Raw genomic sequence first — 56,058 nt, 5'->3', positions numbered from 1 at the left:
CCGGTCTATGTGCTGCTTGCAGGGGCCATGGCAGGGCTGGGAATCATCTACGTCAATGGATTCCTGAGGTTCCCTGGCTCCTATGGGGCCATTGCGGCTGCCGGTGTCGCCATCATGGTCGTGCGCGGTCTGTTCGGATGGCAGCAGCGGCGCTTTGCAAATCAGCTCTTCCAGCAGCTTCCCGATGCGGTCCAGCTGGTGACGAGCACCGTCCGGTCCGGATTGCCCGTCCACGAAGCATTTCGCACCATCGCCCGCGAGATGCCGCAACCGACATCCGGGCAATTCGCCATCGTCTGTAGTGAATTGAACCTGGGCAGGTCGCCCGAGGAGGCCGTCGAGGAGATCTATCAGCGAACGCAGGTGTCGGAGTATGCGATGTTTGCGGTAACCCTCGCGGTGCAATTGAAGACCGGCGGCAGCCTGGCGGAAACACTGCAGACGTTGGGCGAGACCGTGAGTCAGCGGGTCGCGCTGGCGGCCCGTGCGAAGGCGCTGGCGGGAGAGGTCATCTTCTCCTCGCGTGCGCTCACCTGTGCGCCGGTCGTTATCGGCGGGCTGCTTTACCTGATCAATCCGCAGTCGGTCGACCTGCTGTTGTTCGACCGACAAGGAAACGTGCTTCTCGCTTATGCGGTGTGCTCGGTCCTGATCGGGCATTTCGTGATCCGTTGGATGGTCCGAAGGGAAACCACCCTATGACGACTGTTCTCGGCTTTGCCACGCTTGCCGTCGCACTCGCGGCCGCGACCTTCCTGCTGGTCATTCGCGAGATACATCTGCGCACCCTGGACACGCGTGTCTCGAATGCCGTGCTGGGCATCTCCGATCGAACGAATTCGAAGGATCTGATCGGCTGGCTTTCATCGGTCGGCATGCGCTACAGGCGCTACTATGCCCAGGAAAATCTCGACCAGCTGAGGATGGTTCTTCAGTCCGCAGGGTTCAATCACTATCGAACCCTGCCGATCTGGATCGGCTTCAAGACGGTCAGCACATTTGTGCTGCCGATCGCGGCTTTCTCCATTTCGCAGATTCTTGGACGGCCGTTCACCGACGTGATGATCTTCACGCTGCTTGGCTTGGCGTTTGGAATCATGATTCCGCGCCTGATCTTGCTGGTCGTGAAGCGACGCTTCGATGCTGCGATCCGGCTCGGCACGCCAGACACCATCGATCTGCTGGTGGTTTGCAGCGAAGCCGGCATGGGCCTGGAGAGCGCGATTGAGCGCGTGGCGGAAGAGATGCGGGAGACTAATCCCGCTATCACCCACGTGCTGCGCGGTCTTCTCGATGATCTCCGGATCCTGCCGAACCGTGCCGACGCCTTCGAGAAGCTTGCGTCTACGTCGGAGGGCCTCCGTCGTTTCGGCACCATGGTCAGCCAGAGCCTGCAATATGGCACGCCGCTCAGTCAGGCGCTGCGCAGCATCGCGGTCGACCTGCGCCGGGAACGCATCACCAAGCTCGAGGAGCGGGCGCACAAACTGGGCGCCAAGCTCACCGTTCCGATGGTGCTGTTCCTGCTTCCGGCGATGTTCGTCATCCTGGGCGGAAGCCCGTTCCTTCATTTGATCCGTACATTCTCCAACCTCGGCAATTGAGCCATGAGCGCAGCTGCAATGAGTCTTTCGACGAACCTGGCCTACGATCGGGCGACCCGATTCCTGGGCAGCGCATGGTTCCTGCTGTTGGGACTTGCCGTGACGACCAATCTTGCGAAGACGGGGCAGCCATGGCCGTCGCTCGTCTCGAACTTTCTGGTCGCGGTGTTTTACCTGATGCTGGCGCTGCTGATCCTGATCCGCGGCCCCGCAAAGGCGCAGGCCGAAGGCCTGCTGCCGAGGGTTGCGGCGTTTGTCGGCACATACTGGCCATGGACGATCACGTTTTTCGAGAAGACCGAGGGCGCATTGCCGAATTTGCTGTCCGCGGTTTGCGTGCTGACCGGCATGATCATGATCCTCGTGACCGTTCGTCATCTCGGACGGTCGTTCAGCCTGGTGCCGCAGGCGCGTTCGGTGGTGCAAACCGGACCGTACCGGTGGATCAAGCATCCTCTCTATCTGTCGGAAGAGATCGTGTTCCTTGGTGTCGTGCTGCAGCATCTGAGCTGGATGACCGTGGGCCTGCTGATTCTGCACATCTGCATCCAGGTCTGGCGAATTCATTACGAGGAAGACGTGCTTCGGCGCACGCTTCCTGAATATTCCAGCTACGAGGCGTCGCGCTGGAGATTGATTCCCTATGTCTGGTGAGCGGCCATGCGAAGCTGGAAAAGCCGTGTGAGCGGCAAACGTTCCCTGATCGCGGATCGACGCGGCGCCGTCGCGTTCGAGATGCTGTTCGTTTTCGCTTTCCTGTTCCTGGTTATTCTGCTGCCGCTTGCCGACCTCGCGCTGGCGGGCTTTCAATATATCCAGGCGCTTGCGGCGCTGCGCGGGTTTGGACAATCCATCCAGTATTCCCCGCCGGGCGACGTCACGAACGCCTCCAGTTGGGCGGCGGCCGCGCTCGCCAAGGCCGATTCCCGTTATCCGATCCCCAGCATCCAGCTGATCTGCGGCGAGAGCAATGCGGTCTGCGATTCGACGAATTCTGATCCGTCCCAGCCGAAGTACTACGTGTATTCAACGACGATCACGTTGGCGCCGATGGTGTTGAGATCGGGATTGTGCACCAGCAGCAATAGCAATCCTTGTTCGTTCACGCTGACCTATTCGGAACGGTTTCAATGAGGTGGTCCATGCGCAACATGCTTCATTGTCGTCGCGGCTCGGCCGCGTTCGCAACCGTGATTGCGTTGATCCCGTTGATCGGAATGATGGCGCTCGGCGGTGAAGCCGGCTCGTGGTACGTCACCCAGCAGCGCGCCCAGGGTGCGGCTGATGCGGCGGCCTATGCGGGTGCTTTGCGATTGGCGTGCGACGCCGCTCCGCAGCCGGGTACGACCTGCAACAACACCCAGACGTATGACTACCGCGGCAAGCAGGCGGCGGCTCAGAATACGTTCTGCAATTCCGGCGACACCGCCTATCCCGGCTCCAGATGTGTGGCGACCAGCGGCGTCACGCGGACCGTCCAGGTCGCCTCGCTGACGTCGTGGAACGGGGTGGCGGGGACGTACGTTCAGGCCACCATCAGCCAGCAGCAGCCGGGATATTTGGCTCAGGTGCTCGGCTTGTCGACGGTCACGATTGCCGCGACGGCGGTCGCCAAGCTCGATAGCCTGGCGAAACCTCCATGCGTGCTGGCGTTGAAGGACCCCGTCACCTTCCAGGGTAGCGCTACGGTATCGTCGGCCAACTGTGGTATTTCGTCGGACAGCAGCGCGTCGAACGCGATCGGCTTCATCGGCAATTCGGGTATCTCGGTGAATGCGCCGAGCTACACGGTCGGCGGCTGCTCCCAGACGGGCGGAAGTCAATGCACGGGCGTGCAGACCTATCAGCAACCGATCCCTGATCCCTTAAGTGCGGTCAACACGGCGCTGTCCGCGTTGAAGACGTCAGATTTTGCGAACAGTAACAACAACGCAGTACCCCAGCCATATGAGACATGCAGCTGTTACAACAGCTCCAATAATCCGACGTTCAGCGGCGCATTGAACGGCACGTACTATTTTTCGGGGAACGTCAAAATCAACATGAATCCGACCATAACCGGTACGGCTACCCTGATATTTTTCGCAGGAGCAACGCTCACCATTACAGGAACCCCGACGATCCAGCTCACGGCAATGAAGTCGCCTACGGGACCGTCCGTATTGTCGGCATCGGTCAAGGCCCTGATGACAGATCTTCTGATCTACGACGGTGAGGCCTATTCGAAGCAGGGCGTCAATATCAGTGGCACCTCCACCAGCTATTTCAATGGCACCGTCTATATCCCGAATGCCCCCGTGACATACGGAGGCAACAGCTCGTCGAGCGCCCCGGGCACCGGTTGCTATCAGGTCATAGCCTACGCGGTGAGTTTCCAGGGCAATACGACGCTGGACAACAGCAAGTGTACGTCGGATGGGGCAGCAAAGCCGAACGTTCAAACCGTGCGCTTGGTGCAGTGATGAAAAGGCTCGACCAGCGTGGGGTGGCGGCTCTCGAGTTCTGCCTCATCGCCGTGCCCTTGTTCACCCTGATCTTCGCCGTCTTTGATTTCGGACGCTACGCGATCACGATGCAGTCGCTGCGCCTGCTTGCGGATGCCGGGGCCCGGGCGAACATGATCAGCTGCTACACCCCCGCCGTGCTGGCGTCCAATTCACCATCCAGCTGTATCGGTGACTATCTGACGCTTGCGCAGAAGCAGGCCGTTGCTCCCTTCCTGTATGGCGCCAGTCTCACGCCGACGGTGACCACGACGGCGGGCGCCTCGGCGCTGACGGTGACGGCATCCCAGTCGGGCTTCGCGATGATCATGCCGATCTGGGGCACGTCCCTCAACGCGCCGAGCGCGTCCACCACGATTCCATTCTGAGCAGAGCCCGATTCGGCCAGGCTGACCGGCGGTGCCGGCCTGGTCGGCCGCCGCGGCGGCTCGGCCGATTGGCGGGGCCGGAGAATAGCCCGGGCGGGCTACCGAAGTGGTGCGCGCTGGCAACATCGGGCAGTTTTCTCCGGCGTTGCCGCGGCCGGGCGGACCTCTTTCCTTGCAATCGAGGCGCGTGGCGGGGGATGATTGACCAGCCGCCATTAGCGGCCTTGCGACCCGGGTGAATGCTCGGTGCGCGGGGAAGTGGGAATTTTCGCGAGTAACTATTTGTAGTCGGACAGACTGTAAGCTCTACGGCGTGGTGGACGAACGGGAGTGATCGGGACGCCGAGGTCGTAGATTTACGGGGATCGTCGCGGCGACGCGGCGAAGGGGATTGGCATGATGGGAAGTCGCGTTTCGGTTGATGCGGGACTTGGGCTGGTTGCCCTGAGCGCGATGGCGTTTGGCGCTGCGATCGCCCTGTTTCATTTCACCGATCCTGCTGCCGCCGCAGATCGGCGGGCGCCGTCATCCAGCGGCGTCTTCGTCAGCGAGATGAGCGACGTCCAGCGCGTCAGGGTGACCGTCAACAAGTCGCGCACCTTCAGGGTCGATACGGCGTTCTCGTCGATCGTCGCAGGCTCCCCCGATATCGCCGATGTGAAGTCGCTGAGCGATCACCTGATCTACGTCCAGGGCAGGAAGACCGGCACCACCAACGTCATCCTGTTCGACAGCTCGATGAAGCAGATCGGCATTCTCGATGTCGAGGTGACGCTCGATATCGGCAATTTGCAGCAGAATATCCAGGCCGGCACCGGCACGCGCGGCATTCGCGTGTCCGCCTCCGAAGGCCAGGTTGTGCTGAGCGGAATGGCTACCGATGCCGTTTCCGCGGAGCGGGCGATGACAATTGCCCAGGGCAGCGTTCCCAAGGACGCCATCGTCGTCAATGCCATGAGCGTTGCAGCGCCGCAGCAGGTCATGCTCGAGGTGCGCTTCCTCGAGGTGAACCGCGAGGCGGGACGCGATCTCGGCGTGAACCTTTATGCCGCAAACGCTAGTGGATCGAATATTGCCAATACTGGGGTTGGTTCGATCAACACAAACAGCGGCCGAGTTAACATGCCGAACGTGGGGCCCCCGCCGGGCACCATTCCGCTGCTAGGTACGGCGAGTACGCTCGTTGGTTCCGCTGGCGGCGTAGCCGCGCCTCCGTTCGGAAGCTTGTTGACGAGCATTCTTCGAACCAGCAGCGGCGGTTCGGTGGACCTTCTGATTACCGCGCTGGAAACGAAAGGGCTGGCCCGCCGGCTGGCGGAGCCGAACTTGACCACGCTGTCGGGCGATGCTGCGCGATTCCTGGCGGGTGGCGAGATCCCGGTGCCCGTCGCCTCGTCGCCGGTCCCGGGCGCACTGCCGACCGTGACCATCGACTACAAGAAGTTCGGCGTCGAACTGGCGTTCGTGCCAACCGTGCTTTCGCGCGGAGTGATCAATCTCCGCGTTGAGCCCTCGGTCAGCGAGCTCGATTTCACCAACGCGGTGAGCATCTCCGGAACGACGATCCCGGCGTTGACCCGCCGCGATGCGCGCACCACGGTCGAATTGCGCGACGGCCAGAGCTTTGCCATCGCCGGCCTGCTGCAGACGCGCAACCGGCAGGACGTCTCGCAACTGCCCTGGATCGGCTCAGTGCCGATTCTCGGGACCTTGTTCAGCAGCAAGTCGTACCAGCAGCAGGAAACCGACCTCGTCATCATCGTGACGCCGCGCCTGGTCGCGCCGGCGGCGCCCGGCCAGCAACTGGCATCGCCGCTCGATTCGCGCTTGCCGGCCAATGACGTCGACTTCTTCCTCAATGGCCAGATGGAAGTGCGCAAGCGTTACGACGACTACGTCAATTCCGGCGGCGATGTGAAGGGGCCCTATGGTCACATCATCGCGCCGAACGCCGTTGTACCGGCTCCGCCACCGGCCGTCGGTGCGAACCAGCCGGTCGTGAAGACCTTGAACTAGGGAGGCGAGAGATGACCGTCAGATACCTCGCTCTGCTCGCACCTTTCCTGCTCGGCGGCTGCTACGGCCTCTACGGGCACGACGAGATGGACCGCTACGTGCAGCGCTCCGACACCATCACGATGAGCGCCGGCAACGCCAAGGAGGTCAACGCCGTCACCCACACGATCCACCCGTGGCCGGCCTATGTCGGCGATCGCCGGCTCGCGTATGACGCGCGGCGTACAAACGGTGCCGTGCAGCGCTATGGCACTCAGCAACGCCCGCTCGATCAGCTCCCCGACATGGGCGATCCGACCAAGGCGATGGGCCAGGCGCCGCCCGTCACCACAATTCAGAACGTCAACACGACCGGATTGGGAGCCGGGACCGGAGGATCGGTGGCCGTCGGGGTCGGAGGCGGCGGCAGGTAACGTCCTTTTGGCGTCGGCCAGGTGCCGGGGCAGGGATTCGGAAGGGAAGTGCGACGTTAGGTTTCGGCAGACCTCAGTATTTCGGTCGTGCCGTCTGTTTTGTAGGTAGTTTTGCGATGGATCTTCGAATGGTGCGGGGGATGCGCTGGACTTGGGCAACGGGGCGAGGATTGCATCGCCTCGCCCCGGCGTTGATCTGTTGCGGCTTGGCGACCGGCCTTGGGGCCTGTGACTACACGACGCGGGAGGCGGCCATCGTCGCCCCCGTGGATCCGCCGGGCGGCGACCCCGTGCAGGAGCCGACCGACGTCAAATACTATCCCTCCGACGAACCGGTGCGGATGGGGCTCGAGCAGTACAACCGCGGCAACTACGGAATCTCGCAGCGCTATTTCAAGGATGCGGTCGAGAAGGCGCCGAAGGACGTGACGGCCTGGGTCGGCCTCGCGGCGAGCTATGACAAGTTGCGCCGCTTCGATCTTGCCGATCAGGCCTATGCGCAGGCGATCCGGCTTGGCGGCGAGACCGTCCAGATCCTCAACGATCAGGGCTATTCCCTCATGCTGCGCGGCAATCTGAGCGGCGCGCGGCGGAAGTTCGAGAAGGCGTATTCGCTCGATCCCGGCAACCCCGTCATCGCCAACAACCTTGAGCTTCTCAACGGCAGCCGGAAGTTCATCGAAAGGCCGCCGAACAATCAGCCCTGATCACGCCGCTCAACCCGTCGTTTCGGCAGAGCCAGGCGCGGGCCGCCTGGCGCGTCTTGCTAGTTCGGCAGCAGCACGGCATCGATGCGGCGGCTGTTTCGCGTGCTGATGATGATGGCGCCGTTGCGGGTCGCAAATCTCGCGCCGACAAGGCGCGGCAGCTTCTCCGTCAGCGATGAAGGCAGCGGAATCATTCCGCCGGTGATGGGATCGCCGACGTTGATCGGCGCGACGGCTGCGCCGGCCGAAGGCGCTGCCTTGATGTACTCCCTGATCAACTGAATCTCTTCACGCGAGAGGCTGAGCGCGGCCTGTTCGCCTGCGCCGTCAGGCAGCTTCTTTTCCGCCTCGGCCTTGTTTTGCGCATCTTCCTGCTGGGCGGCATCGCGTTTTGCGACTTCGACCTGCTCGAGTCTGGTGAGGCGTTCCCTCAGCGGCGCGATCTCCCGTCGCAACGCGGCGATGTCTGACTTCAGCGACGAGAGCTGACCAAGTGCAATCGCGGCGGCAACGCAAGCGACGACCGAGATCAGGCTGAGGCATGCCACCGCCAGTCCCGTCAATCCGCCTCGACGATCGGCACGACGATCCGGGACATCCTCCGCGGATCGCCGTCGCCGCGCGGTGGCGAATTTCGGCTTGATCGTGCCCAGGAAGCTGACCAGACCGGACAGCCGCGCAGCCACCATGCGGTTCGCCTCTTGAAAGGCGCCGAATGCAGGCCCAGGGACGATCGGAGAGTGCGCCGAGGGGATGGCGGGAGCAGCAGCCGAATGGCGCGCGGCGGATGGCTGGCGGTCGTCGCGGTCCTCGCGCGTCATGCCGGGGAGCTCGAGATCAACGTCGTCGGGGCGGCCGATCGCGGTGTCCGCAACGTAATGGCGCGTGTCGGCTGCAACAGCGTCCAATCGCTCCGTTTCCTGTTGATCGGGTCCTTGTTCGATGCGGGCGGCTTCAAGCGAGCGCCACAGCGAGAGTCCCGAATCGGTGATCTGCAGGCCCGCGTCGTTGATCGATGCCCATCCCGATTGGAAGACGTCGGCGTCGCCAAGCTCGGACGGCCGCTTCGACCGCGTGGTTTCATCGCCGGCCGCGATCATGCGCTTGACCTCGCGGCTGACCTCGTCGATCGCGATCCGTTGCCCGGGCCTTGCGGCCAGCACACTCAAGATCGCCAGATTGAACTTCATGCGGCGCCTCGCGATGCTCCTTAACTGGCCGTGCCGCCGTTCCGCTCCCATGCAGGCGACGTGCGAGCCTCAGCGGGGTCGAAGCGGGTCAATCATGCCGGCGCGGACGTCGGTCGGTCAGGGAGTCAAGCAAGTGTACCGGCTCGCCAAGGGGCAAACAATCCGGCACCAGACTTACGACAGATGGATAAGTCGGCCCGCAAACGACACGCGTCGGGATCGCGTTCGCTGCGCGCCTCAGAGAAACTCGCGAAGCCTGGAGAGCTCGATCACATGCTCGGGTGACAGCACGTCGGGGACGAGGGGAGGCTGCGACTTGGTCCGGATCTCGTAAAGATGTCGCGTCTTCTCGGGCTTGCCCATGAAATCCCGAATGCATTGGTCGAGCGTTCCGTTGACGACCATATAGGGCGCGCGATCCTCTCGCCTGGAGTTGTTGATGGAAGGCCATTTGTAAAGGTGGGCCGCAGCTTGGAAGTCCACCTGATGGGATTGGTCGGTCATTGCAAAATATCTACCCGAAAAAGCCCTGCGCGGCAAAGTCAGCCGGCTGATGAGTGAGCCGGTGCGGTATCTCGAACGCTCCGCCGACGTGCCTCGCATTGATGCCTCGCAGCAACTCTCCACTCGATCTCCCGCGGACCGAGATCGGGGGCGAACGGGCGAAGCCGGCTGAAGCAAGCGCCGGCAGACCCCTCGCACGGCAAGCGCGCGCAGGGTGGTAACGCGCGTTGACCATTTGGCGTCGTTCGCGGCGGCGGCGACGGGCTGGATTGACTCGATTTGAGAATGTTCCTATTTTGTTCTATCGGCAATTTCCACGTCCGGGGACGGGCGGCTTCGGTCAGGTCAGGGATGAGCGGGTCGAGATGGCAGCCGCAGCCACCATCCTTCATGCGGACCTCGATGCATTCTACGCATCGGTCGAGCAACTGCTCGAGCCGTCGCTGCGCGGCAAGCCGATCGCGGTCGGGGGCGGCGTTGTGCTTGCGGCGTCCTATGAGGCCAAGGCCTTCGGAGTGCATGGCGGCATGTCGGGACGGGAAGCGCGCCGACTGTGCCCGCAACTTGTTTTCGTCGGCGGCCATTTCAGCGATTACCAGCGGCTGGGTGATGCGGCCATCAAGGTGATCGGCGACTTCACGCCGCTGGTCGAGCGAATTTCGATCGACGAGGCGTTCGCGGATGTTGCCGGCTGCACTCACCTGTTCGGAACGCCTGCTGAAATAGCCGCGTCGATCCGGTGGCGCGTGCGCACCGAGCTCGGCCTTCCGATCTCGGTCGGCGTCGCCCGCACCAAGCATCTGGCGAAGATCGCCTCGCAGGTCGCAAAGCCCGACGGACTTGTCGTCGTTGATCCCGATGCCGAGCTGAGCTTCCTTCACGAATTGCCGGTTGAGTTGATGTGGGGGGTAGGGCCGGTCACCAGGACCCGGTTGGACGCGATCGGCGTCGCGACGATCGGTCAGCTCGCCAAATTGTCGGAACGGTCGCTGACGCACTTGCTCGGTCCGGCAGCGGGCGAGAAACTCGCCGCGCTGGCCTGGAATCGCGATCCGCGACAGCTCAAGCCACACCGGCGCGCGCGATCGGCAGGAGCACAATCTGCACTTGGCCGAAAGCCTGCGATCGAGCAAGTCATCCGGCCTACGCTGCTTCATCTCGCCGACCGCGTCGCCACGCGGCTTCGGGCGAAGTCACGGCCTGGACGAACCGTGACGGTGCGCGTCCGCTTCGCCGACCTGAAGTCGGTGACGCGCTCGATGACGCTCGATGCGCCGGTGTGCACGACCATCGTCCTGGCCCGGCTCGCCGAGAATCTCGTGCGCGCTGCTCTTGCCGACCATCCCGGCGAGAAGATCATCTCGCTGCTGGCGATCTCGGTGTCGCATCTCGAGGAGCATTGGGATCTTGCATTGGAGCTTCCACTCGGACTGGAGGACGAAGCGCTTCGGCCTGGAAGTCCGACAGGGATGGCCCGCTGGGCGGCGGACCGTGCGATCGACAGGATCCGCGATCGCTTTGGCTGGGAGGCGATCGGATATGGTTCAGCGGCGCTGGAGGCGGTTCATTCGGTGCCCGACGCGTTTCGCAAGCTTGCCGAGAGAGATCTCTAGCTCACCAGTTCACACGGCTTTCACTCCATTACGAAAAGGCAATTTGGAATCGCGCGCTTGTGAGTGGCGACCCCGTACGGCCGGCCTATTTTGAGCCTGCGGAGGATAGCCATGAAGTACAGCGCCGAACTGATCCAGACGATGCGCGATGCGTTGGATGCGGTCATGGCAAGCGTGCCGGCGGATCAATCCGTGTTCGGTCTCAAGGCCGCTGTTGCGGAATGCATCCTGCGAGCCGCGGCTCACGGCCAGACATCGTTCGACGGGCTCGTGACGTCGGCATCCGATCAGCTTCAGTCGATCATCTCGATGCTGACCTAGGCGATCGGGAGGCGCGCGACCGTTGCGTTCATCTTGCCCCACGGTGCGCCAATGATGCAATCGCCCGGGCCGACGGTTCTCTCAGGGGAGCGATACGACCCGTAGATTGTTGGTTGTTCCCGCTTGTCCAAAGGGAATGCCGGCCACCACGACCAGCAGATCGCGGCTTGATGCAAACTGCTCTGCATGCGCGAATGTAGTTGCGCGCTCGACCATCTCCTCATAGCTCTGAACGTCGTCGGAAAGCACGCTGTGAGCGCCCCAAAGCAGGCACAGGCGGCGGGACACTTCGCGGCTTGGGGTGATGGCGAGGATCGGTCGGCTCGGCCGCTTGCGCGCGACGCGTGCCGCCGTGGTACCGCTCGACGTATAGGCCACAATGGCTGCGGCGTGAACGACGGAGGCGAGATCGGCCGCCGCCGTTGCCACGGCATGCGGTGGCGTTTGCTCTTCGCCGGGCTGGGTCGCCTCGACGATCGAGCGGTACATCTTGTGTTGTTCGGTGCTGCGGATGATGCGGTCCATCATCTCGACCGCTTCGCGCGGATATCGGCCTGTCGCGGACTCCGCCGACAGCATCACTGCGTCTGCGCCATCATAGATGGCGGTCGCAACGTCGGAGACTTCCGCACGCGTCGGCGTAGGGGCGGCGACCATCGAGTCCAGCATTTGCGTGGCGACGATCACGGGCTTCACCGCGAGACGGCAGGCCCGCACCAGCTCCTTCTGGCGCCCAGGCACGTCCTCATGCGGGATTTCGACGCCGAGATCTCCCCGCGCAACCATGATGGCGTCGCACAGCTGGATGATATCGTCGATTCGTTCGAGAGCTGCCGGCTTCTCGATCTTGGCCATCAGACCGGCGCGGTCGCCAATGAGGCCTCTCGCCTCGATGATATCCGAGGGCTTCTGCACGAACGACAGGGCAACCCAATCCACGCCAAGTTTCAGGCCGAACTCCAGATCGAGGCGATCCTTCGCGGTAAGCGGTGAAAGATCGAGGACCGTCCCGGGCAGGTTGACGCCCTTGTGATTCGAGATCGTGCCACCGACGATCACCTTGGCTTCGATGAAATCGTCACCGAGCCCGGTAACGCGAACGCGGACCCTGCCGTCGTCGATCAGAAGGTCATGGCCGGGGGCAACGGCGGCAAAGATCTCCCGATGCGGGAGCGGAATTGCGGTTCGGTCGCCTTCCGATCCGGACAAGACGAATCGAATGGTCTCGCCGGCCACTGCGGCGATCTTGCCATCGCGCAAGGTGCCGACGCGGATCTTCGGGCCCTGGAGGTCCATCAGGATGCCGATCGGCCGGCCTACGTCCTGTTCCAGCTTTCGGATCGCCGCGTGAATGCGTGCGTGATCGCTCTGCGTTCCGTGACTGAAGTTCAGGCGGAACGTATCGACGCCCGCCAGCAGCAGCGCCTCGAGCATCTCGGGGGAACTGCTCGCTGGACCAACGGTTGCAACGATCTTGGCTCGTCGATGACGACGCATGGATCACCTCGTCGGTGGCTGGCCGGCTGCGATCAGCACGGCACGGATATCATTGACGTTCGTAAGCGTCGGCCCGGTGCGCACGAGGTCTCCAAGGCGGTCGAAGAACGTATAGCTGTCATGGGCAGCCAGGTGCGCCCGTGCGTCAAGCAGATTCGCGGCGGCCCGCCGCAGCGTATCCGGACCGATCAAAGCGCCAGCCGCATCTTCCGTTCCATCAATTCCATCGCTGTCGCCCGCAATGGCCCAGATATCGCACGTACCTGATAGGGCTATGACAAGACCAAGCAAAAACTCGGTGTTGCGGCCGCCGCGGCCCGCCGGGCCGCGTCCGATCGTAACCGTCGTCTCGCCTCCCGACAGCAGCACCGCGGGGGCAGGGCCTGGCTGTGCATGCCACGCGACCGACCGGGCGATGCCGGCCATCACGGTTCCGAGTTCCCGTGCCTCGCCCTCGATCGCGTCTCCAAGAATGATCGGCGTCAGGCCTTCGTCCAGGGCGGCGTTGGCCGCAGCGTCAAGCGCATGGAATGGAGCGGCAAGGATGCGGACATCAGCATCGATCTCGCCGGGCTTGGGTGTCTCGTCAGCTTGTTCAAGCACAAGCCGCGCCGCTTCCGGCAAGTCGATGGCAAACCGGCCTACGATCTCCAGCGCATCGGCTTTTGTGCTGCTGTCCGGCAGCGAGGGACCGGAGGCAATCGCCGCGGGATCGTCGCCGGGAATGTCTGAGATCACGAGGGTCGTGACGCGGGCCGGGCGGGCGGCCAGCGCCAGCCGACCGCCCTTGATCGCCGACAGATGTTTGCGGACGACGTTCATCTCGGCAATCGTCGCGCCGCTTGCAAGGAGTGCCCGGTTGACCGCCTGTTTGTCGGCGAGAGTCATCGGAGATGCCGGAAGGGTCATCAGCGCCGAGCCACCGCCGGACATAAGGGCGATGACGAGATCGTCTGCTGAAAGCCCCTCGACGGCGTGCAGCATGCGAAGGGCCGCGGCCTTGCTCGTGTCATCCGGCACGGGGTGAGACGCTTCGAGCACTTCGATACGGCCGGCTGGAACCGAATGGCCGTGGCGCGTGACGACGACACCTGAAAGCTCGACGTCAGGCCATGCCGCCTCGAGGCCCGCCGCCATTGCCGCCGACGCCTTACCCGCGCCGACAACGATGCATCTGCCCTTCGGCTTTGCCGGCAGGGCGTCGGCAATCGTGATCCTTGGATCGGCGCTCGCGATGGCGGCGCCGAAGATTCGCCGCAGGGCGGTCCGAGCCCGCACATCCGTCCATTCGTCGCTCAATCGCTTGCGCTCCGGCCGATGGGTCTCTTGTTATGGCGCCTTCTCGAGACGGTCGTAAGACACGGGTGCCTCCAGTCGACCGCCTTCACCGGGAAAGACCTTTGCGCGAGCGATTGCGGCGCTTGCCGTCGCTTCACTGCCGAGAATGAACGCGCGCCGCATAGGCTTGATCAGAAACAACGCGGTGAGGGCAGCGGTGGCATTGAGCGCGACCGCGACGATGAACACGGCCTGCCAGCCGAGCTGGGAAGAGATGATGCTCGCGAGCGGCACGAGCAGCGCCGCCGTGCCCTTCGCCGTGTAGAGCATGCCGTTATTGGTGGTTGCGTATTTGGCGCCGAATGTGTCGCCCGACGTCGCCGGAAACAGGCTGTAGATTTCGCCGAAGACGCCAAAATAGATCGCCGTGGCCAGCACGAAGACAACCGGAATGTGACCGTAGGTGGACAGCGTCAGCAACATCAGCGCCGCAGTCGCGAACGCGATGAACATCGTGTGCTCGCGGCCGATGTTATCGGACACCCAGCCAAAGAGCGGACGGCCGAAACCATCGAAGACGCGATCGAGCGAGATGGCAAAGGTCAGCGCCGCCATCTGGAAGCCCGCCAGGGTGACCGGCGTGTCCGCGATCTTGAAGTCATGGGCGATCGGCCCGATTTGCGCGGCGGTCATCAACCCGCCCGAAGCCACCATGACGAACACCAGGTACATGACCCAGAAGATCGGGGTGCGCAACACCTGGGGCGGAGTGTAGTCGATCGCACTCTGAGGCAGATTGAGACGCTTTTTCCTGGGGGCTTCGACGCCATGCGGTGGCCGGACGAACCAGGCCAGCAGGATGACGATGAGGCCTTGTCCGATCCCGAAGGTCAGGAAGGTGCTCTGGTAGCCGCCGGCGGCAATCATGTTGGCAATCGGTACGACGGTGAGGGCCGCACCGGCGCCAAACCCGGCGGCGGTTGCTCCTGCGGCCAGGCCGCGCCGGTCCGGAAACCATTTCAACGCATTGCCGACGCAAGTGCCGTAGACGGCGCCGGCGCCAATGCCCGCGACGACAGCTGCCGCATAAAGTGTGACGAGAGAGGAGGCGTATGAGTTCAAGACCCAGGCCAACCCGATCATCAGGCCGCCGAACATGATGACAATGCGGGGGCCGTATTTGTCCACGAACCAGGCCTCCACCGGCACAAGCCATGTCTCCGTCATCACGAAAATCGTGAAGGCGAGCTGGATGGCTGGACGACCCCAGTGAAACTTCGCGTCGATCGGATCAACGAACAGCGTCCAGCCATATTGCAGATTGGCGATCATCGCCATGCAGACAATTCCGATCGCCAGTTGCAGCCAGCGGAAGCCGCCGGGCGCTGATGCCGGATTCGTGGAGATCATGTACGCTCCTAAAGCAGATAATCGTCGTTTGGGCCGGCTGCGTCGGGTTATCGTCCCGCCGCAGCCTACTGACGGAATTCGTTGGTCAACTCGCCGATTCCGTCGATCGCGACGGTGACCGTGTTGACGGGCTCCTTCATGACCCCGACGCCAATCGACGTTCCGCAGCAGATCAGGTCGCCCGGCAACAGCGTCATGTCGTGCGAGATCTTGCTGACCAGCGTCTGTGCGCTGAAGATCATGTCCGCGATCGGGTAGTTCTGGCGCTCGACGCCGTTCAGGATGGTGCGCACCATAAGGCGTGCGGGGTCGAGGCCTGACGCAATCACGGGGCCGAAGGGGCCATATCCATCGAAGCCCTTGGCCCGCGCCCATTGCGGGAAGGTCGGGTCGCGATTGAGGATGTCCGCGGCGGTGACGTCGTTGGTGCAGGTGTAACCGAAGATGAAGGCGTCGGCGTGTTCGGGGGCGACCGCCGTGCAGCTTTTGCCGATGACGATGCCGAGTTCACCTTCGTAGGTCGTCTTGCCATCATAGCCCAAGGGACGCCTGATGACGGCACCAGGCGCGGTGACGCTGGTCGGCGCCTTCAACAGGTACAGCGGTTCGGCGGGCTCAGGTGATTTCAGCTTCTCCGCAAGCGCGTGAAAATTGTTCCAAAGCGCGATGACCTTGCTCGGTTGCGTGGGGGCCAGCAGCTCGACGTTATCCAGCGCCAGCGTTTGTCCAGTCGGTCGCGGGTCGCCGAACATGTCCCCGTCGTGCACGGAGATGCCGGACGGGGTGAGTTGCCCGAAGCCGATTTCGGCATGGTGGCGGAAGCGGACCCAGCGCGTAACATTGGCCATCGGGATCACGCCACCGCCAGCGTTTCTGCTGCTGCGGCGCCGGCCGCCCCGTCATAGAGGCCGGCCAGCCTGGTGCGCTGCGCGACCAGCGCCAGCACCGCATCGAGGGCGGGCGTCGCGATATCAGTCATCCGGCCCATCTCCTGCACCACGGTGATCAACGGATCGATCTCGACCGGACGTCCGCGCTCGAGATCCTGCAGCATCGAGGTCTTGTGTGCGCCAACCTTGCGCGCACCTTCGATGCGGCGTTCGACATCGACGCGGAACTTGACGCCGAGGCTTTCCGCGATCGCCTGGGCCTCCAGCATGATCGCCCGTGACAGCGCGCGCGTGCCGGGATTGCTGCAGATCACGTCGAGGGTCGCGTGGGTGAGGGCGCTGATCGGGTTGAAACAGACGTTGCCCCACAGCTTGAGCCAAATCTCGTCGCGAATGCGGTCGAGGACCGGCGCTTTCATGCCCGCGGCCACGAACAGCTCGGAAAGTTTCTGGACGTCGGATGTGATCTCGCCGGAGGGCTCGCCCAGCGGAAAGTTGTTTCCGTAGACATGGCGGATCACGCCGGGCGCCTCGATTTCGGTGGCGGGGTACACCACGCAGCCGATTGCGCGTTCGGGGCCCAGCTCGTTCCACTGCCGACCGCCAGGATCGATGCTCTCGAGCGTCGATCCTTCGTGCCGTCCGCCGTGCTTGTGGAAATACCAATAGGGAATGCCGTTAACGGCGGTGACGATGCGGGTCCGATCGCCGAGCAGCGGCCGCATCGGCTCGATGACCCCGGTGATCGAATGCGCCTTGAGGCAGATGATGACGTAATCCTGCTCGCCGAGTTCGGCGGCGTTATCGGTACAGCGAGGATGCACGACACGCTCCTCGTCGCCGATCAGGAGCTTCAGGCCGTTCTGCCGCATTGCGGCGAGATGCGCACCCCGCGCGACCAGGCTGACATCGGCACCAGCGCGCATAAATTCGACACCGAGATAGCCGCCGATCGCACCGGCGCCGTAGATGCAGATTCTCATCAGATCCTCGCAAGCAAAGTGGGGACACAGCAGGAGCCGCAGCGGCTCGAACCGAGCAGCAATGGCCTTGGGTAAGTCTGTCAGGCCGCGCAGGCGGCTTCCTCGTAAGCAAGGGTGATGTCCCGCATGCTCACGACGCCGACGAGCCGGCCGTTGTCGATGACGGGGACATAGCGGATCCCATGACGGGCCATGAGGCGCTCGACATCCGTGAGCGCATCTTGCGAATTGCAGGACAGCAGCGGCCGCGGCGAGATGAACTGCGCGACTTTCATCGCAAGACCATTGGTGCCGCGCTCGGCGATCACAGCAACGACGTCGCGCTCGCTGAACATTCCGATCACGGCGGCGTCCTTGCTGCGCGAGGCGTTCCTGACCACGAGGGCGCCGACATTGCTCGCGTACATCAGGTTCGCTGCAATGCTCACGGTTTCGTTCGAGCCGATCGTCACCACGTGCACATTGTTGGCGCGAAGGATGTCCCCGACGTACATGGCATCGTCCTCCCGGTTGCTTGACTGGGTCGCTGTGAAATGGATCGTGGTATACATTATCCCAGATGTCAAACAAAAGAATCGAGCCATTTGCTAGGAAGAATGGCAAAAATACTGACCTATTCGCGAGTGCTGGCACCTTGACTTCATGGCATTTTGGTATGCCATATGCCAATTATGGCGCTCGTTCTCGACGAGCAATTTCGTTCTGAACCGCAACCGGTTAGGGGCAGGTCGTGATGAAAAGAGAGCCGATCCGACGCAAGCCGTCCGATCCCGATCTTCGCGCGCAGCCGGAGCCGGACGCGCGCGACGGCGGCGTTCAGTCCGTTGATCGCGCCATGCAAATCCTGGAGACACTTGCAGAGGATGATGAAGGCTATCGGCTGACCGATCTGGCGATCCGCACCGGCCTGTCGCCCTCGACCGTACATCGGCTGCTGACCACGCTCGAGAACCGCAGGTTCGTTCAGTTCGACCGCGACGAATCCAAGTGGCACATCGGCGCGCAAAGCTTCGTGGTCGGCTCGACCTTTGTGCGCCGTCGGAATTTTGCTGCGCAGGCGCTGCCTTATCTGCGCAAGCTGCGCGACCAGACCCGGGAAACGGCCAATCTTGCGGTGGTCGATGACGAATCCATCATCGTCGTGTCCCGCATTGAAAGCCGGGAGATCATGCGCTCGCTGACCAAGGTCGGCGGGCGCGTCGCAATGATCGCCTCCGGAGTGGGGAAGGCGGTGCTGGCTACCTATTCCGACGCCGACGTCAATGCGATCATTCGTCGTCAGGGCATGCCGCGGCTGACGGAAAAATCGATCGTGCGGCCCGGCGAGCTGTTCAAGGAATTGGAGAACGTGCGGCGTCTGGGTTATGCGGTGGATGATGAAGAGGCGCGCCTCGGCCTGCGTTGCGTGGCCGCCGTCGTCTTCAACGATTGCAACGAGCCATATGCCGCAATCTCGGTATCCGGCATGGCGGACAGGCTGACGAACGAACGCTTGCCCGAGATCGGTACGATCGTGCACCGGATCGCAGCCGAACTCACGGCCGAACTTCGTGGAAACCGCACGCAGCAAGCGCAGGCGTAAGGCTGGCTGCAATTCCGTCCGCAACAATTTCCATTTCTACGCTGACGCTAATCGTTTGAAGACGCGCAAGAAATCGCGAGCGTTGCCACAGCGCGGAAATTCCAATCGATTGCGTTGAGATCGATGCTCGCGGGCCTGATGATCCTGCTCAGGCCAACTCATAGCGAAGCGGGATCATCACATGAAGATGCGAGCAGTCGATGCAGCAGTGCGCATTCTCCAACGCGAAGGGATCACGTGCGCATTCGGCGTTCCCGGCGCGGCGATCAATCCGCTTTACTCCGCACTGAAGCGCAACGGCTCGATCAGTCATATCCTGGCACGGCACGTCGAAGGCGCCTCGCATATGGCGGAAGGCTATACCAGGGCGAAGGCGGGCAATATCGGCGTCTGCATCGGCACATCGGGTCCCGCCGGCACCGACATGATCACCGGCCTCTATTCGGCGATCGCGGATTCGATTCCGATCCTCTGCATCACCGGTCAGGCGCCGCGGGCGCGGCTCTACAAGGAGGACTTCCAGGCCGTCGACATCGAGGCGATCGCAAAGCCGGTGACGAAATGGGCCGTCACCGTGCGCGAGCCGGCGCTGGTGCCGCGCGTGTTCAGCCAGGCCTTCCATGTCATGCGGTCGGGACGGCCGGGACCGGTGCTGATCGATCTTCCGCTCGATGTGCAACTGGCCGAGATCGAGTTCGATGACGAGACCTATTCACCGCTGCCGGTCTACAAGCCGACGGCGACGCGCAAGCAGATCGAGAAGGCGCTCGAGATGCTGAACGCCGCGGAGCGGCCGCTGATTGTGGCCGGCGGCGGCGTGATCAACGCCGATGCATCCGAGCTGCTGGTCGCCTTCGCCGAAGCGGTCAACGTTCCGGTGGTTCCGACGCTGATGGCGTGGGGCGCTATTCCTGACGATCATGCGCTGATGGCAGGCATGGTCGGCTTGCAGACCAGCCATCGCTACGCCAACGCCACGATGCTCGAATCCGATTTCGTGCTCGGCATCGGAAATCGCTGGGCCAACCGGCATACCGGCTCAATCGAGACCTACACGAAGGGCCGCAAATTCGTCCATGTCGACATCGAGCCGACGCAGATCGGACGGGTCTTCAATCCGGACCTCGGTATCGTCTCGGACGCCAAGGCTGCGCTGGAAATGTTCGTGAGCGTCGCCAGGGAGTGGCGGAGGTCCGGGAGGCTACGCGATCGGCAAGCCTGGCCCGCCGCCTGTCGCGACCGCAAGCGTTCGATGCTGCGCAAGAGCCACTTCGATAACATCCCGATCAAGCCCCAGCGCGTCTACGAGGAAATGAACAAGGCCTTTGGCCGCGACACCTGCTACGTGACCGTGATCGGATTGTCGCAGATCGCGGGCGCGCAGTTCCTCAATGTCTACAATCCACGCAACTGGATCAACGCTGGCCAAGCCGGCCCTCTCGGCTGGACGCTGCCGGCCGCGCTCGGTGTGCGCGCCGCCGATCCCGACCGCGAAATTGTCGCGCTGTCGGGTGACTACGACTTCCAGTTCCTGATCGAGGAACTTGCTGTAGGGGCCCAGTTCAATCTGCCGTACATCCACGTCGTCGTGAACAATTCATATCTCGGGCTGATCCGGCAGGCGCAGCGCGGCTTCGACATGGACTATCACGTCCAGCTCTCGTTCGAGAACATCAACGCGCCCGAGATCGGCGTTTACGGCGTCGACCACGTGACCGTCGCGGAAGGACTGGGCTGCAAGGCGATCCGGGTCACCGATCCGAACGACGCGCAGGCGGCTTTCGCGACAGCACGCGCGCTGATGGCGAAGCATCGCGTGCCGGTGGTGGTGGAGTTCATTCTCGAGCGCGTGACCAATATCGCCATGGGAACGGAGATCGACAACATCGTCGAGTTCGAGGAGGTGCTCGATCTTCCGCTCGATGACGTGCCGAGCGCATCACGATCCGGCACATTGTTGCCGGCCTGACGACATCTTTCAGCGCTTCAAGCGGAGATACGACCCGTGCCTCAATTTGCCGCCAATCTCACCATGCTCTTCAACGAGCTGCCGTTCCTCGATCGGTTCGCTGCCGCCAAGGCCGCCGGCTTCAACGCAGTCGAGTATCTATTTCCTTATGACTTCGAAAAGGGCGCGTTGCGCGAGGAATTGGCGCGCTGCGGGCTGACCCAGGTGCTGCATAATCTTCCGGCCGGCAACTGGGCCGCCGGCGAGCGTGGCATTGCGATTCTGCGCAATCGGGTCGATGAATTTCGCGACGGCGTGGTGCGCGCAATCGACTATGCAAAGGCGCTGGATTGCCGGCAGCTGAACTGCCTGGTCGGCATCGCGCCAGCCGATACGGATAGGGCAGACCTGCAGGAAGTCCTCGTGTCCAACCTGCGCTTCGCTGCCGGCGCGCTCGCCCAGCACGGCATCAAGCTCCTGGTCGAACCGATCAACACGCTCGATATTCCCGGCTTCTTCCTGAACCGTACGGAACAGGCGGTGCAGCTGATTTCCGAGGTGGGCTCATCCAATGTGTTCATCCAGTACGACATCTATCACATGCAGATCATGGAAGGTGACATCGCGCGGACCCTGCAGAAGCATCTCGGCCGGATCGCGCATGTCCAGCTCGCCGACAATCCGGGGCGTTATGAGCCGGGAACCGGCGAAATCAACTACTCCTATCTGTTCAAGCATCTTGACAGCATCGGGTATCGAGGCTGGATCGGGTGCGAATACAAGCCGCGGACGACCACGCTCGAAAGCCTCGGCTGGCACGCCGCACAGACTTTCGTGACCTAGAGGTTTTTCCGTTCCGATTGAATCGGGACGGAGCTCTGGAATTTTATTTGACGCGTTTTCTTCACGCGAGCCGAGAGTCGCTCGCCGGAAAAACGCCTTCACCCGGCTGACAGGGAGCAACGACAATGAAAGACATCGGATTCATCGGACTTGGCACTATGGGACGTCCGATGGCCGGCCACCTCCTGGCTGCCGGCTATCGTCTGTTCCTGCACGACGTCGTACCTGTTGCGCCCGAGTTGATCGCGGCCGGCGGCATCGCTTGCGAGTCTGCCAGGCAGGTGGCGCAGGAAGCGGACGCCGTGATCATCATGGTACCGGACACTCCGCATGTCGAAGCCGTGCTGTTCGGTCAAGGCGGCGTCGCGGAGGGTATCTCCAAAGGCATGATCGTGACGGATATGAGCTCGATCTCTCCGCTGGCGACGAAGGAGTTTGCACGCTGGATCGATGCGCTCGGGGCCGACTATCTCGACGCGCCGGTCTCCGGCGGCGAAGTTGGCGCAAAGGCGGCCAGCCTGACTATCATGGTTGGCGGGCGGGAGCGCGCGTTCAATGCGATGAAGCCCCTGTTTGAAACGATGGGGAAGAATGTCACGCATGTCGGCGGCAATGGCGACGGCCAGACCACCAAGGTTGCGAACCAGATCATCGTGGCGCTGACCATAGAGGCGGTGAGCGAGGCGTTGCTGTTCGCCTCCAAGGCGGGGGCCGACCCCGCGCTGGTGCGCCAGGCGTTGATGGGTGGCTTTGCGTCGTCCCGGATCCTTGAAGTGCATGGCGATCGCATGCTGAAGCGCAATTTTGATCCGGGCTTCCGCATTGAGCTGCATCAGAAGGATCTCAACCTCGCGCTGGAAGGCGCGCGCGCGCTCGGCTTGTCGCTGCCAGGCACTGCCGCCGCCCAGCAGCTGTTCAACGCCTGTACCGCCCTCGGCGGCAAGAGCTGGGACCATTCCGCTATTCTGAGAGCGCTGGAGGTCATGGCAGGCCACGAGGTTGCCGCTGCCTGAGCTCCATAGGAGGGCGGCGCAGGACGTCAGGAGGTACCTGTCGGCTTGGACATTGCTGAAAGCGCGCGTCTCAGGGCAGTGGCGGCGACAACGCCTGCGCAGCAGCCGGCGCCTTTGACGAATATGTCTTTTATGTAGCCATGCCTGCCGGCGAGCAGCTTTTGAATGAGTTCGAAGCCGACAATGACGGCAAGCAGTGCCAGCAGGATTGGCAGGACATGCTTCGGATAGGCGAGCGAAAAGACGGCTCCGACAATGAAGAGCGCCGCAAAGCGATCGGCGTTTGGCGATATCAACGTGTGGGGACGAAATGCCAGCGTTGTATCGGTGACGATGAAGAGGCCCAGGATCAAACCCCAAGCCAAATATCGGAATACGGTTTGGGGCATTTCTGAGCTCAACGGGCCATGCCGCCGGGCGCGACATTGAGCGGTGCGCCGCCAATCGAAATGGGACCCGAAGGCTTGGCGGCCCGAGGCGGCGGTTTTCTCGGCTGCGGGGTAGTTGGCGCTATCGGGGCACGCGGCACCTCGGCCGTAACAGGTGGCGGCGGCGCTGCCGGCGAGGGCAGATGCTGCAACTCTTCGACCTTCGAGGTCAGGACCGCCAACTGGTCGGTAATGGCCTTCAACTGCGCCTGGCCGTCGGCTACCGACCGATCGAGTGCGGCGAGGTCTTCCTCGAGCTTCTGTTGGGCCGCGAGGAGAGTTGGCAACGCCTCCTTGTCGCTCGTCGTCATCGCTCCGCCGGACGATTCGTGGCTTATGGCGGGGACCAATGCCGCGACTTCGGGCCAAGCGTAGACGCTGCCGGCGCCGACAAGGGCGACGACGACGATCAGAAGAAACCACGGCCAGCGGCGGCGACCGGCGGGCAGGGGGCTGTTCGGCGCATGGCCGTGCCACGCCTGGTCGGAATCGTTGTCCATCAATGCTTCCTAGGCGCCTCTGGCATTCGTTGCAATCGATACGGAGTTCGACCATGTTACCGGGTAATGCTTCATTTGCCCGTTCCCCCCTCAGCGCCTACCCGTACTTCCCAACTCCTCGAAGAACTCGTCGCGCAAGCACCTGACGGCCCCATCGACCTCGAATGGCTCCTCAGCCATCTGGACAGGCGCTCGTTCGGGCTGCTCCTGCTGTTGCTGGGGCTGCTTGTGATCGTCCCCGGCGTGGCCACAATTGCGACGCTGGCCCTCCTGTTTCCGGCGGTCGAGATGATGTTGGGGCACAGTGCTCCATCTTTTCCCCGCTTCCTGTCGAAGCGGCCGTTCGACTTCAAGCGATTCAAGCGCTTCACCGTCAGGGCGGGTCCGCTGCTGCGCGCGATCGAGAACATCAGCCGGCCGCGCTGGAACGCGCGCCATGACGTGACTGACCGGCTTGTTGGGCTGGTCGTGTTCCTGTTGGGTCTGTTGGCGGGCTGGCCCCTGCCTCTGGTCAACGTCATTCCCGGGATTGTGGTCGTCCTGATCGCGATCGCTTACCTGCAGCAAGATGGTCTGCTGTTGGCCGTGGCAATGGCGGCCGCGGTGATGTCCCTGCTTGGCCTTGGATGGACGCTCTGGACGTCGGCCGCGGCCGTGATCAGCTGGATCGCGATCTGAAATACCGCGGCAAGTCGCGGGGTAGATGCGCTACAGGATCGATGAAGCTTAAGACATTGGTTATCACTTTGCTTTCATTTTCACCGCCTCATTCAACAAAGAGGCACCATGTCTGACATCACCATTCCCGGCGGAAAAATTCGTTCCTTCATCGAGCGGATCGAGAATCTGGATGCTGAACTGCAGGAACTGAACGAGCAAAAGAAGGAAGTGTTTTCGGAAGCCAAGGGTGAGGGTTTCGACGTGAAGATCCTCAAGGAGATCGTCAAACTGCGAAAGCAGGATCAGGATGAGCGCGACGAGCGCGAATCGCTGCTCGATCTCTATATGCGCGCGATGGAAACGGCACCGGCCGACAAGGCTGCTGCGAAAGCGGCGTGAGACGCCCGATGCGTTCCCCGCGATCGACATCCGGGGGCGCGCGATCTCTCGGCGGACGAACTTCCCAAGCTCGTCCGCCCCGTCCCATCAACCATTCGCGCGGCGTTGGTCGCACCTTCCGTTCATGATTGCGTCTTCCGGTCGGATCGAAGTAGCGCTCGATCGGGGTTGATGCGGCGATACGCGGTTGAACCGGCAATCCAAGGTCATCGCGACGCTTTGGCGCCCCGCGCCATGGTTCGAAAGGTGATCGAATATCTGGGGGCCTCGACCGGCGGAATGCTGTGCTCCCATATCTGCCGTGCATCACCGGTCATCAGATAGAGCGATCGGGGCGCCGCATCGAGCGTGAACCGCTCCCATCCGCTTTCCGTCCGGCGTCGGAAGCGGAACTTGCATGCGGATCCCAGGGACAGTCCGACAATCCTGTCGAAATGCGGCTTGTCGCGGTGCCAGCCGATACCGACGCCGCGATCATACTCGGTGCACAGGATCTGCCCGATCTCGGTCGACGCGCCGCCGAAGGATTGGATCGCAGCGACGATGCCGCTTAACCAGGAGGGGATCGGTTCGGCACATTCCAGTCGGCGCGACCCATAGTCGTACCGGAAACCGAACGAAGCCACGCGGCGCTTGCCTTCGAACTGTCCGAACTGGAAGGGGGCAAGCGGAAGTGCCCGGATGTGGCTGATGAGTTCGCCCTCGGTCGCTTTGGACATGAAATCCGGCGCGTAGTGCAGACCCGCCGGTCCTGCGGCGGGCCCATCGAACATCGACAATTGCTCGGACAATCTGGTGCCGTCAGTGTTTGCGAACCTGTCACGCATATGGGCGCGCCGAGACTGAATTTAAACCGGCCGTCAGGTCACTCGGGTTTCCACCTGGCGCGGCTTCGATGGGAAGACGGCGTCAACGCGCGGTCGCGGCATTCTCTTTCGCCACGATCTTTAGGCCTTGGCCAGGAAGCGACCGCCGCTACGTCGTCGGTTCGTCCCTCGCCACGGCTGATGGCGCTGTGAGGCCCAGTCGACCTCAGGCGGCAAGCACTCAGGCCTAAATGTATCCAATATCGACGCGTCGGCTTCAAGAAGCTGATCAAACTGAGGAAAGTGCGCTTCGATTGGGCGCAGCCGATTGTGCGTATATCTAAGTATTTGCAAATAGTTAATTGATGTTCAGGTGTAAGCGCATCCTTGGGTCGAACTGGTTGCTGTCCAAATCTTGGATACGGAGATTGACTTCTGGATACATTCTGTTCAATTTCGACCCACAATAAAATCAATCCTGGGAGGACCCGGTGACCGGCAGTTCGGGCGCGCGCGGGGCGAAATTGACGCAGACGACGGCCGTGCTGGTGATGTGCGCGGTCCTGATCGTCATTTTTTCGATCTTCCTGAAGGGCTTCCTGACGCTGGGCAATGTGTTCGCGCTGGCGCGCAACATTTCGATACTCGGCATTCTCGCGCTCGGCATGGCGGTCGTCGTGATCGGACGTGGACTCGATCTGTCGCAAGTCGCCTCCTTTGCCGCTTCGACCGCGATCGCGATCATCCTGATGAACTCGGGCTACGCGACGCCGATCGCGCTGCTGATCGGCTTCGTGATGGCGTTCGCCATCGGCATCCTGAACGGGTTTCTGATCTCGGTGATCGAGATGCCGCCGCTGTTGACGACGCTGGCGTCGAGCCTGGCGGTGCTGGGGATCGTGCGCACCACAGCGGTGCAGCACTATGTCGTCTATCTTTCCAAGGGGCATGACGAATTCCTGCGGCTCGGCGGGAACATCTGGGGCGGCGTTCCGATCTCGATCCTGATCTTCGCGGCCACCGCGGTCGTGGTGCATCTTTTCCTGTCGCGCACCGTGATCGGGCGCTTCGTCTATGCCCATGGCGACAATCCCGACGCCGCGCGTCAGACCGGTCTGCCGACCCGCCCGCTGACCATGATCGAGTACGCGCTATGCGCCGCGATCGGGTATGTCGGCGGTGTCGTGATGGTCGCGCAGACGGCGCTGATGCATCTCCAGGTCGCGGAATCGACGATCATTTTCGACGTCATCATGGTTGTGGTGCTCGGCGGCGTCAGCCTCGTCGGCGGCCGCGGCAACGTGATGAGCGTCATCGCCGGAACATTGCTGATCGGCGTGCTGCTGAACGGCATGACCATCATGGACATGGACGTGCAGACCCAGAACATCGTCAAGGGAGTCGTGCTGCTGATCGCGATCCTGCTCGATTCCCGGCTGCATCCGCGCGACGAGGAGACGTCGAAGCAGGGCGATTAAAGCTCTGTATCAACCAACGGGCCGCAACAGTCGGCCGACATAACAGGGGAGGAATTGACATGACGAAAGCTGTGCACAGAAGGGCGTTCGCCGGCATCGGACTGGCCGCGATGGTGGCAACCGCCGCACTGGTGGCGGCCCCATCGCAGGCGGCCGGACCGCGCGACCAGCTGCGCGAGAAGTTCGACAAGTCGCTCAAGGGCAAGACCGTGGCCTGGTCGCCGGTCTGGATGGGCGTTCTGGAATCCGAATGGACGCGCGTGATGAAGGATCGTTTCGACGATTACGGCATCAAGCTCGTCACCCGCGACGCCAACATGAAGTCCGACATCCAGCTTCAGACCGTCAGCGACTACATCAACGACAAGCCCGACGTGATCGTGGTGCAAAATCCGAACGTCACGCTGCTCGCCAAGGAGCTCAAGCGTGCGATGGACGCCGGCATCTATGTCGTGCAGGTCAACATGGCGTCGAATACCCTGACCGATGCCTATGTCGGCGTCGATGCCAAGGATCTCGGCACCAAGATCGCGCGCGAGGTCATCAATCAGTGTGGCGGCGGCAAGGGCTCCGGCGAGGTTGCGATCCTTGAAGGCGAGGCGACCGCGGCCTATTCGCTCGACATGAAGAATGGCGCGATGGAGGTGTTCAAGACCGACCCGTCGATCAAGGTCGTGTCGTCGCAGCCGACAAGCTGGGACGCCAACAAGGCCGGCGATATCACGACCACCGTGTTGCAGCAGCATCCCAAGCTGTGCGGGATCCTCAGCGTCTGGGGACCGCAAACCGCGGGCGCGGCGCAGGCGATCAAGGCCGCCAACATGGGTGACAAGGTGAAGGTGTTCGTCGCCAGCGACGGCCAGCCTGCGGATTGCGATCTGCTCGAGCAAGGCGCGTTCTCCGCGAACCTGTCGTATCGCGCCGACGTGCAGGGCCAGACCATCGCCGACGCGGTGATTGCGCTGTTGCAGAGCGGCGACAAGCCGGGCGCGAAGAACATCGCCTATTACACGACCCCCGCCTGGGTGAAGTCGAAGGATGATCGCATGTACTGCTTCAGCATCCCGAAGGGCGCGAAGTAAGTCGTTTCGGCGCCCGCGCCCACCGCGGCGCGGGCAAGCCGGAGCTGTCGATCCCAATCCCCTGCGTCGTCCCGCCGTTCGGCCGCTCCGCGCCGAGCCCGCCGGAGTCTGTTGATGAAGAGCCTGCAACGAGCCTGGCACCGCCACTCGCCCCAGTTGTTCCTGGGCGAACTGCTTGAGAAGCGCTGGATGGAGCCGATCATTCCATTCACGCTGACGATCGCGGTTTTCCTGGCCTTCGCCATCATGATCCCGCGCTACCTGACGGCGGGCAGCCTGCAGGAACTGATGCGGAATTTCGCGGAGCAGGGGATGGTCGCGGTCGCGATGGCCTTCTCCGTGCTGTCGGGCGGCATCGACCTGTCGGTCGGCGCGGTGTTCGCGATGTCGAACTTCCTCGCGCTCTATCTGTATCTCATCCTCGGGCTGCCGCTGCCGGTGACCATCGTGCTTGTCGTCCTGTTCGGCGCGGCGATGGGCGCGATCAACGGCGGCCTGATTGCCTACGGCAAGACCCGGCCGTTCCTGACGACGCTCGTCGTCCTCATCATTGTCCGCGCCGCCTACAACAAGGTGACGGTCGCGTTCACGAACGAGCTCGCGAGCATCGACAGCGGGTCCAGTACCTGGGACTTCATGGGATCGGGGAGGGTTCTCGGCATTCCCTTCAATATGCTGGTGCTGATCCTGCTTGCGGTCGGAACCCACTTCTTCCTCACCCGCATCAAGCCCGGCGTCCACATCATGGCGGTCGGGTCGAGCCGCAAGGCGGCCCGCCACGCCGGCGTCAACGTCAAGCGCGTGCTGTTCTCGGCCTATGTGATGTCGGGCGCGATCGCGGCGCTCGCGGGAATCCTCTATGCCGCGCGGCAGAGCAGCTCGGGCACCGACACCGGCGTCGGCTGGGAGATCAACGCGCTGGCCGCGGTGGTTCTCGGCGGCATCAGCCTGGCCGGCGGCCGCGGCACCATCGCGCGCGCCGTCATGGGCGCGGCGATCATCTTCATGCTCACCAGCGGCATGGTCCGGCTCGGCATCTCCGGCAACCTGACGACCGCCATCATCGGCATCATCCTGCTGCTTGCGGTCGGATTCAACGTGAAGTGGGTCAAGAACAAGGGTAAGGTGCTGCAAAAGGTCTATGTCACCCCAAGCTGGGTTGATTTCGAGCCGCCGCCGTCGGTCGAGCGGGGCAGCGGCACGCCGTTCGCGGAGAACGATCGCCTGAAGAACGCGGAAGCGATCGCGCTCAACATGATCGAGGGCCCGGAAGACATCATCCTTGACCGCAAGGACAACCTCTACACCGTCAACCGCAACGGCTCGATCATCCGCTTTCTCGCGCCTGACTATACCGTGCGCGAGGAGTTCGCACGCATCGGCGGCCGGCCGCTCGGGTTGGCGTTCGATCGGGATCAGAACCTCCTTGTGTGCATCGCGGGCATGGGCGTTTACGGCGTGAAGCCCGATCGCTCGGTCTTCAAGGTCACCGACCGCACCACGCGCACGCGTACGCGCCTCAAGGACGACTCGCGGCTCTATCTCGCTGACGATCTCGACGTCGCGCCGGACGGCAAGATCTATTTCAGCGAGGCCTCAACCCGCTATGAACTGACCGACTGGGCGCTCGACGGCTTCGAGGGGCGCGGCAACGGCCGGCTGATCTGCCACGATCCGAAGACCGGCACCACCAGGACGGTCCTCAAGAACCTGACGTTCCCGAACGGCATCTGCATTTCGCATGACGGTCAGTCGGTGCTGTGGGCGAGCACCTGGCTATGCCAGATCAACCGCTTCTGGATCGCCGGCCCGAAGGCGGGCACCAGCGAAATCCTGATCGACAACCTTCCGGGCTATTGCGACAACATCAACCGCGCCTCCGACGGCAAGTACTGGCTCGCCTTTGTCGGCCTGCGTACGCCGGTCTACGACATTGCGATGCGCAACCCTGTTTTCCGCACCCGCATGGTCAAGCAGATCCCGCCGGACGAGTGGCTGTGTCCGGGCATCAACTACGGCTGCGTGGTCAAGTTCGACGACAACGGCGCGGTGACGGAATCGCTCTGGGATCCAGGCGGGCTTTCGCATCCGACCATCACGTCGGTCCGTGAACACAAGGGCTATCTCTATATCGGGGGCTTGGAGAACAACCGCATCGGCCGCATCCGCCTGCAGGACGCCGACCCGACCTGGGAAGCGCACAAGTCCTATTGGGGAGGGGCCTGAGCCATGTCTCTGCTTGGCGATATCATCGATCGCGTGCTGTCCCCGAACCGGGAAATTCACGGCATTCCGGTGCTCGACGGCGCCTTCTCGCCGAACCAGCGGCTCGATCAGGCCCGCCGGCTCGGCGACGAGATCGAGCGACCGGACGACATCGCGCTCGGGCAGGACGGTGCGCTCTACGTCTCGACCGGCAACCGCGTCCTGCGTTGCACGGGAGACGACTTCAACACGCGCACGGCGTTCGCGACGCTCGACGGCCCGGTCGGCGGGCTTGCCTACACGCCGGACGGCCGGCTGCTCGCCTGCGTCTCTGGCGTGGGGTTGGTGGCGCTTTCGCCAACTGGCGAGATCGCCGGCAAGCTCGAAAGCGTCGGTGGTGAGAAGATTGCCTGCCCGTTGTCGGTGACGGTCGCGCCGGACGGGGCGATCTACATGACCGACGGCTCGCGAAACAATCGGGCAGAGCATTGGCTGACCGACCTGATGCAGAACCGTGCCCCGTCGGGCCGGCTCATCGCCTGCAATTCCTCGCTCGGCAGTGCGAGCGTGCGTGCGGACAAGCTCGCATGGCCGCTCGGCTTGGTCGTATCCGGTGACAGCAAGGAGGTCTGGGTCGCCGAATCCTGGGCCCACCGCCTGACCGCCTTTTCACGTGCGGGTGACGACAAGCGCGTGATCGTCAAGAATCATACCGGCTATCCGGCGCGTCTTGCCCGAGGCGCGAACGGTGAGGTCTGGATGGCCTTCCTCGCGCTGCGCACGCAATTGACCGAATTCGTCCTGCGCGAGCGGGCATTCTGCGAAGAGATGATGCGGACGGTGCCACCTGAGCTTTGGATCGGGCCGGCGCTGGATGGCCGCCTCAATCCGCGCGAACCGACCCAGATCGGCCGCATCAAGAAACTCGGTATCCAGAAGCCGTGGGCCCCGCCGCGTTCCTATGGCCTTGTCGCCCGGCTCGACGCCAGGGGCACGGCGACCGAGACGCTGCACAGCCGGGTCGATGGTCGGGTTCATGGAATAACCGCCGTCCGCCCGATCGGCTGGCGTGTGCTCGCGGTGTCCAAGGGACGCGATTGCCTCGTCGAACTGCCGCCTGGTCGCGGCATGCAGGAAGGATGAACGCCATGCCGGCGGAACAACAGGCAGGGACCCCGCTGCTTCGGATCGTCAACGGCAGCAAGGTCTATGGCGGTCTGCACGCGATCGACGGTGTCAATTTCGATCTGCGGCCGGGCGAAATCCACGCGCTGCTGGGGGAGAACGGCGCGGGGAAATCAACGCTCTGCAAGGCGATCGCCGGTGCGATCGTGCTGACCTCCGGTGACTACCTGATCCAGGGACGCAAGGTTTCGTTCGCGTCGCCAAAGGAAGCGCTCGAGGGTGGGGTCGCGATGGTCTACCAGGAATCCAGCCTGGTCCCCTCGATGACGGTGGCGCAGAACCTTGAACTCGGTATGGAGAAATGGGTCACGGTCTACAGCAAGATCAACATTGCGGCGACCCAGTCGCTGCAATCGATGAACTTCAACGTCGACCCGCTGGTGCTGGTGGAGAATCTCGGAACCGCCAAGCGGCAGATGGTCGAAATCGTGCGTGCGGTTCGCCACAACGCCCAGGTCTTCATCTTCGATGAGCCGACCGCATCGCTGACCCCTGAAGAGACCCAGCATCTGTTCCATCTTCTCAACACCCTGAAGGAGAAGGGCGCCGGGATCATCTTCATCTCGCATGCACTGGAAGAGGCATTGAACATCGCCGATCGCATCACCGTGCTGCGCGATGGCAAGCTGGTCGCCACCGTACCGGCGAAGGACGTCACGCGGGACGCACTCGTGCGGATGATGGTTGGCCGTGAGGAAACGGCAGCGCAGTACGCGACCCACGGGGCTGATCCGGATGCGCCGAAGCCGCATGCCTCCCGCGGTAAGAAGGTGCTTTCGGTCGAGAACGTGACGATGGGCAGCATCGTCAAGAACATGTCGTTCTCGGTGTTCAACGGAGAAGTCGTCGGGATCTTCGGGCTGGTCGGGGCAGGGCGCTCCGAGATCGCGCAGATCGTCAGCGGCGCGCGCAAGCGCAACTTCCTGCGCGGCGGGATGATCTATCTGCGGGACAAGCCGGTCCGCTACCGGGTGCCGCGGCAGGCGGTGCGCGACGGAATCGCCTATATCACCGAGGACCGCAAGGTCGACGGCTTCTTCGAGACGATGACGGTGGATCAGAATATCTATCTTGGCTATCTGTCGTCGCCGCGCGTCAAGCGGTTCCTTTACTCCACGCGCGAGATGAAACGGATCGCCGATCAATGGATCTCGGCGCTCTCGATCTCTGCATTGAAGCGGACGCTGAAAATTGTCGAATATTCCGGCGGCAACCAGCAGAAAGTCGTGGTGGGAAAGTCTCTGTCCCAGGAGCCTACGGTGGTCATCTTCGACGAACCGACGCGCGGTGTCGATGTGAGCGCCATTCCACAAATTCACGAGGCGATTCGCAGGCTGGCGCGCGAGAACAAGGCGGTTGTCGTTATTTCTTCCTATCTGCCGGAGATTCTGGCTATCTCGGATCGGATCCTGGTCGCTCGTGGCGGACGTATCGTCGAGGAAATGGCTCGGGCTGATGCGACCGAGGACAAGATCATGTACGCGGCCATTCATTGAAGGAGGGCCTTTCATGAGTCCTTATCAGCGGCCTCCCCATTGGAAGGACATGACGAGGGACGGCAATGAGGACGACCCGGAGTCCGGTCGCCTGATGAGCGAGAGGATCGCAAGCGAGATTCGCAGCGCGGTGCTGAGCGGCGAGATGCGGCCAGGCACGCGGATTCGGCAGGAGCTCCTTGCGGCTCATTTTGGAGCAAGCCGCATTCCCGTGCGCGAGGCGCTGAAGCAGCTCGAGAACGAGGGGCTCGTCGTGATGGCGCCGAACCGTGGCGCCTGGATTGCGGACGTCAATTCGGAAGAATCGATCGAGATCTACAAGATTCGTGAAGCTGTCGAGCCGCTCGCCATCGGCGAAAGCGTTCCAAATCTGACCGACGAGGATATCGAGACGCTTGACCGCATTGTGCGCGAACTTGAGCAGGTCACGACGCTCGAGGAATACATCCAGCTCGATCGGGAGTTCCATCTGCGGACCTATTCGCGGGCGCGGATGCCGCAACTGCTTGCGATGGTCGAACGCTTCTGGAACAGCACGCAGCATTTCCGGCGGCAGTTTGTGAGCGAGACCTACGCCAAGGACGGGTTTCCGTTCTCCGATCCCCAGCATGTCCTGATCATGGACGCGATCCGGGCGCGCGATGTCGAAGCTGCACAGGTGTTGGTGCGCCTCCACATCCGGCGCACGCGCGTTGTTATTCAAGCAAAAGAGAGTGGGGCGGCCCAGCCGCCCCTTGCAAGCCGTGCCGCGCTTCCGCATGCGCGTCTCGGCTCGGTCTATCGAGGAAAAAGTGCCAATGAGTAGTGGCGGCGAACGTCTTTTGCCACGGTTCCTGCTGCGCCAGGTGGCGGCGGCGGACCATAGCGGCCGCCGGACCGGACGGGGCTGCCATCGTTACGACCCTGGTGGCGAGCGGCGATGACGGTCGGCCTGGATTCTGTGTCGCGGGCGCGCGCTTACGAGGAAGCCGCGGGCCGGCTGCGCGCGCGGCTCGGCGAATCGTCGATCGCTCCGCCCGATCCTGGACAGCGGACGGCGCTCGATCTGTTTCGTGCCGCGCCGCACGAGGCGCCGGCGGTGTTCTATTTCGATGCGACGCAGACCTATGCCGATATCGATCGGCTGAGCGACCGGCTCGCCGCCCGCTTCGCGCAAAAAGGAGTCGGGCGCGGCGATCGGGTGGCCGTCATTCTTCAGAATGTGCCGCAGTTCGTCATCGTCAGCGTGGCGGCCTGGAAGGTCGGGGCCATAGTCGTCAGCCTCAACCCGATGTACCGCACGCCGGAGCTTCGCAAGCTGTTCGGGGATTGCGAACCGAAGGCGGTGATCTGCCACGACGATCAATGGGAGAACGTTTTTCCGGCCGCCGGTTCGGTCGATTCCGGGCTGGTGTTCTGGACCGGCGCTCGGGAATTCCAGACGCGAAACGACGTCCGGGTGCTGCCGGTGCCGGGCGCAGCTCCGCCGGCCCAGGCGCTGGCGACGGTTTTCGCCGAAAATGCACCCGCACCACCGGCACCAGTTCTGACTTCCGACGACATCGCCCTTCTCTTGTATACCTCTGGAACCACGGGCGTTCCAAAGGGCGCCATGCTCACGCATCGCAATCTGGTGGCGACCGCGTTGATCTGTTGCGATCATTTCGAATTGAACGGCACGTCGCGCATCTTTGGGGTCGCGCCGCTGTTCCACATCACCGGCTTTGAAATCCAGATGGTCGCGGCGTTTGCCGCGCGTGCGGCGATGGTGCTGACCTATCGCTTCCAGCCCCAGATCGCGCTCGATGCCTTCCTTGAATGGCGGCCGACATTCATCGTCGGTGCCATCACCGCGTACATCGCGCTGATGAACCAGGCTGACGCGACGAGCGGGCATTTCGAAAGCTTCGTACATATCTATTCCGGCGGCGCGCCGATCGCGCCCTCGGTCATCGATGCCTTTGCGAGTCGGTTTGGACGGGCGATCCGCAGTTCCTATGGAATGACCGAACTGACCTCTGCAAGCCATCTTGCGCCCAACGAAGGTCGAATTCCGGTCGATCCTGACTCAGGCGCGCTGTCGATCGGCAGGCCGACTTCGGGCGCCGATGCGATCGTCGTCGACGACGAGCGCCGCCCGCTGGGACCCGGCGTGCATGGCGAGGTGGTTGTGCGTGGCTCAGGTGTGATGGCCGGCTACTGGAGGAAGCCGGCGGAAACCGACGAGGTGCTGACCAACGGCTGGCTGCATAGCGGCGACGTCGGCTTCTTTGACGAGAGCGGCTGGTTCTACCTCGTGGATCGCAAGAAGGACATGATCTCCGCGTCCGGCTTCAAGGTCTGGCCGCGCGAAGTCGAAGACGTGATCTATGGCTTTCCGGGCGTGCGCGAAGCAGCCGTCGTCGGCGCCGCCGATCCCTATCGTGGCGAGACGGTGGTCGCCTTCGTCTCCGCTCAACCCGGCATCGTGATCGACGTTGCCGCGCTCTCGCACTTTTGCCGCGAGCGACTGGCGGCCTACAAGTGCCCGGTCGACATTCGCGTGCTGGACGATCTGCCGAAGACGGAATCCGGAAAAATCACCCGAAACACGCTCAGGGACGGCCTGCGCGGCCGGTAAGGAGAATCTACGTGGATATCACCCAAAGCGAGCGCAGCCAGCAACTGGCCGCGGGTCTCCAGCGCTTCATGATGGAGCACATCTACCCGAATGAGCGCCGATACTATCAGGAGGCCGAGCGGCTCGGGCCCTGGGCTGTGCACCCGGTTGTCGAGGAACTGAAGCCGCGCGCACAACAGGCCGGCCTGTGGAACCTGTTTCTGTCCGCTCACGAGGACGGGCTGACCAATCTCGAATATGCCCCGCTATGCGAGATCATGGGGCGTTCGCATCTTGCTCCCGAGGTCTTCAATTGCAGTGCTCCTGACACGGGCAACATGGAGACCATCCTGCGCTACGGTACGGAGGCGCAGAAGGAAAGCTGGCTGAAGCCCTTGCTGGCCGGCGAGATCCGTTCTTCCTTTGCGATGACGGAGCCCGACGTTGCCTCGTCTGACGCGACCAATGTGGCCAGCTCGATCGTCCGTGATGGCGACGATTACGTGATCAACGGTCGCAAATGGTACACCACCGGCGCCACCGATCCGCGATGCAAGATCATCATCTTCATGGGGCAGACGGATCCGCAGAATCCGGATCGTCACAAGCGTCAGTCGATGATCCTCGTGCCGAAGGAGACGCCCGGTGTGCATGTCGTCCGTTCGCTGCCCGTGCTCGGCTTCTACGGCGTACCGGATCGTGCATCCGAGGTGATATTCACCAATGTACGCGTGCCGGCCGCCAACATGCTGCTCGGTGAGGGGCGTGGGTTCGAGATCGCGCAGGGGCGGCTGGGACCCGGACGCATTCATCATTGCATGCGGTTGATCGGCCTCTCCGAGCGCGTGCTCGAGCGCATGTGCCGGCGCGCGCTGAAACGCGTCGCCTTCGGCAAGCCTCTCGCCGAGCAAACCGTGACGCTCGAGCGCGTGGCCGAAGCGCGCATGAAGATCGACCAGGCGCGGCTGCTGACGCTCAGAGCTGCCTACATGATGGACACGGTCGGCAACAAGGCAGCGCGGCAGGAAATCGCGATGATCAAGGTCGTTGCGCCGAACATGGCGCAGACCATTGTTGACTGGGCGATCCAGGCGTTCGGGGGAGGCGGCACCAACAACGACCATTTCCTTTCGGCAGCACTCGCGACGACTCGCTTGTTGCGACTGGCCGACGGCCCCGACGAGGTCCACCGCAACCAGATCGGCAAGCTCGAATTGCGCCGATGGCTCAATGTCGATCCCGTACGAACCGGCGGTGGCGCGGATCCGTTGTCGCCCGATGAATCCGAATCCTGGTCCGAAGGCGGCCTGTGGCCGCGCCCGAAGGATTTGCCATAGGCGCGTTGGGAAGGGGCTGGAGCCGGAGGGCATCGGCTCCAGCGATGATCAACAAAAGGAGAGTTGTGAGCGATCTCACAGGGGGACGTCGAGTCCTGCACTAGTCAGGAATTTCTCAGAACCAACGGAGGTTCGCGTGAAGCTCCTGATGATCGCCGGCCTGACCGCCCTCGCGCTTTTTCTGGCTGCGACGAATGTCCCGAGATCGCATCCATCGTCCGTCAGCCACACGTCAGCGGCGGGGATGCCCGCTGTGCAAGAACAAGACAAACTGCCGGTCGAAGATTTCGACGATCGATCGCTGGTGTTTCCGAGGGGAACTCAGCAATAGAGAGAAATGGTGCCGTCGCATCCGAACGCATTGCGGTTCGGGACGAGCGGGCCGGAAATCGTCTGGCGTTGAACGGCCCGACGCGTCGGACGATTTGTCCGCGTGCACAACTGTCCCCTCGCGGGCGGTATTTCAAAAGCTCATGAAGATCGGGTTGATCCCAGCGGGATCGTCGACATGTCCCGGGAACTGAAACGGCGCACGGTGGCGATCGACTATCAGGATTGCCAGAAGGAGCGCTAAGACGGCAACGATGTAGATCAGCAGTGGCGACGCGTCCCGGGTGGCGGGATTGCGATCCCGCGGCGGCAATACGCGAAAGTGCCAAAAGCGCGAGATGAACTGCAGATATGCTTTCGGATGTATTTGCATGTTCGACCTCGATTGTGAGGCGCCTTTGCCAAGACTGCGACCGCGTGGGCCGCCCTTCAAGGCGCCGCTTGTCGCACCCCGAACCGAATACGAGCTCCCTTGTTGACTACTGGTGAAATGGGCACGTTGTTGCCAGGGGCCAAGCCCGTCGCCCACAGACACGCCAGATTTCCAGAACGATCGCCGGTGGGGCCGATGGACGCCAGGGGAGCACTTTGGCCGGGCAGCAAAAACGGGCAGAATGGCCCGGGGGCTTCGCTGCGAGTGTCTCCGACGGCCATGGATTTGATTTTGCGTCTCGCCACGTTCCTTGTGACGGCATCGCTGCTTCTTGCGCTGCAACCCGCGCAAGCGCAATTGGCCGGACACGGCGGACCTGTCCGCGCGATCGCCGTTTCAGGCGACGGCAGGACGGTTCTGTCGGGCAGCTTCGACACTGCGGCGATCCGATGGTCGCTGGCAACCGAGTCTGCGGAGCAGGTCCTTCGATTCCATTCGGGTGCGGTGAATGCGGTCGCCTTCCTCGGCGATGGAAGAATGGCAACGGCGGGTGCGGACGGCCGGATTGCGATCTGGACGTCGGGCCGGCCGCAGCCGGACCGGGTCTTCGCAGACCATACGGGACCCATCGTCGGGCTCGCCGTTTCGCCCGATGCATCGAGGCTCGCATCGGCCTCGTGGGACCATACCGTGCGGCTCTCGTCGTTGTCCGACGGGGGCTCGCGCGTGCTGCAAGGTCACTCGCAAAACGTGAATGGCGTGGCCTTTGCCCCCGACGGACAATCGCTGGTGAGCGTGGGCTACGATCTGACGGTGCGGATCTGGCGCCTGCCGGACGGCAGCGCCGAGGTCGTCACGGTGCCGTTGCCGCTGAATGCCGTGGCCATCTCGCCTGACGGCGAAATCGTCACCGGCGCAGCGGACGGCAAGCTGCGCATGATGTCCGCCGAAGGCAAGGCAAGCGGCGAGGTCATGGCCGGTGCCACGCCGATCGTCGCCTTGGCGGTCTCGCATGACGGCGCCTTGATCGCCGCGGCGGCCATTGACGGCACGGTGGCGATCGTCGATCGCAAGGCGCGCAGCGTGCTACGCACGCTCGCCGGGCTGGGCGGGCCGGCTTGGTCGGTGGCATTCCTGCCCGATGGCGTGACGCTCCTGACCGGCGGCGCCGACGGCAAGATCAGGCGCTGGAATGCACTGACCGGCGCGGCGGCCGGATCGAACGTGGTGGGCACGCCGGGGGACCCGCTCGCCGGCTTTGCCGGCGACCACGGCGCCGAAGTCTTCAGGGCCTGCGTCGCCTGCCACACATTGTCGGAGACGGAGGTGCAGCGTGCCGGTCCGACGCTTGCCGGCCTGTTCGGTCGGAGGATCGCCTCGCTGCCGGGCTATCGCTTCTCCGACGCACTCAAGAGGATGGACATCGTCTGGACGCCGGAGACCGTCTCAAAATTGTTCGAGATCGGGCCGAACGCCTATACGCCCGGCACGAAGATGCCGGAGCAGCAGATCGGCTCGGCCGAAGATCGCCGCGCGCTCACGGACTTCCTGGCGCGCGCGACGTCGAAATAGCCCGATTGGCGCTAGCCGCCTTGCGGCGTCCTCAAGCGAAGGCGTCACGCCGCGATATGAGGCTCTAATATCCCGGCCATTGCTCCACTGGAATTTTTGTCAGCTCCGGGTTCTCCTTGAGCATGTGAGCGATATTAATGCTGGGATGTTCCTTGAGCGCCGCCACGACGCACTGGTTGACGTATTTGCGGCGGGACAGCCACTTGATCTTCTTGCCCTTCGCCTCGGCCTTGCAGGCGACGACCGCCTGCTTGAGTGCAACCTTTTCGGCTTTGGTAAGCGTGGCGGCCACGACGGCTGTGCCGCCAAGGACCGTGGTGACAAGGCACGTCGACAGAACCTTCATGAATCGAGGCATGCGGCTAGTCCTTGTTCTCGCGTTGACGCAGGTAGTCATCCGTCGTCCGTGGTGGCGCGCGTTCCGGAACGTCCTGGATCGGATCGAACTGTTGTTCGCTCATGACAATGACCCGGCAATCGGCGCACATCCGCAAGGCATCGGTCCGCCGGTCCCCGGCAGGGTACATCCAATGCCGTCCCTCGAGTTTGGTCGCGATCCGATCGATCGTGCTCTTGACGCCGAATGGCGTGCCACAGCGAATACACAGGGCCGGTTCTTCTTCCTTGATCACCCGCGCCGGCGCGCGTCTTGCCCGGAAATCGATCTGCGGGGTGAGCCGGATGACTTTTTCAGGACAGGTGCTCTGACACAAACCGCACTGCACGCAGGCGTCTTCCACGAATTTGAGGACGGGGCGGTCCGGATCGGCGCGGAGCGCGCCGGTTGGGCAGGCCGAAACGCAGGACAGGCACAGCGTGCATCCGCCGATGTCGACGGTGATCGCACCGATCGGTGCCCCCTCGGGCAAGGCGATCACGTCAACCGGCTTGGGGGCGAGGCGATGCAGTTCGCTCAAGCCGAAGCGAAGCAGATCGCCGCGCTTGCCGACCGTCAGGAAAGTCGCGGGATTGTCGAGACCGGCGAGGGGGCCAATCCCCGTCAGCTGCTCGGCCAGAGTGTCGGGATCGTCGGTTTCGATCGTGCTCACGCGGCGGCCGTCAAATCCGAGGCCGGCGAGAATGGTCTCGGCCATCCGGATCGTCTGCAACGAACCGGTCACGTCGTGTCGTGGCTTGGCGCGCAGGAGGAGCCGCACGGCGGCCGCGCCATAGGCGAAGGCCCCGATGATGGCTTCCAGGCCGACCTGCGTCAGCTCGTTGACAACGAGGGGAAGCACATTGGCCGGTAATCCGTCGCCATGGCGGGCGAGCGCATCGATCAGCGGCGTGCCGTGCTGGCTGTCATGCAGCAGCAGGACCGGATGCGTTCCGCCGGCCTCGCGATAGGCGCGCAACATGGCGCGGAGGATCTGCAACTGGGTATCGGCGGGTGGCAGCGCGTAGGATGCCGCTCCCGTGGGGCAGGCGGCCGCGCATTGCCCGCAGCCTGCGCACACCTCCGCGTTGATTGCGACATGGTCGCCGTCCGGCGTGATCGCGCCGGTCGGGCACAAATCGAGGCAACGATGGCATCCGGTCAGCTTCGAGCGCGAATGCGCGCACAGACTGGGTGTGAAGTCGACATATCTCGGCTTGTCGAAGCTTCCGACGAGATCGCGGGCCGCAAGCACCGCACGCAGCACGGCCGCGGGATCTCCCGGATCCGCGCGGAGATAGCCGTCCCGCAGATCGTGTGCGGGAAACAGAGGCGGCTCGCCGGAGAGGTCGAGCACGAGATCGCAGCGCGAGATCGCGCCGTCGCGCGGGGCTTCGAACTCGAAGCGGGCGCGTGAGGACGGGCGTGGCTGGGCGTAGTCGTCGATCGTGAGCTCGAAGCCGCCAAAATGCCCCCGTGCGTTGCGGATCGTGCCCTTCACGATCGGGAACACGGCTGCGGCAGGCGGCACGACGTCCGCCGGCTTCCTGAGCATGACCGTGACGTCCAGATGGTCCGCCAGCAGCCGGCCGGCCTCGATCGCGGCCTCGTCGCGCCCATAGATCAGGATGATGCCATCGCTCGACAATGTGACCAGCGGATAGTCCGGCGCGGGAACCGCCGCCGCAAGCAGTGCCGCCATCTTCGGGCCCGCCTTCGCGCCGTCGCGCGACCAGCCTGCCGTCTCGCGGATGTTGACGAAGCTGATCGGGCCAGCGCGTTCGCCCATCTCATTGGTGAACTGGCCGGCCTGCTGCGTGCAGGCGACGGTCAGCGAGCCATCGGCCTTCGCGGCGTTGCGGAAATGTTCGAGCTCCGCGCCGCAGAGATGACGATGGCTCCTGATCTCGCAGTTGGGACATCCACGCTGGATCGCGGCCACGTCAAGGCGCATCGTGTCTTCACACGAGCAGATCAGGACGGTCTTCGCTGGCTGCTCCAGGTCGATCCCTCCGCGGGTGCGGCGCCGTCTTACGGACTCGCGCCATTCCTTCACCTCGTATAGATATTCACTATCGGGAAGAAAAGGAAAGTGGAGGACCTTGCGGTCGACCCGAACCAGCCGGGTCTCCGTGGCGGAAGCGATCCATCTGCCGCCGCCATTCACGCTCGTCCGGTTGCGTGAGAGCGGAGACGCCTTTGCTCACGCTTGCCGCATTGCACCTAAAGGCGGTGCCGGCACGCTGGTGTGCGTCGGCCGGTTCGATCTTGCCGAATTCGCCGTGGTGCTCGAGCCGGGCGAGCCCTTGGCCACCGCGCGGCGCGCCTTCTATGCGGGCATGGTCGCGCTCACCGACGCTCTGCGCGCCTATGCGCCGCCGCACAAGACGGTCGCGATCGGCTGGCCCGACACCGTTGTGATCGACGGTGGGCTGGTCGGCGGCGGACGGATGGGATGGCCGAGGTCCGCGCGCGAGGACGAGCCGCCTGCCTGGCTGGTGTTCGGCGCCATGATCCGGACGGTGGCAATGGCCGATCAGGGACCCGGCGTCCATCCGCTCGCGTCCGCGCTGGATGAGGAGGGGTTTGGCGAAGCGGGAGCCGTGCAGATGACCGAGAGCTTTGCCCGGCACCTGATGCGGGCGATCGATAGCTGGCAGACCGATGGCTTTGGCGGCCTCGCGCGCGATTATCTCAGCCGGGTTCCCCGCGAGCGGCGAACCGTGCTGCGGATCGATGACGGCGGCGATCTCCTCACGCGCCGCATTGGTGCCGACAGGATTGAACGCAGCGTACTCGTCAAGGCGCTCGGAATGCCGTCCTGGTTCGATCCGAAGCTCGGAGGGCCGCGGCTGTGAAACTGCTGCGCAGCATCGCGCTCGATCCCTCCGACACCTTCGTATTCGATGTGGCGGCCGAGCCCGGCGAATGGGCGGTCTCCGGTGCCTTCCGCTTCTGCGACCAGGATCCGACGAAGCTGACCGGCAAGGCCCGCGTCGCGTTCCGCAGCGGCTTCCTCGGGGTGCAATCCTGGGGCTGGTCGACGCTGGCGCAGATCGTGCCTGCGACCGAGAACGATTGCAGCGCGCTGATCGACCGCCTCGCCAGGCAGCTCGTCGATCGCTTCGGTGCGCCGGATCTGGCGACCGCGCGGACGGCGGCGGAAGAGGAGGTCGCCTTCGTGCAGTCGCTCTGCAACCATCCGGTCAGCTCGCTCATTGCCGTTCACCGTTCGGTGAGCGACGGCGAAGTCCGGGAGTCGTTCCGCAGGCTGCAACTGCGCCAGGGTCAGGGACACAGCAAGGCGTTCTCGTTCATGGAAGTCGAAGACGATGTCGAGCCTGACGGTGATCTCAAGATTGCCGATATGAGCGGGGAGCCGCGGCACCGATGAATGATTTCTGGATCGCGTGTGGCCACCATCTGCTCGATCGCGACGAAAGCGGCGGGCTTTGCGTCACCGACGAGTTCCTGAAGGCCTATTTTGCTCGTCCGGAGCTGATTCCGCCGGACGAAGCATGCCCGGTCGAGCGGCGGCTGCACCACGCACTGCTCGCGGCTCCCCGCAGGCCGGTCGGCGCGGAAGAGATTGACGCGATTGTCGATGCGGATGCCCGGGAGAACTGGCGGCTCGTGCTTGCCTTCCGCGACCTCCTCGTGCGGCATCCGACGCTGGAGCAGGCCTATCTTGCAACCGTCCGGTCCGGGACGAACGATTTGCCGCCGCTGTTCGTCAATCAGCTTGTGCACGTGATCCTGCGCAATGCGCTCGATGGCTGCGATGACCCGTTCGTGCTGCGCGCAGCCGAGCTGTTCTTCCGCCCGCAGCGCATCCTGCCGCAGGAGCAGGCCCTGCTGCTCGGCGATGAAGAGGTCGTCGGTGGACAGACTCCGACCCCGGTGCTCTCGCTGATGTCGATGCTGGGGGCGGTGACCGATGCTGAGCTCGACGTCTTGCGCGAGGACAATGCCGGCGACTACTGGCGCCGGAGCGATCAGTTCGACATGGCATTCGACCTCACCGCAGGCGGCCGCGGGCCGGCGGCGCTGGCGCAGGCGATGGCGCGCTGGATCTCCCATCTGCTCGGGATCGACGTCAGCATTGAGCCGCTGCGCGAGCTGCGTGATGCACGTCTCACCTGGTATGTCGGGCTCGACGCCGACGCGACCAGGCTCGGCGACCGTCTCTGGCATGGCGAGCAGCTCGACGACCGCAGCGCCGGACGTGTGCTCTCCTTGTTCCGCCTGACGTTTGCGGAAACGAGCGCGGCCGCAGACGAGACGCGGGGCGAGCCGGTCTATCTCATTCTGTCGATGAACGCCGATCAGAAGCTCCGGATGAAGCCGCAGAATTTGCTGACGGGGCTGCCGGTCAAACATCTGGAGATGGCGACATGAGCCCGGCTGCGCTGCCGCTTGTGCGCGTCCCCGTCGGCGTTGTGGTCGAGCGGCACCAGGCGGATTCGCCGTGGACCGACTTTGTCTGGCGCGCTGTCGCTGTGTTGCCCGACGAGCCGGACACCAAACCCTGGACGGTGCTTCGCGAAGAGAACGGGACGACGCTGTTTTATGCCGGCAGCGCCACGGTCGATCTCTATGGTTCCGAGACGGCGCGCTATCGCGACAATCTCGCCTCGGGCAGTCCGGCCATCTGGACCGTCTTGTCGCCGGCGGAAGGCGCCTGGCCCTATTCGGTGGCTGCCGCGACCGCCGATCCTTCGGAGGGCGAGGCGTTCACGGAGGCCGGTGCGAACCTGGTCGAGGCCGTTCCCATGCCGGAGATGCTGCGTGAGCAGATTGAAAGCTTCATTGCCGAGCACCACGTCGAACGGGAGTTCTTCAAGCGCAAGCGACGGCAGGCCGATCCGGAGGCGCTCGCGCGCCGGCAGCATGAAGGCGGACACGAATGAGTGAGGACAAGTTCCTGGCGCGCTGGTCCCGCCGCAAGCAGGAGGCAAAGGCGAACGCCACGCAACCGGACCCGGCAATGCGCGACGACATGCAGTCGCCGCCGCCGGCCGTCAAAGACGACGACGCGGAGTTCGACCTTTCGAGCCTGCCTTCGATCGACTCGATTACGTCGGCGACTGACATCACGGCGTTCCTGCGCAAGGGAATTCCGCAGGAGCTGACGCGTGCGGCGCTTCGTCGCGCCTGGAGCGCCGATCCCGTCATCCGCGACTTTGTCGGGCTTGCCGAGAACGCCTGGGACTTCAACGATCCGGCCGCGATGCCGGGCTTTGGCCCGCTGGATTGCTCCGAGGCTGAGCTCACCGCGCTCATCGACAGGATCGTCGGCGGCCTCGGCAAGCCGGCCGAGGCGCCGCCTGCGCGTTCGGTTGAAGTCGCGGATTCGTCGCAGGAATTGCGCGAGGTCGAGTTGCCGGGCATCGCCACCGAAGAAGCCGCGACCACGGGATCTGCACCTGATCCTGCTGCAACGCAACGAACGCTCGCCGAAAGCTCCGACGGCGAACGGGTGTCGGTTGAGCGCCGCACGCACGGCAGTGCGCTGCCTCGCTAGGGACCGCGACGAAAGGCCATAGCTTCAGACTATGCGAGCTGATTGACCCCCCGTTGGGCCGGGACTAGGCTTCGCTAGCGCTTTGTAAGAAAAGCAAAATCAGCACCCGGGACTTGGATGGAGGTCCACGTGCGCGATGCTGGCCTTGAGCGAGCCATTGACGCCGCCGGCGGCGTTGCAGAGCTTGCGCGCAAAATCGGGATCAGCCAGCCCTCTGTTTCGAACTGGAGCAAGGTGCCCGCGCAACGGGTGATCGCTGTCGAAGCCGCCACAGGCATATCGCGCGATAATTTGCGGCCTGATCTGTACGGCGAGCCGCTCCTCTCCGAAGCGCCGATCGATTCTGTCGATGTCGCGCGTGCGCAGGAATATCTGCTGCTCGCGACACTGTTGTCGGCCGCACCATCGAAGAAACTGCTCGATCAACTGGCTGCATTGACCGCCGATGCGACGCCGCTTGGGCGCGCGCATGCCGCGCTGGCCGAATCCGCCGCCAATGCAGTCGCGGCGAAGGTCGAACGCGAATATTTCGATCTGTTCACAGGTCTCGGCCGCGGCGAACTCCTGCCCTACGCCTCCTACTATCTGACCGGCTTTCTCAACGAGCGGCCGCTGTCGCGTCTGCGCGCCGACCTCGCTGCGTCCGGGATCGAGCGCATCGCGAACAATTCCGAGCCGGAAGATCACGCGGCGATCCTGTGCGAGATCATGGCAGGCTTCGCGGGAGGGCGTTTCCCGGCGCCGTTCGACACGCAGCGCGCCTTCTTCGGCAAACACGTCGCGCCGTGGATGGGGCGGCTGTTCGTCGACATCGAGCGCGCGGAGAGCGCCGTCTTCTATCGTGCGGTCGGTGCGCTTGGTCGCGCCTTTATCGAGATCGAGACAGAAGCATTCACGTTCGCGAACTGACCCGCATCCGCGGGTCCAGGAGAGATGCGATGAGTGAAGATAGGACTACCACAGTCGGGCGCCGCGATTTCCTGCGCAAGGTCGGCGTCGGCACGGTGGGCGCCGGCGCGACCCTCGCAACGCCGCTGGTCGGCTCTGCGCAGGCTGACAGCGAAACGAACGATGAGAAGCGCAAGGCGCGCTACAAGGAAACCGATCACGTCAAGGCCTTCTACCGCGTCAATCGTTATCCGGCCAAGGGAGGTTGACCGTGCTGATCAAGCGAACAAACCAGCGTTCCCCGCGCCAGGGTTCCGCCGCCAGCTCCCCTGCAGATCAGGCCGGTGGCCTCGACCGCCGCAGCTTCCTGCGCAAATCCGGTCTTGCCGGCGGCGCGCTTGCCGCGTTCGGCACCTTGCCGCTCGGCAGCGTGCGCAAGGCGGAAGCCGCGGCGGCCGGTCCGCTCACGGCGGGTGCGACCGTCCGCAAGAGCATCTGCACGCATTGCTCGGTTGGGTGCACGGTGACGGCCGAGGTCTTGAACGAGGTATGGATCGGCCAGGAGCCGAGCTGGGATTCGCCGATCAATCGCGGCTCGCATTGCGCCAAGGGCGCCTCCGTGCGTGAGCTCGTGCACAGCGAGCGGCGGCTGCGCTATCCGATGAAGCTGGTGGGCGGGCAGTGGACCCGCGTCTCCTGGGACACCGCAATCAATGAGATCGGCGACAGGATTCAGGCTGTCCGTGAGAAGTCGGGTCCCGATTCCGTCTATTGGCTCGGCTCGGCCAAGATGACCAATGAAGGCGCCTACCTGTTCCGCAAGCTCGGCGCGTTCTGGGGCACCAACAATACCGATCACCAGGCCCGCATCTGCCATTCAACCACCGTCACCGGCGTCGCCAACACCTGGGGCTACGGCGCGATGACCAACAGCTACAACGACATCCGCAATGCGAAGACGCAGGTCATCCTGGGTGGCAATCCGGCCGAGGCGCATCCGGTCTCGCTGCAGCATCTGCTCGAGGGCAAGGAGCTGCAAAAGGCCAACTTCATCGTGATCGACCCGCGCCTGACGCGCACGGCCGCACACGCGACCGAATATGTGCGGATGCGGCCGGGCACCGACATCCCGGTGCTCTACGGCATGATGTGGCACATCCTACAGAACGGCTGGGAGGACAAGGAGTTCATCCGGCAGCGCGTCTACGGTTTCGACGACCTCAAGAAGGAGGTCGAGAAATGGCCTCCTGAGGAAGTCGAGCGCGTCACCGGCATTCCCGGCGAGCAGCTCAAGCGCGTCGCCAAGATGTTCGCTACCGAGAAGCCGGCAACGCTGATCTGGGCCATGGGCCAGACGCAGAAGACCGTCGGCACCGCCAATGTGCGGGCGAGCTGCATCGCGCTGCTGATGACCGGCAATGTCGGCAAGGCCGGCGCCGGCGCCAACATCTTCCGAGGCCACGACAACGTACAGGGCGCGACCGATGTCGGGCTCGATATCGTCACGCTGCCGTTCTACTACGGCCTCGCCGAAGGCGCCTGGAAGCACTGGTCGCGGGTCTGGGAGGTCGACTATGACTTCCTGAAGTCGCGGTTCGATTCCAAGCAAATCATGGAAACCCCCGGCATTCCGCTGACCCGCTGGTTCGAAGCGGTGACGTTGCCGAAGGAGCAGGTTGCCCAGAAGGACAACGTGAAGGCGGTGTTCGTGCAGGGCCACGCCTCCAACAGCATCACCCGTATCCCTGAATCCCTCAACGGCCTGAAGGCGCTCGAGCTGCTCGTCATCGCCGATCCGCATCCGACGACCTGGGCCTCGCTCGCGGTCGAGGCGGGACGCACGGAAGGCGTCTACATTCTCCCGGTCGCCACCCAGTTCGAGTGCAAGGGCTCGCGCGTCGCTTCCAACCGATCGCTGCAATGGGGCGAGCAGATCGTGAAGCCGATCTTCGAGTCGAAGGACGATCTCGAAATCATCTATCTGATGGCGAAGAAGCTCGGCTTCGCCGATCAGATGTTCAAGAAGATCAAAGTCGAGAACAACCTGCCCGAGGCCGAGGACGTGCTGCGCGAGATGAACCGCGGCAGCTGGTCGACCGGCTATTGCGGACAATCGCCCGAGCGCCTCAAGGCGCACATGAAGAACCAAGCGAAGTTCGACATGCTGACGATGCGGGCGCCGAAGGACGATCCCGAGGTTGGCGGCGACTATTACGGCCTGCCTTGGCCGTGCTGGGGATCACCCGAGGTCAAGCACCCCGGCACGCCGCTGCTCTACAACACCAATCTGCACGTGATGGACGGCGGCGGCACGTTCCGGCCGCGGTTCGGCGTCGAGCGCGAGGAGAAGCTGCCGGACGGCACGACGCGGAAGGTAAGCCTGCTCGCGGACGGCTCCTATTCATTGGGGTCGGGAATCCAGGACGGCTATCCGGAATTCACGCTGGCGAGCCTGAAGAAGCTCGGCTGGGACAGCGAGCTCACCGAAGCGGAAATGGCCGTGATCAACAAGATCAATCCGGCCAATCCGGACACGGTGTCGTGGTCGCTCGATCTGTCGGGCGGCATTCAGCGCGTCGCGCTGGCGCACGGCTGCGTACCTTACGGCAACGGCAAGGCGCGCATGAATGCCTTCGGCTTGCCGGATCCGATCCCGGTCCACCGCGAGCCGATCTATACGCCACGCGTCGATCTCGTCGCCAAATACCCGACACTGCCCGACGCCAAGCAGTTCCGGATGCCCAATATCGGATTCTCGGTGCAGAAGGCCGCAGTGGAGAAGGGCATTGCAAAGCAGTTTCCGCTGATCCTCTCGTCCGGCCGTCTGGTCGAATATGAGGGCGGCGGCGAGGAGACGCGCACGAACCCGTGGCTTGCCGAGTTGCAGCAGGACATGTTCATCGAGATCAATCCTGCCGATGCCGCCGATCGCGGTGTCAAGGACGGTGGCTGGGTCTGGGTCACCGGCGCCGAGAACAATTCCAGGGCAAGGATGAAGGCGCTCGTCACCGAGCGGGTCGGCAAGGGCGTTGCATGGATGCCCTTCCATTTCGGCGGCTGGCTTGCGGGCAAGGATCTTCGCGGCAACTACCCGAAGGGCACCGATCCGATCGTGCTCGGCGAAAGCGCGAACACGATCACCACCTACGGATACGATCCCGCGACGGGCATGCAGGAGCCCAAGGTCACTCTCTGCCAGATCGCGGCGGCATAAGGGAGCAACGACGATGGCACGTATGAAATTTCTCTGCGACGCCGACCGTTGCATCGAGTGCAACGCCTGCGTCACGGCTTGCAAGAACGAGCACGAGGTGCCCTGGGGCATCAACCGCCGCCGGGTCGTCACCATCGCCGACGGCAAGCCGGGCGAACGCTCGGTCTCGATGGCCTGCATGCACTGCACGGACGCGCCCTGTGCGGCGGTGTGCCCGGTGAATTGTTTCTATACCACCGCCGACGGCGTGGTTCTGCACTCCAAGGATCTCTGCATCGGCTGCGGCTACTGCTTCTACGCCTGTCCGTTCGGCGCGCCGCAATATCCGAAGGTCGGCAATTTCGGCTCGCGCGGGAAAATGGACAAATGCACCTATTGTGCTGGCGGCCCCGAGGCCGATGGCAGCAAGGAAGAGTACGAGAAATACGGCGCGAACCGGCTTGCCGAAGGCAAGCTGCCACTGTGCGCGGAGATGTGCTCGACCAAGTCGCTGCTCGCCGGCGACGGCGAGATAATTGCCCAGATCTATAAAGAGCGCGTGCTGAAGCGCGGCTACGGCTCAGGCGCATGGGGCTGGAAGACCGCCTATCGCGAGACGATCGAGTCCTGACGACGACCTGGCGCGGGTCGCGTCGATATCGGGAGGACCTTATGGCGTGTTTTGCACGATTTGTTCGGCTCGTCCTTGGCGTGGCTGGACTCCTGCTGCTCGTCTCCGCGGCTTCCCCGTCCGTAGCCCAGCAGGTCAACCCGACTGCAAGCGCGGTCAAGGAGCAACAGCTCCTGCAGGAACTGAACCGGGTGCAGGGACGCGTCAGCATTCCCGACCAGCGCTCGGGCGTTCTCGAACAGCCGGCCGGCCGTGAATGGCGCGAGTTCCGGAACGTGACGCTGCGCTGGATCGGGGGCATCGCCATACTTGGCATGCTCGCGGCGCTGGTCATCTTCTATCTCAGCCGCGGGATGGTGCGGCTGCAGAGCGGTCGTTCCGGCCGGACCATCGTGCGCTTTTCCGCATTCGAGCGCTTCGTGCACTGGATGACGGCGACTTGCTTCATCATTCTGGCGATCTCGGGGTTGAACGTCACTTTTGGACGTCCATTGCTGCTGCCGTTGATCGGCCACGAGGCGTTTTCCGAATGGTCGCAATGGGCGAAATATGTTCATAACTATCTCAGCTTCCCGTTCACCATCGGCGTCGTGCTGATTTTCCTGATGTGGATCGCCGGCAACATCCCGAACAAGGTGGATGTCGATTGGATCAAGCGTGGCGGCGGCATCGTCGGGCACGATCATCCGCCGGCCTATCGTTTCAACGCCGGCCAGAAGGCGATCTACTGGATCGTGGTCATCGGCGGAGGTCTGGTGGCAGCGACGGGATATGCGCTGATGTTCCCGTTCTACCTGTCGGGCATCGAAGGGATGCAGCTCGCCCAGATCGTCCACTCCATCGTGGCGATGCTCTTCACGGCAGTGATGCTGGCGCACATCTATATCGGCACGATCGGCATGGAAGGCGCGTTCGAGGCGATGGGAAGCGGCACCGTCGATGTCAATTGGGCCAGGGAGCACCACAACCTCTGGCTTGAAGAAGAGAATGCGCGCGATGCGCGACCCCAGCCCTCCGTCACCGCGGCGGAGTAGGGCGCGCGCAGCCGTTGAACGCGAAATTGCTATAGCCGTACGCCCGTCGTTGCAAAGGCCTGTGCGACCGGTTCTTGCACCCGGTTCAGCGCCAGGGCCCCGATTGCCGACACGACGACGGCGGCCACGCAGGCGAGCAAGAAGACTTTCATTGTTGTTCTCCCAAATCGATCGGGATGCCGTGAGAGTTTACACAAGATGAAGCGTTGCGGACATCGTTGTCCGGCGCGTGTGAGCGGCCGTAGCTCAAGCCATGGGGCGCAAGCGGCGGCTTTCCGGGACGCTGCACCCTCGAGACGCCGCATCCCGCGTTAGGTTGCCTTGGCGACCAGCAGTTCGCGTGGAGCGTGGATTGATCGCGCATTTCGAGCCTAATGGGATTCCTCAGGCGGTCCAGTCCCCTCAAGGATCGGGGGCAAAAAGAAACAAATGAACTGAACGACTTAAGGTGAAGATTGTCGGTGACCCGATGCTGGATTGGACCGGCTGATCCTAAGGTCCCGGTAGATGATGTTCGCTCTCGGCACAGAGCGTGCGCTTGAGGGTCAGCGTCGCTCTCTAGACGTCAAAATGGCGCTGCCGCCTGCGCGCTTGCTGAATTGGGTTTGATTCAGATCAACCCACGATGCGCGTCGATGCTCTGTTTATAGTGGGAGGTCCCAGGTCCAATGGGGAGCGCCGTGGCAGCCTGGAAACACGCTTTGAGGGTCCTCCGCGCGACATTTATCGACGGCGACGCAAACGGCCGGAGCGCCACGCATGGGTTGCTGCCACCCCGAAGCGATGTCGCAACGGGTCGGCTTCATTCTCGAGCGCCTGCAATTCGCCCGATGCGGATTGCGGGATGCGTTTTGAGCATCGCGGTCGTGCTGACCTCGACGAACTGTCTCGCGATGGAGTTCTCCCGTGTCCGGGGGTGCTTTGGAGATGTCTTGAAGCTCAGCGGAGATATTCGGGATGGGGACTTTGTCCGCTTTCGCGGATATCTGGCGACTGAGCGCCGGGTCGTTGGCCTCGATCTCGATTCCCGAGGTGGGTCCCTCTACGAAGGCTTCCGAATCGCCATGCTCGCGCACCAGAAGCAAATCGCCAGTTACGTTTCCGGAGAATGCGACTCGGCATGCGCTTTCATTTTCCTGGCGAGCAGGAAGCGTTATGTGGCGTCAAATGCCAGGATCGGCGTCCATTCGGTTTCCAATTTACACGGCAACGAGGACAGTCGAACGATTCGTGACACGATCAAGCTTGCGAGGTTGTCGGCCAAGCTCCGTATTCCTCCGTCGGCCATCGGCAGGATGGTCATGACTCCGCCGGGAAAGATCTCCTATTTGAACAAGGAGGAGCTCGCTTCGCTGAAGGTCATGGAGCGGAATCCGTTTGATCGCACCGCTCGCACGGCGACCGCGGAATCAAGAAGTAGCTCCATGTGCAGCGCGGCGCCCTCGAAGAGCGCGTCGGAGGAGGAGCGGCCGATGCGGAACGCCGGCGGCTCGAAGGGAAGCTAGAGCGCTGGTTGAGTGGGCCTTGGGCCGAGTCGGCTCGTATAGCCCAATTGGGTCAGTCAAGCCGTCGCACGTGACCCTGACTGCTTGGCACAAGCTGCACTGGTCTCTCCGTTTCACCGCGATCTACAATCGCAGCCATGGGGTATGCCAGCGACAGATTTCGGGGAGTGCGTGGCGCAAGCCAGCCGGCGGGCGCTCGCAATTGGCTGCGTCGCTGGCTTGAAGCGGCCGACGGCGATATTGCCTTCAAGGTCGTGGTCGTGACGGCCGGGATGCTGTCGAGTGCGGCGATCGCCTTTGGATTGCTATCGTCCTGAGCGCGCCTCTTGTTGGCCGTGCGTGATGCTGGAATCGTCGTTCTGAGGTGCTCCGCCCGCGAAGCTCTGACAATATGAGCTATCGTCTTCAGCACGACACGGATGATTCCCGGCGGCAATGAATGCACTTCGAATTAGCTGAAAAATCGAGCGGACGTCGAGACCGTCTGGCGGCCAGGTTGGGCGTCGGGGCCTGCGCCGCGACCTTCCTGTTTTGCTGCGCGCAACAGACGGCCGCGCTGCCGCTGACGCCTTTCCGCTATGAAGCCCAGGCTCAGCGGCATTGCCCCGGCGATAGCGTGGTCTGGCTCGATTTTCGGCGCGGACGCTACTACCTCAAAGGGCAAAGCCGCTATGCCAGGGGCTTCGATGGTGGCTTCGTGTGCAGGAATGAAGCGCGCGAGAGCGGCTATCGGCGTTCGCTGCTCGGCCTTCGGTGACATCACCGAAGGCCGGCCTGTCACGCAAAAGCGGCACTACCATCCATAATCGTAGCGTGGCCGAGCGTAATGGCCATAGCCTCCTCCCGGCGGACAATAGTCGTAGCCATAGCCGCCGCCATAGCCGTATCCACCGCCATAGTAGGGATACCCGCCATAGTAGGCCGAGCTCGCGATGGCTCCGCCAACGATCGCACCGGCGGCAGCGGCGCCCCAGCCTCGATAGCCCCATCCACGATAGCCTCCCCAGCCGCCGTAGCCGCGCCAACCGCGATAGCCCCAGCCGCCGCCACGCCAGCCGCCCCAGCCGCCCCAGCGCACCTGAAGGGCGGTGTTGCTCTCGACCATGCCCTTCATGGCCGCGACATTGGTCGGCAGCGGGGCCGCCTGGCTCGCGCCAATGCCGACCATGCTCGCAAGCAGGATCAAGGCCAGCAGGGTCTTGGTGTTCTTCATGACGTCCTCCACATCGGGGTGACACAGGCAGTCGTGACCGAAAGGCAGCCAAATCGAGAGCGGCTTTCCGATCCATGAGCAGGCCGAGCCTGTCAGCCGCGGCCGGCCCGAAGCTTGATTTGAATCAAAGTGGCAAGAGGGCGGTGCGGACGATTGATCCTCCACCTGGGACAATTGCCGCGGATAGGCAGGCCGCCGCCTGATGGGGCGCGATCGCGCTCGTGATCCCGACCGCGAACGCATCCGGGCGAAGTCGGAGCGGCCCCCGATTCTTGCCCCCGAACCGGGCCGCTACTTCGGTGAAAGTCCGGACGCGTCACGCTTGATCTGAATCAAGCCGTGCGCAGCAAGGCGATGGCATCGCTTCCCGCGTAGCTGCTGATGCTCGATCGAAAGCACGCTCTTGAAAACCCTTCGCCAACTCGTGACCGGAGATGAGTTCATCCAGCTCGCAATTCGCCTCGGATTGCTGGCGCTGTTGATCTACTGGTCGTTCGTCCTGGTCAGCCCGTTCGTGCCGATCCTGGCCTGGAGCGTGGTGCTCGCGGTCGCGCTCTATCCCGTCTTCACCTGGCTCGCAGCAATGCTCGGCGGCCATGCCGGCATCGCGGCGCTCGTGCTGACCTTGATCTCTCTGGGAGTCGTCATCGGGCCGGCGACCTGGCTCGGAATCGGAGCGGTAGAGGGGGTGAGGGAGCTCGCCGAACAACTCGGCGCCGGCCACGTTGTCGTGCCGTCGCCGCCGGCCGCGATCAAGGATTGGCCGCTGATCGGCGGCCCACTCCATGAGATCTGGGATCGGGCGTCGACCAATCTGCGTGCCGTGCTGCGCGAGGTCGTGCCGCAACTGAAGCCGTTGGCCGGGACCCTGTTTGCGTTTGCCAGCGATGCCGGGATCGGGATGCTGAAGTTTCTGCTGGCGGTCGTCGTGGCAGGGTTTCTGTTCCCCTATGGCTTGCAGCTTGCAGCGGCGTGCCGGAGCTTCCTGTCCCGCATCGTGCCGGAGCAGAGCGAGCACTTCCTCGACCTTGCAGGTGCGACCATCCGGGCGGTTTCCCGCGGGGTCATTGGCGTCGCCGTCCTGCAATCGCTGCTGGCCGGCATTGGCTTCAAGCTGGCGGGGATCCCGAGTGCGGGGCTGCTGGCGTTTGTCGTGATGCTGCTCGCGATCGTGCAGATCGGGGCGGCAATCGTGCTGTTTCCGGTCATCATCTGGCTTTGGTCGGCCAAGGATTTCACGACCGCACTCGCCCTCACGTTCTTCTTCCTGGTCGTCGGCGTCCTCGACAATGTGCTGAAGCCGCTGGTGATGGGGCGGGGCTTGACCACGCCGGCGCTCGTCATCTTTGTCGGCGTGATCGGCGGCACGCTTGCCCACGGCATCGTGGGCCTGTTCATCGGCCCAATCATTCTCGCGGTCGCCTGGGAATTGATCACGGCATGGATCCGAGACGACCGCGCCCGGCTGGCGGGAGAGCGATAATGCTGCTTCAGTTCCTCGTGGGATCGGCGGTGAGCGCGATCAACATCGCGATCCATTCGCTGTGGACGGTCGCGGCCATCGGGTTGCTTCGCAACATTGCCTTGAGCGCGGCCGGCCGGGCGGGGCTACAGCTCAGCGGCGTGATGGTCGCAACCGCGCTTGCGCTGATGCTGGCTCACACGCTCGAGATCGTGGTGTGGAGCCTGGCCTATTGGGTGCTCGGCGCCGCGCCCGCCGGCAGCGATCTGCTGTATTTCGCCTTCGTGAACTACACCACGCTCGGCTATGGCGACGTCATCCCGGTCAAGCAGTGGCTGTTGATCGGACCGATGGCGGCCATGAACGGCATTCTCATGTTCGGGTGGTCGACCGCGGTCTTGTTCGAAGTGTTGCAAAAGACCATCGAGCGCCAGGATGCGCTGACGAAATCCCCCTGACGTCGGCTAGTTGTCCAGCCTGGACAGCTGGTCGCGGTCGACCAGCATGATCTCGCGCTGGTTCGAGCCAAGAAAGTTGAGCGCGCCGTAGGCGTGCAGCTTGGATAGCGCACGTGACACGGTTTCGAGCGTCAGTCCGAGATAGTCGGCAATATCACGCCGGCACATCGGTAAGGCGACGACGCCGACTCCGGTCAGCCGGCGATCCATTTCGAGCAGAAACGCGGCAACCCGCTCCAGCGCGGTCTTGCGGCCGAGCAGCAGCATGTGCTCCTCGGCGTGCCGCAGGTTGCTGGTCGTCATGACCAGCAGGTTGCGAGCCAGGGCGAAATCGGAATCGGCCACGCGTTCGAGGCTGGTCCGCCTGATCAGGTGTACGTTGGTGTCGACGATGGCTTCCGCGGTAAAGCGATGGGTTTCGGCATTCTCGAGGCCGAAAATATCCCCGACGAGGTGAAAGGCACCGATCTGGCGGCGTCCGTCGGAGAGTAGCTTGTAGCTGCGGACCGCCCCTGAAACGACCTGGTAGACGTACTCGGCCGGCTCCTTCTCCCCGTAGATCTCGGTGCCTTTCCTGTAGTGGAATTCGCTGGTGATGCAGTTGGCGTGCCGGGCGGTCACCCCACCGAGGATGCTCGGCACATTGGCGGGTCTGGCATTG

59 protein-coding genes (2 of these 59 cut by a window edge) are annotated in these 56,058 nt (G+C 63.3%); 42 read left to right on the top strand and 17 right to left on the bottom strand.

From position 1 onward, the window contains the following. The 9 genes from AKL29_RS27130 to AKL29_RS27090 form a co-directional block, all read left to right on the top strand. Positions 1-702, top strand: partial view of a type II secretion system F family protein gene (locus tag AKL29_RS27130; protein WP_050386268.1) — the 3' portion only. The gene continues 225 nt to the left of window position 1, outside the view; the window shows 702 of its 927 coding nt (coding positions 226-927); its start codon lies off the left edge, out of view; it ends in the stop codon at positions 700-702. After that, a complete protein-coding gene (locus AKL29_RS27125; protein ID WP_050386267.1) occupies positions 699-1,604 on the top strand; it encodes a type II secretion system F family protein in 906 nt (301 codons plus the stop codon). Before AKL29_RS27130 ends, AKL29_RS27125 begins: the two co-directional genes overlap by 4 nt. 18 nt (positions 1,605-1,622) lie before the next feature. Then, positions 1,623-2,258: a methyltransferase family protein gene (locus AKL29_RS27120; RefSeq protein WP_152977789.1), complete on the top strand. Its 636-nt coding sequence runs from the start codon at positions 1,623-1,625 to the stop codon at positions 2,256-2,258. 27 nt (positions 2,259-2,285) lie between these two features. Beyond that, positions 2,286-2,738: a hypothetical protein gene (locus AKL29_RS27115; protein ID WP_152977788.1), complete on the top strand. Its 453-nt coding sequence runs from the start codon at positions 2,286-2,288 to the stop codon at positions 2,736-2,738. An 8-nt stretch (positions 2,739-2,746) separates the two neighbouring features. Continuing rightward, a complete protein-coding gene (locus AKL29_RS27110; protein ID WP_050386265.1) occupies positions 2,747-4,066 on the top strand; it encodes a pilus assembly protein TadG-related protein in 1,320 nt (439 codons plus the stop codon). Further along, positions 4,066-4,476: a TadE/TadG family type IV pilus assembly protein gene (locus tag AKL29_RS27105; RefSeq protein ID WP_244482440.1), complete on the top strand. Its 411-nt coding sequence runs from the start codon at positions 4,066-4,068 to the stop codon at positions 4,474-4,476. The genes AKL29_RS27110 and AKL29_RS27105 overlap by 1 nt, the downstream gene beginning before the upstream one ends. A 396-nt stretch (positions 4,477-4,872) precedes the next feature. Then, positions 4,873-6,492 (top strand): type II and III secretion system protein family protein, encoded by a 1,620-nt coding sequence (locus AKL29_RS27100; RefSeq protein WP_050386263.1) that lies wholly within the window; start codon positions 4,873-4,875, stop codon positions 6,490-6,492. Positions 6,493-6,503: 11 nt separating this feature from the next. Beyond that, entirely contained in the window at positions 6,504-6,905 is a 402-nt protein-coding gene (locus AKL29_RS27095) for a hypothetical protein (RefSeq protein WP_028334095.1), read from the top strand. A 170-nt stretch (positions 6,906-7,075) separates the two neighbouring features. Further along, positions 7,076-7,612 carry a tetratricopeptide repeat protein gene (locus AKL29_RS27090; RefSeq protein ID WP_028334096.1) on the top strand — a complete coding sequence of 179 codons (537 nt, stop codon included), beginning with the start codon at positions 7,076-7,078 and terminating at the stop codon, positions 7,610-7,612. A 59-nt stretch (positions 7,613-7,671) separates the two neighbouring features. Here the strand turns inward: AKL29_RS27090 and AKL29_RS27085 are convergent, their stop codons facing one another. Next, entirely contained in the window at positions 7,672-8,802 is a 1,131-nt protein-coding gene (locus AKL29_RS27085) for a hypothetical protein (RefSeq protein WP_050386262.1), read from the bottom strand. Between the two features lie 237 nt (positions 8,803-9,039). Further along, complete coding sequence (locus AKL29_RS27080; protein WP_050386261.1) at positions 9,040-9,306, bottom strand: hypothetical protein; 267 nt, start codon at positions 9,304-9,306, stop codon at positions 9,040-9,042. Between the two features lie 365 nt (positions 9,307-9,671). Here AKL29_RS27080 and dinB point away from each other — a divergent pair, with 365 nt between their 5' ends. Continuing rightward, positions 9,672-10,919: a DNA polymerase IV gene (gene dinB, locus AKL29_RS27075; protein WP_050386297.1), complete on the top strand. Its 1,248-nt coding sequence runs from the start codon at positions 9,672-9,674 to the stop codon at positions 10,917-10,919. A gap of 111 nt (positions 10,920-11,030) precedes the next feature. Continuing rightward, positions 11,031-11,240 (top strand): hypothetical protein, encoded by a 210-nt coding sequence (locus tag AKL29_RS27070; protein ID WP_016846027.1) that lies wholly within the window; start codon positions 11,031-11,033, stop codon positions 11,238-11,240. 81 nt (positions 11,241-11,321) lie between these two features. Here AKL29_RS27070 and pyk read toward each other — a convergent pair whose 3' ends face one another. From pyk to AKL29_RS27040, 6 genes are all read right to left on the bottom strand, one after another. Further along, a complete protein-coding gene (pyk, locus tag AKL29_RS27065) occupies positions 11,322-12,737 on the bottom strand; it encodes a pyruvate kinase (RefSeq protein ID WP_028334099.1) in 1,416 nt (471 codons plus the stop codon). A gap of 3 nt (positions 12,738-12,740) precedes the next feature. Then, positions 12,741-14,036 (bottom strand): glycerate kinase type-2 family protein, encoded by a 1,296-nt coding sequence (locus AKL29_RS27060; protein ID WP_050386260.1) that lies wholly within the window; start codon positions 14,034-14,036, stop codon positions 12,741-12,743. Between the two features lie 30 nt (positions 14,037-14,066). Next, on the bottom strand, positions 14,067-15,425 hold the full coding sequence (gene oxlT / locus AKL29_RS27055) for an oxalate/formate MFS antiporter (protein ID WP_028334101.1): 1,359 nt from the start codon (positions 15,423-15,425) through the stop codon (positions 14,067-14,069). A 65-nt stretch (positions 15,426-15,490) separates the two neighbouring features. Then, on the bottom strand, positions 15,491-16,273 hold the full coding sequence (locus AKL29_RS27050; protein ID WP_028334102.1) for a fumarylacetoacetate hydrolase family protein: 783 nt from the start codon (positions 16,271-16,273) through the stop codon (positions 15,491-15,493). A gap of 5 nt (positions 16,274-16,278) precedes the next feature. Further along, the gene (locus AKL29_RS27045; protein ID WP_050386259.1) at positions 16,279-17,298 is read right to left on the bottom strand and encodes a 2-dehydropantoate 2-reductase; all 1,020 of its coding nucleotides are present in this window, start codon (positions 17,296-17,298) and stop codon (positions 16,279-16,281) included. 80 nt (positions 17,299-17,378) lie between these two features. Further along, the gene (locus tag AKL29_RS27040; protein WP_050386296.1) at positions 17,379-17,792 is read right to left on the bottom strand and encodes a CBS domain-containing protein; all 414 of its coding nucleotides are present in this window, start codon (positions 17,790-17,792) and stop codon (positions 17,379-17,381) included. 239 nt (positions 17,793-18,031) lie between these two features. Here AKL29_RS27040 and AKL29_RS27035 point away from each other — a divergent pair, with 239 nt between their 5' ends. The 4 genes from AKL29_RS27035 to AKL29_RS27020 all read left to right on the top strand — a co-directional run bounded on the left by AKL29_RS27035 (position 18,032) and on the right by AKL29_RS27020 (position 22,684). Continuing rightward, on the top strand, positions 18,032-18,880 hold the full coding sequence (locus tag AKL29_RS27035) for an IclR family transcriptional regulator (protein ID WP_028334105.1): 849 nt from the start codon (positions 18,032-18,034) through the stop codon (positions 18,878-18,880). A gap of 181 nt (positions 18,881-19,061) precedes the next feature. Further along, positions 19,062-20,849: a glyoxylate carboligase gene (gcl, locus tag AKL29_RS27030; RefSeq protein WP_028334106.1), complete on the top strand. Its 1,788-nt coding sequence runs from the start codon at positions 19,062-19,064 to the stop codon at positions 20,847-20,849. A gap of 36 nt (positions 20,850-20,885) precedes the next feature. After that, positions 20,886-21,671 carry a hydroxypyruvate isomerase gene (gene hyi / locus AKL29_RS27025; protein ID WP_028334107.1) on the top strand — a complete coding sequence of 262 codons (786 nt, stop codon included), beginning with the start codon at positions 20,886-20,888 and terminating at the stop codon, positions 21,669-21,671. Between the two features lie 125 nt (positions 21,672-21,796). Then, positions 21,797-22,684, top strand: a complete 888-nt coding sequence (locus AKL29_RS27020; protein WP_028334108.1) for a 2-hydroxy-3-oxopropionate reductase — start codon at positions 21,797-21,799, stop codon at positions 22,682-22,684. Between the two features lie 26 nt (positions 22,685-22,710). Here AKL29_RS27020 and AKL29_RS27015 read toward each other — a convergent pair whose 3' ends face one another. Further along, a complete protein-coding gene (locus AKL29_RS27015) occupies positions 22,711-23,073 on the bottom strand; it encodes a hypothetical protein (protein WP_063779950.1) in 363 nt (120 codons plus the stop codon). 8 nt (positions 23,074-23,081) lie between these two features. Then, the gene (locus AKL29_RS43000; protein WP_050386257.1) at positions 23,082-23,612 is read right to left on the bottom strand and encodes a hypothetical protein; all 531 of its coding nucleotides are present in this window, start codon (positions 23,610-23,612) and stop codon (positions 23,082-23,084) included. Between the two features lie 66 nt (positions 23,613-23,678). Here AKL29_RS43000 and AKL29_RS42995 point away from each other — a divergent pair, with 66 nt between their 5' ends. Both AKL29_RS42995 and AKL29_RS27000 read left to right on the top strand, forming a co-directional pair. Further along, positions 23,679-24,290 carry an exopolysaccharide biosynthesis protein gene (locus AKL29_RS42995; RefSeq protein ID WP_028334109.1) on the top strand — a complete coding sequence of 204 codons (612 nt, stop codon included), beginning with the start codon at positions 23,679-23,681 and terminating at the stop codon, positions 24,288-24,290. Positions 24,291-24,398: 108 nt separating this feature from the next. After that, positions 24,399-24,671, top strand: coding sequence for a DUF2312 domain-containing protein (locus AKL29_RS27000; protein WP_016842183.1), 273 nt, complete (start codon positions 24,399-24,401; stop codon positions 24,669-24,671). A 206-nt stretch (positions 24,672-24,877) separates the two neighbouring features. Here the strand turns inward: AKL29_RS27000 and AKL29_RS26995 are convergent, their stop codons facing one another. Continuing rightward, complete coding sequence (locus tag AKL29_RS26995) at positions 24,878-25,462, bottom strand: alpha-ketoglutarate-dependent dioxygenase AlkB (RefSeq protein ID WP_346283734.1); 585 nt, start codon at positions 25,460-25,462, stop codon at positions 24,878-24,880. A 506-nt stretch (positions 25,463-25,968) separates the two neighbouring features. Here AKL29_RS26995 and AKL29_RS26990 point away from each other — a divergent pair. From AKL29_RS26990 to AKL29_RS26950, 9 genes are all read left to right on the top strand, one after another. Next, on the top strand, positions 25,969-26,955 hold the full coding sequence (locus AKL29_RS26990; protein ID WP_050386255.1) for an ABC transporter permease: 987 nt from the start codon (positions 25,969-25,971) through the stop codon (positions 26,953-26,955). A 59-nt stretch (positions 26,956-27,014) separates the two neighbouring features. Beyond that, positions 27,015-28,037: a sugar ABC transporter substrate-binding protein gene (locus tag AKL29_RS26985; protein ID WP_028334112.1), complete on the top strand. Its 1,023-nt coding sequence runs from the start codon at positions 27,015-27,017 to the stop codon at positions 28,035-28,037. 114 nt (positions 28,038-28,151) lie between these two features. Continuing rightward, positions 28,152-30,263, top strand: coding sequence for an ABC transporter permease (locus tag AKL29_RS26980; protein ID WP_050386254.1), 2,112 nt, complete (start codon positions 28,152-28,154; stop codon positions 30,261-30,263). 3 nt (positions 30,264-30,266) lie between these two features. Next, positions 30,267-31,385 (top strand): SMP-30/gluconolactonase/LRE family protein, encoded by a 1,119-nt coding sequence (locus tag AKL29_RS26975; RefSeq protein ID WP_050386253.1) that lies wholly within the window; start codon positions 30,267-30,269, stop codon positions 31,383-31,385. Continuing rightward, entirely contained in the window at positions 31,382-32,923 is a 1,542-nt protein-coding gene (locus tag AKL29_RS26970; RefSeq protein ID WP_050386252.1) for a sugar ABC transporter ATP-binding protein, read from the top strand. The genes AKL29_RS26975 and AKL29_RS26970 overlap by 4 nt, the downstream gene beginning before the upstream one ends. Continuing rightward, positions 32,883-33,728, top strand: coding sequence for a GntR family transcriptional regulator (locus AKL29_RS26965; RefSeq protein ID WP_347336995.1), 846 nt, complete (start codon positions 32,883-32,885; stop codon positions 33,726-33,728). Before AKL29_RS26970 ends, AKL29_RS26965 begins: the two co-directional genes overlap by 41 nt. 114 nt (positions 33,729-33,842) lie before the next feature. After that, complete coding sequence (locus AKL29_RS26960) at positions 33,843-35,522, top strand: AMP-binding protein (RefSeq protein ID WP_050386251.1); 1,680 nt, start codon at positions 33,843-33,845, stop codon at positions 35,520-35,522. Positions 35,523-35,533: 11 nt separating this feature from the next. Then, positions 35,534-36,838, top strand: a complete 1,305-nt coding sequence (locus tag AKL29_RS26955; RefSeq protein ID WP_082190722.1) for an acyl-CoA dehydrogenase family protein — start codon at positions 35,534-35,536, stop codon at positions 36,836-36,838. Between the two features lie 136 nt (positions 36,839-36,974). Further along, positions 36,975-37,169 carry a hypothetical protein gene (locus AKL29_RS26950; RefSeq protein ID WP_050386250.1) on the top strand — a complete coding sequence of 65 codons (195 nt, stop codon included), beginning with the start codon at positions 36,975-36,977 and terminating at the stop codon, positions 37,167-37,169. A 132-nt stretch (positions 37,170-37,301) separates the two neighbouring features. Here the strand turns inward: AKL29_RS26950 and AKL29_RS26945 are convergent, their stop codons facing one another. Then, positions 37,302-37,541, bottom strand: coding sequence for a hypothetical protein (locus AKL29_RS26945; protein ID WP_050386249.1), 240 nt, complete (start codon positions 37,539-37,541; stop codon positions 37,302-37,304). A 279-nt stretch (positions 37,542-37,820) separates the two neighbouring features. Here AKL29_RS26945 and AKL29_RS26940 point away from each other — a divergent pair, with 279 nt between their 5' ends. Continuing rightward, positions 37,821-39,113, top strand: a complete 1,293-nt coding sequence (locus AKL29_RS26940) for a c-type cytochrome (RefSeq protein WP_050386248.1) — start codon at positions 37,821-37,823, stop codon at positions 39,111-39,113. A 64-nt stretch (positions 39,114-39,177) separates the two neighbouring features. Here the strand turns inward: AKL29_RS26940 and AKL29_RS26935 are convergent, their stop codons facing one another. Beyond that, positions 39,178-39,459 (bottom strand): hypothetical protein, encoded by a 282-nt coding sequence (locus AKL29_RS26935; RefSeq protein ID WP_050386247.1) that lies wholly within the window; start codon positions 39,457-39,459, stop codon positions 39,178-39,180. Between the two features lie 16 nt (positions 39,460-39,475). Continuing rightward, a complete protein-coding gene (locus AKL29_RS26930) occupies positions 39,476-41,443 on the bottom strand; it encodes a 4Fe-4S binding protein (RefSeq protein ID WP_050386246.1) in 1,968 nt (655 codons plus the stop codon). A 148-nt stretch (positions 41,444-41,591) separates the two neighbouring features. On the opposite strand from AKL29_RS26930, the gene AKL29_RS26925 reads away from it, so the two are divergent. The 10 genes from AKL29_RS26925 to AKL29_RS26880 all read left to right on the top strand — a co-directional run bounded on the left by AKL29_RS26925 (position 41,592) and on the right by AKL29_RS26880 (position 50,759). Further along, positions 41,592-42,347 (top strand): biotin/lipoate--protein ligase family protein, encoded by a 756-nt coding sequence (locus tag AKL29_RS26925; RefSeq protein WP_050386245.1) that lies wholly within the window; start codon positions 41,592-41,594, stop codon positions 42,345-42,347. Then, on the top strand, positions 42,344-42,883 hold the full coding sequence (locus AKL29_RS26920) for a DUF6505 family protein (RefSeq protein WP_050386244.1): 540 nt from the start codon (positions 42,344-42,346) through the stop codon (positions 42,881-42,883). The genes AKL29_RS26925 and AKL29_RS26920 overlap by 4 nt, the downstream gene beginning before the upstream one ends. Beyond that, positions 42,880-43,887 carry a DUF6352 family protein gene (locus AKL29_RS26915; RefSeq protein ID WP_050386243.1) on the top strand — a complete coding sequence of 336 codons (1,008 nt, stop codon included), beginning with the start codon at positions 42,880-42,882 and terminating at the stop codon, positions 43,885-43,887. Before AKL29_RS26920 ends, AKL29_RS26915 begins: the two co-directional genes overlap by 4 nt. Continuing rightward, the gene (locus AKL29_RS26910) at positions 43,884-44,399 is read left to right on the top strand and encodes a DUF3305 domain-containing protein (RefSeq protein ID WP_038381924.1); all 516 of its coding nucleotides are present in this window, start codon (positions 43,884-43,886) and stop codon (positions 44,397-44,399) included. The genes AKL29_RS26915 and AKL29_RS26910 overlap by 4 nt, the downstream gene beginning before the upstream one ends. After that, entirely contained in the window at positions 44,396-45,013 is a 618-nt protein-coding gene (locus AKL29_RS26905) for a DUF3306 domain-containing protein (RefSeq protein WP_050386242.1), read from the top strand. Before AKL29_RS26910 ends, AKL29_RS26905 begins: the two co-directional genes overlap by 4 nt. A 129-nt stretch (positions 45,014-45,142) precedes the next feature. Beyond that, positions 45,143-45,922, top strand: a complete 780-nt coding sequence (locus AKL29_RS26900; protein WP_050386294.1) for a Cro/CI family transcriptional regulator — start codon at positions 45,143-45,145, stop codon at positions 45,920-45,922. 29 nt (positions 45,923-45,951) lie between these two features. Then, positions 45,952-46,170 (top strand): twin-arginine translocation signal domain-containing protein, encoded by a 219-nt coding sequence (locus AKL29_RS26895; RefSeq protein WP_028334130.1) that lies wholly within the window; start codon positions 45,952-45,954, stop codon positions 46,168-46,170. Between the two features lie 2 nt (positions 46,171-46,172). Next, positions 46,173-49,115 (top strand): formate dehydrogenase subunit alpha, encoded by a 2,943-nt coding sequence (locus AKL29_RS43435; protein WP_028334131.1) that lies wholly within the window; start codon positions 46,173-46,175, stop codon positions 49,113-49,115. Positions 49,116-49,128: 13 nt separating this feature from the next. Continuing rightward, entirely contained in the window at positions 49,129-49,725 is a 597-nt protein-coding gene (fdh3B, locus tag AKL29_RS26885) for a formate dehydrogenase FDH3 subunit beta (protein ID WP_011088224.1), read from the top strand. Between the two features lie 41 nt (positions 49,726-49,766). After that, on the top strand, positions 49,767-50,759 hold the full coding sequence (locus AKL29_RS26880) for a formate dehydrogenase subunit gamma (protein ID WP_028334132.1): 993 nt from the start codon (positions 49,767-49,769) through the stop codon (positions 50,757-50,759). Between the two features lie 29 nt (positions 50,760-50,788). Here the strand turns inward: AKL29_RS26880 and AKL29_RS46370 are convergent, their stop codons facing one another. Continuing rightward, on the bottom strand, positions 50,789-50,911 hold the full coding sequence (locus AKL29_RS46370) for a hypothetical protein (RefSeq protein ID WP_283809427.1): 123 nt from the start codon (positions 50,909-50,911) through the stop codon (positions 50,789-50,791). Between the two features lie 699 nt (positions 50,912-51,610). Between AKL29_RS46370 and AKL29_RS26875 the strand changes: the two genes are divergently transcribed. From AKL29_RS26875 to AKL29_RS26870, 3 genes are all read left to right on the top strand, one after another. Further along, positions 51,611-52,264 carry an ATP-dependent Clp protease proteolytic subunit gene (locus AKL29_RS26875; RefSeq protein ID WP_082190720.1) on the top strand — a complete coding sequence of 218 codons (654 nt, stop codon included), beginning with the start codon at positions 51,611-51,613 and terminating at the stop codon, positions 52,262-52,264. A gap of 137 nt (positions 52,265-52,401) precedes the next feature. Further along, on the top strand, positions 52,402-52,581 hold the full coding sequence (locus tag AKL29_RS42985; protein ID WP_160321798.1) for a hypothetical protein: 180 nt from the start codon (positions 52,402-52,404) through the stop codon (positions 52,579-52,581). A 122-nt stretch (positions 52,582-52,703) separates the two neighbouring features. Continuing rightward, complete coding sequence (locus AKL29_RS26870) at positions 52,704-53,021, top strand: hypothetical protein (RefSeq protein WP_028334134.1); 318 nt, start codon at positions 52,704-52,706, stop codon at positions 53,019-53,021. Positions 53,022-53,057: 36 nt separating this feature from the next. Here AKL29_RS26870 and AKL29_RS26865 read toward each other — a convergent pair whose 3' ends face one another. Next, a complete protein-coding gene (locus AKL29_RS26865) occupies positions 53,058-53,477 on the bottom strand; it encodes a hypothetical protein (protein WP_050386293.1) in 420 nt (139 codons plus the stop codon). A 403-nt stretch (positions 53,478-53,880) separates the two neighbouring features. Between AKL29_RS26865 and AKL29_RS26860 the strand changes: the two genes are divergently transcribed. Both AKL29_RS26860 and AKL29_RS26855 read left to right on the top strand, forming a co-directional pair. Beyond that, the gene (locus tag AKL29_RS26860; protein ID WP_050386239.1) at positions 53,881-54,960 is read left to right on the top strand and encodes an AI-2E family transporter; all 1,080 of its coding nucleotides are present in this window, start codon (positions 53,881-53,883) and stop codon (positions 54,958-54,960) included. Beyond that, positions 54,960-55,397 carry a potassium channel family protein gene (locus AKL29_RS26855; protein WP_050386238.1) on the top strand — a complete coding sequence of 146 codons (438 nt, stop codon included), beginning with the start codon at positions 54,960-54,962 and terminating at the stop codon, positions 55,395-55,397. The genes AKL29_RS26860 and AKL29_RS26855 overlap by 1 nt, the downstream gene beginning before the upstream one ends. A gap of 6 nt (positions 55,398-55,403) precedes the next feature. On the opposite strand, the gene AKL29_RS26850 is transcribed toward AKL29_RS26855, so the two are convergent. Then, positions 55,404-56,058: the 3' portion of a helix-turn-helix domain-containing protein gene (locus AKL29_RS26850; RefSeq protein ID WP_028334137.1), read on the bottom strand. It continues 14 nt past the right edge of the window; 655 of the gene's 669 nt are visible here — the last part of the coding sequence; the start codon falls outside the window, past its right edge; the stop codon is at positions 55,404-55,406.

It is taken from the genome of Bradyrhizobium pachyrhizi, from assembly GCF_001189245.1.
Classification (GTDB): domain Bacteria; phylum Pseudomonadota; class Alphaproteobacteria; order Rhizobiales; family Xanthobacteraceae; genus Bradyrhizobium; species Bradyrhizobium pachyrhizi.
The sequence above is the reverse complement of the archived record's forward strand: the minus strand, read 5'-3'. Positions and strand labels throughout refer to the sequence as shown.

Excerpts from the sequence above, each read along its gene's own strand:
- AKL29_RS27125 (WP_050386267.1), top strand. The coding sequence starts at position 699 with ATGACGACTGTTCTCGGCTTTGCCACGCTTGCCGTCGCACTCGCGGCC.
- AKL29_RS27120 (WP_152977789.1), top strand. The coding sequence starts at position 1,623 with ATGAGTCTTTCGACGAACCTGGCCTACGATCGGGCGACCCGATTCCTG.
- AKL29_RS27110 (WP_050386265.1), top strand. The coding sequence starts at position 2,747 with ATGCGCAACATGCTTCATTGTCGTCGCGGCTCGGCCGCGTTCGCAACC.
- AKL29_RS27105 (WP_244482440.1), top strand. The coding sequence starts at position 4,066 with ATGAAAAGGCTCGACCAGCGTGGGGTGGCGGCTCTCGAGTTCTGCCTC.
- AKL29_RS27100 (WP_050386263.1), top strand. The coding sequence starts at position 4,873 with ATGATGGGAAGTCGCGTTTCGGTTGATGCGGGACTTGGGCTGGTTGCC.
- AKL29_RS27095 (WP_028334095.1), top strand. The coding sequence starts at position 6,504 with ATGACCGTCAGATACCTCGCTCTGCTCGCACCTTTCCTGCTCGGCGGC.
- AKL29_RS27085 (WP_050386262.1), bottom strand. The coding sequence starts at position 8,802 with ATGAAGTTCAATCTGGCGATCTTGAGTGTGCTGGCCGCAAGGCCCGGG.
- AKL29_RS27080 (WP_050386261.1), bottom strand. The coding sequence starts at position 9,306 with ATGACCGACCAATCCCATCAGGTGGACTTCCAAGCTGCGGCCCACCTT.
- dinB (WP_050386297.1), top strand. The coding sequence starts at position 9,672 with ATGGCAGCCGCAGCCACCATCCTTCATGCGGACCTCGATGCATTCTAC.
- AKL29_RS27070 (WP_016846027.1), top strand. The coding sequence starts at position 11,031 with ATGAAGTACAGCGCCGAACTGATCCAGACGATGCGCGATGCGTTGGAT.
- pyk (WP_028334099.1), bottom strand. The coding sequence starts at position 12,737 with ATGCGTCGTCATCGACGAGCCAAGATCGTTGCAACCGTTGGTCCAGCG.
- oxlT (WP_028334101.1), bottom strand. The coding sequence starts at position 15,425 with ATGATCTCCACGAATCCGGCATCAGCGCCCGGCGGCTTCCGCTGGCTG.
- AKL29_RS27050 (WP_028334102.1), bottom strand. The coding sequence starts at position 16,273 with ATGGCCAATGTTACGCGCTGGGTCCGCTTCCGCCACCATGCCGAAATC.
- AKL29_RS27045 (WP_050386259.1), bottom strand. The coding sequence starts at position 17,298 with ATGAGAATCTGCATCTACGGCGCCGGTGCGATCGGCGGCTATCTCGGT.
- AKL29_RS27040 (WP_050386296.1), bottom strand. The coding sequence starts at position 17,792 with ATGTACGTCGGGGACATCCTTCGCGCCAACAATGTGCACGTGGTGACG.
- AKL29_RS27035 (WP_028334105.1), top strand. The coding sequence starts at position 18,032 with ATGAAAAGAGAGCCGATCCGACGCAAGCCGTCCGATCCCGATCTTCGC.
- gcl (WP_028334106.1), top strand. The coding sequence starts at position 19,062 with ATGAAGATGCGAGCAGTCGATGCAGCAGTGCGCATTCTCCAACGCGAA.
- AKL29_RS27020 (WP_028334108.1), top strand. The coding sequence starts at position 21,797 with ATGAAAGACATCGGATTCATCGGACTTGGCACTATGGGACGTCCGATG.
- AKL29_RS27015 (WP_063779950.1), bottom strand. The coding sequence starts at position 23,073 with ATGCCCCAAACCGTATTCCGATATTTGGCTTGGGGTTTGATCCTGGGC.
- AKL29_RS43000 (WP_050386257.1), bottom strand. The coding sequence starts at position 23,612 with ATGGACAACGATTCCGACCAGGCGTGGCACGGCCATGCGCCGAACAGC.
- AKL29_RS42995 (WP_028334109.1), top strand. The coding sequence starts at position 23,679 with ATGCTTCATTTGCCCGTTCCCCCCTCAGCGCCTACCCGTACTTCCCAA.
- AKL29_RS27000 (WP_016842183.1), top strand. The coding sequence starts at position 24,399 with ATGTCTGACATCACCATTCCCGGCGGAAAAATTCGTTCCTTCATCGAG.
- AKL29_RS26985 (WP_028334112.1), top strand. The coding sequence starts at position 27,015 with ATGACGAAAGCTGTGCACAGAAGGGCGTTCGCCGGCATCGGACTGGCC.
- AKL29_RS26980 (WP_050386254.1), top strand. The coding sequence starts at position 28,152 with ATGAAGAGCCTGCAACGAGCCTGGCACCGCCACTCGCCCCAGTTGTTC.
- AKL29_RS26975 (WP_050386253.1), top strand. The coding sequence starts at position 30,267 with ATGTCTCTGCTTGGCGATATCATCGATCGCGTGCTGTCCCCGAACCGG.
- AKL29_RS26970 (WP_050386252.1), top strand. The coding sequence starts at position 31,382 with ATGAACGCCATGCCGGCGGAACAACAGGCAGGGACCCCGCTGCTTCGG.
- AKL29_RS26965 (WP_347336995.1), top strand. The coding sequence starts at position 32,883 with ATGCGACCGAGGACAAGATCATGTACGCGGCCATTCATTGAAGGAGGG.
- AKL29_RS26960 (WP_050386251.1), top strand. The coding sequence starts at position 33,843 with ATGACGGTCGGCCTGGATTCTGTGTCGCGGGCGCGCGCTTACGAGGAA.
- AKL29_RS26945 (WP_050386249.1), bottom strand. The coding sequence starts at position 37,541 with ATGCAAATACATCCGAAAGCATATCTGCAGTTCATCTCGCGCTTTTGG.
- AKL29_RS26940 (WP_050386248.1), top strand. The coding sequence starts at position 37,821 with ATGGATTTGATTTTGCGTCTCGCCACGTTCCTTGTGACGGCATCGCTG.
- AKL29_RS26935 (WP_050386247.1), bottom strand. The coding sequence starts at position 39,459 with ATGAAGGTTCTGTCGACGTGCCTTGTCACCACGGTCCTTGGCGGCACA.
- AKL29_RS26930 (WP_050386246.1), bottom strand. The coding sequence starts at position 41,443 with ATGCGCCTTGACGTGGCCGCGATCCAGCGTGGATGTCCCAACTGCGAG.
- AKL29_RS26915 (WP_050386243.1), top strand. The coding sequence starts at position 42,880 with ATGAATGATTTCTGGATCGCGTGTGGCCACCATCTGCTCGATCGCGAC.
- AKL29_RS26910 (WP_038381924.1), top strand. The coding sequence starts at position 43,884 with ATGAGCCCGGCTGCGCTGCCGCTTGTGCGCGTCCCCGTCGGCGTTGTG.
- AKL29_RS26905 (WP_050386242.1), top strand. The coding sequence starts at position 44,396 with ATGAGTGAGGACAAGTTCCTGGCGCGCTGGTCCCGCCGCAAGCAGGAG.
- AKL29_RS26895 (WP_028334130.1), top strand. The coding sequence starts at position 45,952 with ATGAGTGAAGATAGGACTACCACAGTCGGGCGCCGCGATTTCCTGCGC.
- fdh3B (WP_011088224.1), top strand. The coding sequence starts at position 49,129 with ATGGCACGTATGAAATTTCTCTGCGACGCCGACCGTTGCATCGAGTGC.
- AKL29_RS26880 (WP_028334132.1), top strand. The coding sequence starts at position 49,767 with ATGGCGTGTTTTGCACGATTTGTTCGGCTCGTCCTTGGCGTGGCTGGA.
- AKL29_RS46370 (WP_283809427.1), bottom strand. The coding sequence starts at position 50,911 with ATGAAAGTCTTCTTGCTCGCCTGCGTGGCCGCCGTCGTCGTGTCGGCA.
- AKL29_RS42985 (WP_160321798.1), top strand. The coding sequence starts at position 52,402 with ATGGGGTATGCCAGCGACAGATTTCGGGGAGTGCGTGGCGCAAGCCAG.
- AKL29_RS26870 (WP_028334134.1), top strand. The coding sequence starts at position 52,704 with ATGCACTTCGAATTAGCTGAAAAATCGAGCGGACGTCGAGACCGTCTG.
- AKL29_RS26865 (WP_050386293.1), bottom strand. The coding sequence starts at position 53,477 with ATGAAGAACACCAAGACCCTGCTGGCCTTGATCCTGCTTGCGAGCATG.
- AKL29_RS26855 (WP_050386238.1), top strand. The coding sequence starts at position 54,960 with ATGCTGCTTCAGTTCCTCGTGGGATCGGCGGTGAGCGCGATCAACATC.